Annotated in this window: 43 protein-coding genes (1 of these 43 only partly in view); 27 read left to right on the forward strand and 16 right to left on the reverse strand. The window is 68.7% G+C overall.

Features of this window, described 5'->3' with window-relative positions:
* Positions 1-93: 93 nt before the first annotated feature.
* Together KEG38_RS31530 and KEG38_RS31535 are read left to right on the forward strand one after the other, a co-directional pair.
* Positions 94-4,002: a serine/threonine-protein kinase gene (locus KEG38_RS31530; RefSeq protein WP_272423641.1), complete on the forward strand. Its 3,909-nt coding sequence runs from the start codon at positions 94-96 to the stop codon at positions 4,000-4,002.
* Between the two features lie 126 nt (positions 4,003-4,128).
* A complete protein-coding gene (locus tag KEG38_RS31535; protein WP_272423642.1) occupies positions 4,129-4,794 on the forward strand; it encodes an OmpH/Skp family outer membrane protein in 666 nt (221 codons plus the stop codon).
* Positions 4,795-4,885: 91 nt separating this feature from the next.
* Here the strand turns inward: KEG38_RS31535 and KEG38_RS31540 are convergent, their stop codons facing one another.
* The 3 genes from KEG38_RS31540 to KEG38_RS31550 form a co-directional block, all read right to left on the reverse strand.
* Positions 4,886-6,094, reverse strand: a complete 1,209-nt coding sequence (locus KEG38_RS31540) for a hypothetical protein (RefSeq protein ID WP_272423643.1) — start codon at positions 6,092-6,094, stop codon at positions 4,886-4,888.
* A complete protein-coding gene (locus KEG38_RS31545) occupies positions 6,094-7,146 on the reverse strand; it encodes a hypothetical protein (protein ID WP_272423644.1) in 1,053 nt (350 codons plus the stop codon). The genes KEG38_RS31540 and KEG38_RS31545 overlap by 1 nt, the downstream gene beginning before the upstream one ends.
* 121 nt (positions 7,147-7,267) lie before the next feature.
* Positions 7,268-7,990 carry a hypothetical protein gene (locus KEG38_RS31550; RefSeq protein WP_272423645.1) on the reverse strand — a complete coding sequence of 241 codons (723 nt, stop codon included), beginning with the start codon at positions 7,988-7,990 and terminating at the stop codon, positions 7,268-7,270.
* A 115-nt stretch (positions 7,991-8,105) separates the two neighbouring features.
* Between KEG38_RS31550 and KEG38_RS31555 the strand changes: the two genes are divergently transcribed.
* From KEG38_RS31555 to clpA, 3 genes are all read left to right on the forward strand, one after another.
* Positions 8,106-10,661, forward strand: a complete 2,556-nt coding sequence (locus tag KEG38_RS31555; protein ID WP_272423646.1) for a glycogen/starch/alpha-glucan phosphorylase — start codon at positions 8,106-8,108, stop codon at positions 10,659-10,661.
* Between the two features lie 102 nt (positions 10,662-10,763).
* Positions 10,764-11,087, forward strand: a complete 324-nt coding sequence (clpS, locus tag KEG38_RS31560) for an ATP-dependent Clp protease adapter ClpS (protein ID WP_272423647.1) — start codon at positions 10,764-10,766, stop codon at positions 11,085-11,087.
* A 5-nt stretch (positions 11,088-11,092) separates the two neighbouring features.
* Complete coding sequence (gene clpA / locus KEG38_RS31565; protein WP_272423648.1) at positions 11,093-13,417, forward strand: ATP-dependent Clp protease ATP-binding subunit ClpA; 2,325 nt, start codon at positions 11,093-11,095, stop codon at positions 13,415-13,417.
* A gap of 65 nt (positions 13,418-13,482) precedes the next feature.
* Here the strand turns inward: clpA and apaG are convergent, their stop codons facing one another.
* Positions 13,483-13,869, reverse strand: coding sequence for a Co2+/Mg2+ efflux facilitator ApaG/CorD (gene apaG, locus KEG38_RS31570; RefSeq protein ID WP_272423649.1), 387 nt, complete (start codon positions 13,867-13,869; stop codon positions 13,483-13,485).
* A gap of 108 nt (positions 13,870-13,977) precedes the next feature.
* On the opposite strand from apaG, the gene KEG38_RS31575 reads away from it, so the two are divergent.
* Positions 13,978-15,039, forward strand: coding sequence for a rhomboid family intramembrane serine protease (locus KEG38_RS31575; protein WP_272423650.1), 1,062 nt, complete (start codon positions 13,978-13,980; stop codon positions 15,037-15,039).
* 6 nt (positions 15,040-15,045) lie between these two features.
* Here the strand turns inward: KEG38_RS31575 and KEG38_RS31580 are convergent, their stop codons facing one another.
* The gene (locus KEG38_RS31580; protein WP_272423651.1) at positions 15,046-16,257 is read right to left on the reverse strand and encodes a hypothetical protein; all 1,212 of its coding nucleotides are present in this window, start codon (positions 16,255-16,257) and stop codon (positions 15,046-15,048) included.
* A gap of 91 nt (positions 16,258-16,348) precedes the next feature.
* Here KEG38_RS31580 and KEG38_RS31585 point away from each other — a divergent pair, with 91 nt between their 5' ends.
* From KEG38_RS31585 to KEG38_RS31600, 4 genes are all read left to right on the forward strand, one after another.
* A complete protein-coding gene (locus KEG38_RS31585) occupies positions 16,349-16,549 on the forward strand; it encodes a hypothetical protein (RefSeq protein WP_272423652.1) in 201 nt (66 codons plus the stop codon).
* Positions 16,550-16,683: 134 nt separating this feature from the next.
* Complete coding sequence (locus KEG38_RS31590) at positions 16,684-17,835, forward strand: acyl-CoA dehydrogenase family protein (protein ID WP_272423653.1); 1,152 nt, start codon at positions 16,684-16,686, stop codon at positions 17,833-17,835.
* Positions 17,836-17,840: 5 nt separating this feature from the next.
* Complete coding sequence (locus KEG38_RS31595; protein WP_272423654.1) at positions 17,841-18,470, forward strand: hypothetical protein; 630 nt, start codon at positions 17,841-17,843, stop codon at positions 18,468-18,470.
* A 126-nt stretch (positions 18,471-18,596) separates the two neighbouring features.
* On the forward strand, positions 18,597-20,165 hold the full coding sequence (locus KEG38_RS31600) for a hypothetical protein (protein ID WP_272423655.1): 1,569 nt from the start codon (positions 18,597-18,599) through the stop codon (positions 20,163-20,165).
* A 22-nt stretch (positions 20,166-20,187) separates the two neighbouring features.
* Here the strand turns inward: KEG38_RS31600 and KEG38_RS31605 are convergent, their stop codons facing one another.
* Complete coding sequence (locus KEG38_RS31605) at positions 20,188-21,303, reverse strand: 1-aminocyclopropane-1-carboxylate deaminase/D-cysteine desulfhydrase (RefSeq protein WP_272423656.1); 1,116 nt, start codon at positions 21,301-21,303, stop codon at positions 20,188-20,190.
* 117 nt (positions 21,304-21,420) lie between these two features.
* Here KEG38_RS31605 and serC point away from each other — a divergent pair, with 117 nt between their 5' ends.
* The 5 genes from serC (at position 21,421) to KEG38_RS31630 (ending at position 27,915) form a co-directional block, all read left to right on the forward strand.
* Entirely contained in the window at positions 21,421-22,509 is a 1,089-nt protein-coding gene (serC, locus tag KEG38_RS31610) for a 3-phosphoserine/phosphohydroxythreonine transaminase (RefSeq protein ID WP_272423657.1), read from the forward strand.
* Positions 22,510-22,681: 172 nt separating this feature from the next.
* Entirely contained in the window at positions 22,682-24,118 is a 1,437-nt protein-coding gene (locus tag KEG38_RS31615) for a serine/threonine-protein kinase (RefSeq protein ID WP_272423658.1), read from the forward strand.
* Between the two features lie 52 nt (positions 24,119-24,170).
* Positions 24,171-25,223 (forward strand): tetratricopeptide repeat protein, encoded by a 1,053-nt coding sequence (locus tag KEG38_RS31620; protein ID WP_272423659.1) that lies wholly within the window; start codon positions 24,171-24,173, stop codon positions 25,221-25,223.
* Between the two features lie 1,302 nt (positions 25,224-26,525).
* A complete protein-coding gene (locus KEG38_RS56425; RefSeq protein ID WP_272423660.1) occupies positions 26,526-27,011 on the forward strand; it encodes a KGG domain-containing protein in 486 nt (161 codons plus the stop codon).
* A gap of 160 nt (positions 27,012-27,171) precedes the next feature.
* Entirely contained in the window at positions 27,172-27,915 is a 744-nt protein-coding gene (locus tag KEG38_RS31630) for an MBL fold metallo-hydrolase (protein WP_272423661.1), read from the forward strand.
* Here KEG38_RS31630 and KEG38_RS31635 read toward each other — a convergent pair whose 3' ends face one another.
* The 5 genes from KEG38_RS31635 to KEG38_RS31655 all read right to left on the reverse strand — a co-directional run bounded on the left by KEG38_RS31635 (position 27,916) and on the right by KEG38_RS31655 (position 33,429).
* Positions 27,916-30,381 (reverse strand): M1 family metallopeptidase, encoded by a 2,466-nt coding sequence (locus KEG38_RS31635; protein WP_272423662.1) that lies wholly within the window; start codon positions 30,379-30,381, stop codon positions 27,916-27,918.
* A 31-nt stretch (positions 30,382-30,412) separates the two neighbouring features.
* Positions 30,413-31,348 carry a fatty acid desaturase family protein gene (locus KEG38_RS31640; RefSeq protein ID WP_272423663.1) on the reverse strand — a complete coding sequence of 312 codons (936 nt, stop codon included), beginning with the start codon at positions 31,346-31,348 and terminating at the stop codon, positions 30,413-30,415.
* A gap of 158 nt (positions 31,349-31,506) precedes the next feature.
* Positions 31,507-31,797 carry a type II toxin-antitoxin system RelE/ParE family toxin gene (locus KEG38_RS31645; RefSeq protein ID WP_272423664.1) on the reverse strand — a complete coding sequence of 97 codons (291 nt, stop codon included), beginning with the start codon at positions 31,795-31,797 and terminating at the stop codon, positions 31,507-31,509.
* Complete coding sequence (locus KEG38_RS31650; protein WP_272423665.1) at positions 31,794-32,024, reverse strand: addiction module protein; 231 nt, start codon at positions 32,022-32,024, stop codon at positions 31,794-31,796. The genes KEG38_RS31645 and KEG38_RS31650 overlap by 4 nt, the downstream gene beginning before the upstream one ends.
* Positions 32,025-32,094: 70 nt before the next feature.
* Entirely contained in the window at positions 32,095-33,429 is a 1,335-nt protein-coding gene (locus tag KEG38_RS31655) for a M18 family aminopeptidase (protein WP_272423666.1), read from the reverse strand.
* A gap of 241 nt (positions 33,430-33,670) precedes the next feature.
* On the opposite strand from KEG38_RS31655, the gene KEG38_RS31660 reads away from it, so the two are divergent.
* Positions 33,671-35,608, forward strand: coding sequence for a neutral/alkaline non-lysosomal ceramidase N-terminal domain-containing protein (locus tag KEG38_RS31660; RefSeq protein ID WP_272423667.1), 1,938 nt, complete (start codon positions 33,671-33,673; stop codon positions 35,606-35,608).
* A 176-nt stretch (positions 35,609-35,784) separates the two neighbouring features.
* Here the strand turns inward: KEG38_RS31660 and KEG38_RS31665 are convergent, their stop codons facing one another.
* The gene (locus KEG38_RS31665) at positions 35,785-37,332 is read right to left on the reverse strand and encodes a flavin monoamine oxidase family protein (protein WP_272423668.1); all 1,548 of its coding nucleotides are present in this window, start codon (positions 37,330-37,332) and stop codon (positions 35,785-35,787) included.
* A 168-nt stretch (positions 37,333-37,500) separates the two neighbouring features.
* Here KEG38_RS31665 and KEG38_RS31670 point away from each other — a divergent pair, with 168 nt between their 5' ends.
* Positions 37,501-38,940, forward strand: coding sequence for a ferritin-like domain-containing protein (locus tag KEG38_RS31670; RefSeq protein WP_272423669.1), 1,440 nt, complete (start codon positions 37,501-37,503; stop codon positions 38,938-38,940).
* Positions 38,941-39,000: 60 nt separating this feature from the next.
* Here the strand turns inward: KEG38_RS31670 and KEG38_RS31675 are convergent, their stop codons facing one another.
* The gene (locus KEG38_RS31675) at positions 39,001-41,244 is read right to left on the reverse strand and encodes an Orn/Lys/Arg family decarboxylase (protein ID WP_272423670.1); all 2,244 of its coding nucleotides are present in this window, start codon (positions 41,242-41,244) and stop codon (positions 39,001-39,003) included.
* 146 nt (positions 41,245-41,390) lie between these two features.
* Between KEG38_RS31675 and KEG38_RS31680 the strand changes: the two genes are divergently transcribed.
* The 7 genes from KEG38_RS31680 to KEG38_RS31710 all read left to right on the forward strand — a co-directional run bounded on the left by KEG38_RS31680 (position 41,391) and on the right by KEG38_RS31710 (position 48,407).
* Entirely contained in the window at positions 41,391-41,636 is a 246-nt protein-coding gene (locus KEG38_RS31680) for a hypothetical protein (RefSeq protein WP_272423671.1), read from the forward strand.
* A 447-nt stretch (positions 41,637-42,083) separates the two neighbouring features.
* Positions 42,084-42,401 carry a hypothetical protein gene (locus KEG38_RS31685; RefSeq protein WP_272423672.1) on the forward strand — a complete coding sequence of 106 codons (318 nt, stop codon included), beginning with the start codon at positions 42,084-42,086 and terminating at the stop codon, positions 42,399-42,401.
* A 604-nt stretch (positions 42,402-43,005) separates the two neighbouring features.
* On the forward strand, positions 43,006-43,323 hold the full coding sequence (locus KEG38_RS31690; RefSeq protein WP_272423673.1) for a hypothetical protein: 318 nt from the start codon (positions 43,006-43,008) through the stop codon (positions 43,321-43,323).
* Entirely contained in the window at positions 43,320-43,964 is a 645-nt protein-coding gene (locus KEG38_RS31695; protein WP_272423674.1) for a hypothetical protein, read from the forward strand. The genes KEG38_RS31690 and KEG38_RS31695 overlap by 4 nt, the downstream gene beginning before the upstream one ends.
* Complete coding sequence (locus KEG38_RS31700) at positions 43,913-44,620, forward strand: hypothetical protein (protein WP_272423675.1); 708 nt, start codon at positions 43,913-43,915, stop codon at positions 44,618-44,620. The genes KEG38_RS31695 and KEG38_RS31700 overlap by 52 nt, the downstream gene beginning before the upstream one ends.
* Positions 44,621-45,026: 406 nt before the next feature.
* Positions 45,027-47,123, forward strand: coding sequence for a M13 family metallopeptidase (locus KEG38_RS31705; protein ID WP_272423676.1), 2,097 nt, complete (start codon positions 45,027-45,029; stop codon positions 47,121-47,123).
* A 570-nt stretch (positions 47,124-47,693) separates the two neighbouring features.
* Positions 47,694-48,407 (forward strand): hypothetical protein, encoded by a 714-nt coding sequence (locus tag KEG38_RS31710; RefSeq protein ID WP_272423677.1) that lies wholly within the window; start codon positions 47,694-47,696, stop codon positions 48,405-48,407.
* An 18-nt stretch (positions 48,408-48,425) separates the two neighbouring features.
* Here the strand turns inward: KEG38_RS31710 and KEG38_RS31715 are convergent, their stop codons facing one another.
* Positions 48,426-49,049, reverse strand: a complete 624-nt coding sequence (locus KEG38_RS31715; RefSeq protein ID WP_272423678.1) for a Uma2 family endonuclease — start codon at positions 49,047-49,049, stop codon at positions 48,426-48,428.
* Between the two features lie 85 nt (positions 49,050-49,134).
* On the opposite strand from KEG38_RS31715, the gene KEG38_RS31720 reads away from it, so the two are divergent.
* From KEG38_RS31720 to KEG38_RS55700, 3 genes are read left to right on the forward strand one after another with little or no spacing between them, the layout of a single operon-like run.
* Positions 49,135-50,265, forward strand: coding sequence for a GNAT family N-acetyltransferase (locus tag KEG38_RS31720; RefSeq protein WP_272423679.1), 1,131 nt, complete (start codon positions 49,135-49,137; stop codon positions 50,263-50,265).
* 54 nt (positions 50,266-50,319) lie between these two features.
* Positions 50,320-52,347 carry an OPT family oligopeptide transporter gene (locus KEG38_RS31725; RefSeq protein WP_272423680.1) on the forward strand — a complete coding sequence of 676 codons (2,028 nt, stop codon included), beginning with the start codon at positions 50,320-50,322 and terminating at the stop codon, positions 52,345-52,347.
* 47 nt (positions 52,348-52,394) lie between these two features.
* Positions 52,395-53,633, forward strand: coding sequence for a mechanosensitive ion channel family protein (locus tag KEG38_RS55700; RefSeq protein ID WP_272423682.1), 1,239 nt, complete (start codon positions 52,395-52,397; stop codon positions 53,631-53,633).
* Here KEG38_RS55700 and pbpC read toward each other — a convergent pair.
* Positions 53,614-56,013 (reverse strand): penicillin-binding protein 1C, encoded by a 2,400-nt coding sequence (gene pbpC, locus KEG38_RS31735; protein ID WP_272423683.1) that lies wholly within the window; start codon positions 56,011-56,013, stop codon positions 53,614-53,616. The genes KEG38_RS55700 and pbpC overlap by 20 nt on opposite strands.
* Positions 56,014-56,051: 38 nt before the next feature.
* Positions 56,052-57,671, reverse strand: the 3' end of a protein-coding gene (locus tag KEG38_RS31740; protein WP_272423685.1) for an Ig-like domain-containing alpha-2-macroglobulin family protein. Its footprint extends 4,119 nt past the window's final position; 1,620 of the gene's 5,739 nt are visible here — the last part of the coding sequence; its start codon lies off the right edge, out of view; its stop codon occupies positions 56,052-56,054.

Raw genomic sequence — 57,671 nt, forward strand, 5'->3', positions numbered from 1 at the left:
GACGAAAAATTCTGCCCGACGAGGCGCCGCACACCCCTTTTGGGTGCGGAAATCTACCCAGGCGGACTGGACCTCGCGTAGCCTGTACGCCCAGTGGTCCCGGAGTTCAGTCAGGCGTCGGACCGGTTCCTCATCGAAGGTCGCGCGGGCAGCGGCGGCATGGGGGACATTTACAAGGCGACCGACCAGCTCACGGGACAAGAGGTCGCGCTGAAGATCCTGCGCGACAGCGCGACGCCGCAGGAGCGCGTGCGGTTCATGCGCGAGATCGCGATTCTCGCGGACCTGCGTCACCCGAACATCGTCCAGTACGTCACGCACGGGACCTGGAACGACGGGCGGCTGTTCTTCGCGATGGAATGGCTCGACGGCGAGGACCTCGGCCAGCGGCAGCGCCGCGCCCCGCTCGGCATGCGCGACGCGGTGGAGGTCGTGAGGCGATCGGCGGCCGCGATGGCCGCGATCCACGCGCGAAACGTGGTTCATCGCGATCTGAAGCTCTCGAACATCTTCCTCGTCCGCGGCAAGGGCACGGCGATCAAGCTGATCGATTTCGGCGTGGTGAAACCGCCCGTGCCGGACGAGTACCAGACCGAGCGCGGGACGATCATCGGCACGCCGCATTTCATGGCCCCCGAGCAAGCCCGCGGCGAGCCGATCGACGAGCGCGCCGACGTGTACTCGCTCGGCGCGGTGCTGTTCCGCCTCGTGACGGGACGTAACGTTTTCGAGACGGAGCACGTGATCGCGCTGCTCGGACGGCTCGTGCTGGAAGATCCGCCGAACCCGCAGAGCATCCGCTTCGACATCCCCGAGGCGCTCGCCGAGGTGATCCTGCGCTCGGTCGCGCGAAATCGCGAGGATCGCTTCGAGAACAGCGGCGAGCTCGCCCGCGCCCTCGCCCGCGTGGGCCAGCTGAACAACGATCCGCCCGCGGCCGATCGCAGCAGCGCCTCGGCGGTCCGCGCGGTCCCCGGCCAGAAGCCGATCACCATCACCGACGCCAGCGCGCCGCCCGTGCCCGCCTCGCGCCCGGGATCGGCCGAGCGCCGCGTGGTCGCCTCCGTACTCTTCGAGCTCGCGGGCGGGCGCCTCGGTGCCGACGTGCATCAAAAGCTGCGCGACGTGCTCGGGGACGACACGCGGCTCGAACCGCTGCTCGATCAGCAGATGGTGGCCGTGCTCGGCGTGGAGCACTCGCGCGGGGACGAGGTGATGCGTGCCGCGCGCGCCGCGCTCGTGGTGACGCAGGCGCTGCCGACGGCGCGCGCCGCCGTGGCGATTGGCCTGGCGATCCGCGGCCGCGCGAACCTCGCCGGCCAGGCACTCGAGCGCGCCGTGGGGCAGATCGAGCTCGCGAGCCCCGGCACGGTCCGCGTCGATTCGCACGCCGCGAGCGGGCTCGAAGGTCGGTTCATCCTGCAGCCCGACGCGCGCGGGGGCGTACTTCTGCGCGAGGACACGAGCGGGTTCGTCGCGCGCCAGCTCCTCGGCCGTCCCACGCCGACCGTGGGCCGCGAGAAGGAGATCGCGCTCCTGCAGGGCATTTACGGCGAGCTTCTGGAGGACGCGACGCCGCGTGGCGCGCTCGTCCTCGGCGCCGTGGGCATCGGCAAGAGCCGCGTGCGGAGCGAGCTCGTGCAGCGGCTCGCAGTGGCGCCGGTGCGCCCCGAGCTCTTGATCTGCCGCGGCGACTCGCTCAGCCAGACGTCGAGCCTGTCCGCGCTCGGCCGCGCGCTCCGCGCCGTGATGGGCCTGCAGGACGGCGAGGCGCCGGCCGAGCAGGTGCTGAAGGTGCGCAGGCACGTGGCCACGCGCCTGCCGCCGGGACAACGCTTCGTCGCGGGCTTTCTGGGTGAGCTCGTCGGCGTGACGTTCCCGGATCAGGACGACGAGCCGCTCCGGGCCGCACGCGCGAGCGCCGAGCTCATGCAGGCGCGCCTGCGCATGGCGCTCGAAGCGTACTTCCGCGCCGAAGCGGATCGCGCGCCGCAGGTACTCGTGCTCGAAGACGTGCACTGGGCCGACGACACGACGCTCGAAATGGTCGACTGGCTGCTCGGCTGCGCGGACATCCGTTTCGCGGTCTTCGCGTTCGGCCGCACGGAGCTCGCCACGCGGCTCCGCACGCTCTGGGAGCGCCGCAACATCACGCGCGTCTGGCTCGCGCCGCTTTCGCCGCTCGCCGCCGATCGCCTGGTCTCCGCGGCGCTGCCGGGCATGGACGCGGCCACGCGGGCGAACCTCGTCAAACGCGCCGACGGAAACGCGCTGTTCCTGGAGGAGCTCGTCCGCTGTGCCGCCGAGGGCCGCAACGAGCTGCCGCTCACGGTGCAGGCCGTGGTGCAGCTCCGGCTCGATCGTATGTCCTCCAAGGTTCGCGAGGTGCTGCGCGCGGCCTCGGTGTTCGGCCAGTCGTTCTGGACCGGCGGCGTGACCGCGCTCGTCGGCAGGAGCGTGGGCCTCGAGCTGTCCGAGCTCTACGCGGCGGAGATCGTGGCCCGCCAGCCGGAGTCGCGTATCGCCGGCGAGGACGAGTGGATCTTCCGTCAGGCGCTCGTGCGGGACGCGGCCTACGAGGCCATCCTCGACGAGGACCGCGCGGCGCTGCACCTCGCCGCGGGCAACTGGCTCGAATCCGTGGGCGACGTGGACGCGGGTCTCATCGCCCGGCACGCCGACGCGGGCGGCGCGCACGATCGCGCGGCGAGGCTCTACGCGCGGGCCACGAAGCAGGCCTACACGAACGGCGCGCAGCTCGAAACGGCGCTCGATCTCGCGAACCGCGGCCTTGCCTGCGGCGCGGCCGGCGACGTGCGCGTCCAGCTCCTCGTGGCGCGGGCGCAGTTCTCGATCTTCATGGGCCGGCTGCTCGACGGCATCGCCGCAGCAGAAGAAGCAGCGCAGCTCGCCCGCGCTGGCTCGGACATGTGGGGCGAGGCGCAACGACTCGCCGCGGCCGCGCTCATCGAGTCGGGCCGCGCCGCCGAGGGCGACGATCGCGCCGCCAAGGCCCTCACGCCGCCCTACGCGAACACGCTCTCGCCGCCGATCCGCGCGAGCCTGCTCGCGGTCCGCGTCCGCGGCCTCGTCGATCGCCTGCAGCCCGGCGAGGCGATGCGCGTGGCGAACGACGCGGTCGAGGCGGCCCGTGCGTCCGGAGCGAGCGACGCGCTCGTGCGTGCCCTCGACGCCCGGCTCTTCGCGATCGCGCACATGAACGCCCCCTCCGAGGTCGTCACCACGGGCGCGTCGCTGATCGAGGTCGCCGAGAGCATCAGCGACATCGCCTTCGCCACGCGCGGCCGCCTGAACGTCGGCTCTGCGCTGAACCACCTCGGCATGTTCGAGGAGGCGCAGTCGATGCTGGAGCGCGCCCTCTTCGACGCCCGCGCCCGCCGCATGCGGATCCTCGAGGCCTTCGCGCTGCACAACCTCGGCATGAGCTACGCGCGCCTCGGAAACCTCGATCTCGGCATCGACCACCAGCGCCAGGCCGCGCGCATCGCCGACGAGACGAACGCCGCGCGCCTGCGGGTGAACACGCGCATCTACGAGACGATCTTCCTCGTCTGGCGCGGCGCTCCGGGCGATCTCGCGACCGCGCTGAGCCTGGCCCGCTGGGCGATCGAGGAGACGCGCGCGCAGCCGGCGCTCCAGGTTCTCGCGCTCTTCGCGCTCTCCCGCGTCCAGCTCGCCCGGCGCGCCGTCGACGCCGCGGTCGAGACCGCTCGCGACGCGAACGCGCGCCTCGCCTCGGCGCCCGTCGAGGAGTGGGAAGAGGGCATCCGCGTGACGCTCATCGAAGCCCTGCTCTCGGTCGGCGAAGACGACGAGGCGAACGCCGTCCTCGACGCTGCGTTCACCGCGCTCGAGGAGCGCGTCCGCACGATCCACATGCCTCATCATCGCGAGGCGTTCGTGCGCCGCAACGAAGAGGTCTATCGAATCGTCCAGTATGCCTACCACCGCCTGGGCCGGTATTTTCAGGCAGGCACCTGATCCGGACGCGACACGCTTCTCCGCTCGAACGCGGAAGGTTCGTTCGGTAGCACGCAAGAAAACGTTGCATCGACCCGGCTTCGGGATTAGTCCCCCGGGGTGATGCGTGCAGATCGTACTGGTTTCGTGAGTCCTCGGCGTTCGTCTTGGCTCTCGGGGTTGCGGGCCCCCGTACTCGCGGCCGCCCTCGTCGCGGGCGTGGGCGGGTTCTTCGCGGCGGAGGAAACGGCCGCGGCGCAATCGAAGATCGCCGTGATCGACGTGCGTCGAGCGATGCTCGAGACCGAGGAGGGCTTGCGTGTCCAGGCGACGCTGAAGAAGCTCTTCGACAGCCGGCAGGTCGAGCTCGACGCCAAGCAGCAGAAGCTCCAGGCCGAGAAGGAATCGCTGGAGAAGGACGCGCAGAACAAGAAGGTGCCGCAGGAGCAGCTCCAGCGGCGCTTCGAGGCGCTGCAGAAGCAGGCGGCCGAGCTCCAATCGATCGCGATGGAGTATCAGCGCGAGATGCAGCGCAAAGAGACGGAGATGACGACGCCGATCTACCAGCGCATCATCGGCATCGTGCGCCGGATCGCGGCCCAGGACGGCTACGAGATCATCCTGGAGAAGGCCAGCGTCCCCTACATGCGCGCCGACCTCGAGATCACGGATCGCGCGATCCAGATGTACAACAGCGGCCAGGGCGGCGACGCGGCCCCGGCCAAACCGGGCGCCACGACGCAGCCGGGCAAGCCCGCGGCCCCCGCGGCGCCTCCGCCGGCGGCCCCCGCGCCCGCGCCGAAAAAGAAGTAAGCGGCTCGCCGAAAGGCGACCCCTCCAGACACGAAAGCCGGATCCGAGCGCGAGGAGCGCGGGATCCGGCTTCGTTCGTTCGAGCCGACGATCAGGGGGGGATGCAGCAAAACGTGGTGGCGTTCGAGGGCGTGAGCGCGCCCGTCGGCTGGCCACCACCCGAGATGGCACAGGCGCCGCCGGTGGGCGGCATGGTCGTGGCCATGCGACCGAAGAGCGCAGGGTTGCCCACCACGTTGGCGCAACTCCCCGCGGAGAAGCTCGCGACCTGCGTGGTGCACGTGTTCACCAACTGTTCGCTGTAGAGCGTGATGGTCGCATCACACGAGGCGCCGCTCGGCGCGCCGCACGCGCACGGGCTGCATGCGCGCGAGTCCACCGCCTCCTCGAAGAAGAGGTGCTTCTCCGTGAACTCGCCGGCGGGGCACGTGTTGTCGCCGCCCTTGTAGACGCACAGGCCCGGCAGGAAGGGCGGCTGCGTCTTCGGCTGGCATACCATGCCCATGCCGCACCCACCGCCAGGAGGCGCGTCGCCGCAGGCCTTTCCGTGAATCGCCCACGCGATCGGCGTGAGCGCCGGCTCTCCGCCGCTCGGCATGCAGCTCCCCCCCGTCACCGTGGGCTTCGCGCTCGTGACGGAAACGTTGCACGGGCCATTGTCGCAGGTTTGTCCCCCCTGATACCCCTCGGGCCCATAACACGCGCCGTTCCAGGCAGCGGGGACCGTGAGCTTGCCCGTAGCCGTCGGCGTCGTGCCGCAAGCCTTGTTCTGGATGACGATCTCATCCGGCAAATCACACGCCTGGCCCGTCGGCGCGCCGCACGTGCACGCGGAACAGGTGTGGCTCGGCGTGGTGAGCGTGTTCTCGCCCTCGTAGGGCGTGACCGTGGGGAACGCGCCGGGACAATCAGGCGTCTGCGCGGGCAACCCCTCGAAAAGCGCGGCGAAGCCGCTCCAGCCGAAAGGCACGGACGGGACGCATACGTGCCCCTGCGTGCACTCGTCATCCGCACAATCGACGAGCGAATCGTCGTCGTCGTCCATGCCGTTGAGGCAATCCTCGGTGCCCGACGATCCTCCCTGCCCGCCTTGTGCTCCCCCGCCGCCCTGCCCGCCCATGCCGCTGCCGCCCTGCCCGCCTTGGCCGCCCTGCCCGCCCGCGCCGCCGCTGCCCGAAGGCTCGGGCTCGTCGAACGTGTACGCCGGATAAAGGCACGCGGCCGGCATCGTGACGACGCCGAGCCCCGCGACGACGAACCACGAGGCCAGCCGCACGGACGAACGTGTTCGATGCGCCATCAGAACCTCCCCACGAGGCTCACGCCGCCGAGGTTCGCGCCGGGCGCAGCGCCGATGAACCGCGCGCCACGTTCCGTCTCCGCCGAGGCCGATGGCGCTGTCGTGGAAGACTTTTTCGAACCACTCGTCGCGAGCAGAATGACGCCCGTGATCAAGCTCGCGGCGCCGACGCCCACGGCCGCCTCGGCGATCCCCGTGAACAGCCGCCCTCGATCCGCGGTCTCTTTCGCCGACGGCGGGCACGACGTGTCGCCGCCGCAGAGCTCCTCGAGGTCGTTGATCGTCGATTGCCGTGGTCCGAAGAAGAGCGCGACCCCGGCGCCGATCCCCGCGATGCCGACGCCCGTGAGCACGATCCCCGGGATGCTCGGCCCGCTCGGCGGAGGCGGCGGAGGCGGCGGCGGCGGAGGCGGCTGGTCATTGTCCTTCGGGCCATCCGACTTCGCTGGCTCGTCCTTGACCACGACCTCCACGGTCTTCTTGTCGCGCTCGGGGACGTTGATCGAGTCCTTCCAGATCTCGCGGTTGCCGAGCTTCGCCACGATGTAGTGCGGGCCGGGATCGACGGGCATCTCCGTGCCGACCTGCGTCGCGCCGAGCTCGGTGCCGTCGAGCTCGATGACGGCCGCCTCCGCGCCCTTGCCGCGCGCAATCGTGAGCTTCGGCAAGCGCTCCTCGATGGCCGTGATCCTCGGCGTAGCCGCCGCCGCGACGTCCGCGGCCTTCTTGTCGCCCGCGGCCGCGCTCGCCGCGAGCCTGTAATTGCCGAGCGCCGAGAGCAGCTTGCCGAGCTTCTCCTCGCACTCGGCGATGTTGAAGGCGACCTGCGGCGTCATCTTCACGGCGGCGACGGCCTTGAACTTGACGAGCGCGCCGGAGCAGTTGTTCGCGGCGCTGAGCGCGAGGCCCTCGCGGAACAGCGCGCGGGCCTTGTCGAGCTCCTCCTTCGTCTGCGCGGAGGCATCCCCCTGCGAGAAGAGCGCGATTGCCGCGGCACCGGCCATCATCGCCACACGCGCCGCGCGACGCGCCCTTCGCTGAGACATGTTCATCGAGCACTGCTCCCGACGCCCGCGATCCCTTCGAGGCTGCGAGCGCTCCCCATTCTACCCGACCCCCGCGCGCGCCGGAACTCCCGCGCTGCGAGGGCGCGTGGGATCCACCGGGCAAACGTCACTTCTTGGTCTTGCCGAGATCGAGCTTGATGCGCGGCCGCCCCGTGGACGCCGTCGCCGTCGGGGTCGCGCTCGCCGTCGACGTCGCCGTCGGGGTCGCGCTCGCCGTCGACGTCGCCGTGGGCGTCGCGCTCGCCGTCGACGTGGCGGTCGCCGTGGCCGTCGCCGTCGGCGTCGTCTTCACGGTCGTCGTCGTGGGCGCCGTGAACTTCGGCCGCTCGCCGATCGGGATCCGGTCGTCGCCGAGGATGCACATCTTCGTCGTGTCGCTGGCCGTGAGCGTGTCGCAGATCTTGTAGCCATCGGGGCACTCGGCGGGGCCCTGGCACGTGGCCGAGCAGAAGCCGGGCTCGTTCGGCGCGTCGGCCTTCTTCAGGCAGAAGCCGTGATCACACTCCCCCGCGGTCGCACAGCTCGCGCCGATTTTTGCGCCCACGGACTTGCTGCACTCCAACCCCGAGCCTGTGTCCTTCGCGCGGCAAACGAGCCCGTCGCCGCAGTCCCTGTCGTACGTGCAGCTCTTCGTGCAGATGCTCCCGGTGGCCGCGCACTGGAGCGACGCGCAGTCCGTGTCCTTCGTGCAGGCCACGCCGAACGCCTTCTTCTCGGGTTCTTCCTGCTTCAAGAGCCCGCAGCCAGCTGCCCCGAGACCGAGGAGCAACGCGATCATCGCCCCACCTCGCAGCGCCCCACCCACCTTCGCCCCACGGGTTTTGCTCATGGTTCCTCTCTCGCCGCGCGAGAGCGCGGGCCGTGGTCTCGTCTATCACAGCCCGGCCGCCAAGGGACAAGCTCCTGCGGCGCACCTTGGGAGGTTCGCTTATGATGCGCGGGCGATGACCTCCTTCTTCCAGGGCCCCCCCGCGCCGCCCGATGGCGCCACTCCCCCCTCGACCCGAGATCCCGTGCCCTCGCGCGTCCGCGTCGAGGACGACCGGACGGGCATGCACCCCGCCGCCCTCCGCCGCGCGTTCACCGATCACGTGCAGTTCTCGCGCGCCCGCGACTTCGAGACGGCGACGAGCTTCGACCGCTTCGTCGCGCTCTCGCTCGCCGTCCGCGACCGCCTCGTCGAGCGCTGGTCGCAGACGCAGCGCACCTACTACGAGAAGGACGTCAAGCGCGCCTACTACCTCTCCGCCGAGTTCCTCCTCGGCCGCGCGCTCCAGTCGAACCTGCAGGCCCTCGGCGTCGAGGACACCTACCGCGCGGTCCTGCGTGATCTCGGGATCGACCTCGACGAGATGATGGAGCTCGAGCACGACGCGGGCCTCGGCAACGGCGGCCTTGGACGCCTCGCCGCGTGCATCCTCGAGTCGATGGCCACGCTGGAGCTACCCGGCCAGGGCTACGGCATCCGGTACGAGTTCGGCATCTTCGAGCAGGTGATCCGCGACGGCGCCCAGGTCGAGCGCGCCGACGAGTGGCTGAAATTCGGCAATCCCTGGGAAATCGAGCGGCCCGAATACGCGGTCACCGTCGGGTTCGGCGGTCGCACCGAGATGGTGCAGGACGGCCGCGGCGGCTTCCGCGTCCTCTGGCACCCGGCCGATCACGTGCTCGGCGTCCCCTACGACACGCCCATCGCGGGCCACGGCTCGGGCACCGTGAACACGCTGCGCCTCTGGGCGGCCCGCGCGCACGAGGACTTCGATTTCGGCCTCTTCAACGAGGGCGACTACGTCAAGGCCGTGGAGCAGAAGAACGCCTCCGAGGTCATCTCCAAGGTCCTCTACCCGAACGACAACTTCGACAAGGGCAAGGAGCTCCGGCTCCGGCAGGAGTACTTCTTCGTCGCCTGCTCGATCCACGACATCGTCTGGCGGTACACGAAGACGCACGACGACTTCTCGAAGTTCGGCGACAAGGTCGCGATCCAGCTCAACGACACGCACCCGGCGATCGCCATCGCCGAGCTCATGCGCGTGCTCGTCGACGAGCACGCCCTCACCTGGGACGAGGCCTGGACGCTGACGGTGCGGGCCTTCGGCTACACGAACCACACGCTCCTGCCCGAGGCGCTCGAGCGCTGGCCCGTCGCGCTCTTCGAGCGCCTCTTGCCGCGGCACCTGGAGATCATCCAGGAGATCAACCGCCGCCTGCTCCGCGCTGTGACCGTCGCTTTCCCCTACGATCAAGGCCGCGCCCGGCGCATGAGCATCTTCGAGGAGGGCTCCGAACGCATGGTCCGCATGGCGCACCTCGCGGTCGTCGGCTCGCACTCGATCAACGGCGTGGCCAAGCTCCACAGCGAGCTCGTCCGCACCTCGCTCTTCCGCGACTTCCACGATCTCTGGCCCGATCGCTTCAGCAACAAGACGAACGGCGTCACGCCGCGCCGCTGGCTCTTCGCCTGCAACCCCAGGCTCTCCCGGCTCATCACCTCCCGCATCGGCCCGCGCTTCGTCACCGAGCTCGAGCGCCTCGCCGAGCTCGAACCGTGCGTCGCCGATCCGTCGTTCCTCGCCGAGCTCCGGTCGATCAAGCGCGCGAACAAGGAAGCGCTCGCCCGCATCGTCAAGCGCGAGCTCGGCTTCGAGGTCGACGTCCGCGCGATCTTCGACGTCCAGATCAAGCGCCTGCACGAGTACAAGCGCCAGCTCTTGAACGCCCTTCACATCGTCACGCTCTACCTGCGCGCCAAGCGCGGCGAGCGCGTGCACCCGCGGCTCTTCATCTTCGGCGCGAAGGCCGCGCCCGGCTATCGACAGGCCAAGCTCATCATCAAGCTCATCCACGCCATCGCCTCCGTCGTGAACGGCGACAGCCGCGTCCCCGAGCTCAAGGTCGCGTTCCTGCCGAACTACCGCGTCTCGCTCGCCGAGAAGATCATCCCTGCGGCCGACCTCTCCGAGCAGATCTCGACGGCCGGCATGGAGGCCTCGGGCACCGGCAACATGAAGCTCGCGATGAACGGCGCGCTCACGATTGGCACCTACGACGGCGCCAACATCGAGATCCGCGAGGCCGTCGGGGCCGAAAACTTCTTCCTCTTCGGCCTCACGGCCGAGGAGGTCGAGGCGCGCCTCGCGTCGGGCGTGCCTGGCCGCGCCGCGTACGAGGCCGATCCCGAGCTCCGCGAGGCGATCGACTTCATCCGCACCGGCTTCTTCTCGCCGGACGAGCCCGACGCCTTCCACCCGCTCGTCGACGAGCTGCTCGGCCGCGACCGTTACCTCGTGATGAGCGATTTCCGCGCGTATGCCGACGCCCAGAAGGACGTCGAGCGGGCGTTCCTCGACGAGGAGACCTGGTCGCGCAAAGCCGCCCTCAACATCGCGCGGGTCGGCGGCTTCTCGTCGGACCGCACGGTGCGCGAATACGCGAATGAAATCTGGGGGATCGAGCCCTGCCCCATCCGGCTCGTCCCCGATGAGCCCGCCGCCGAGTAGGGCTTCTCCGCCCGCTCCCCGCCCCGAGCATAACGATTCTCCGCGCGCGACCACCGGCGCGCCGGGCCCTGGCTTGCTATTCTGTTCGGCCCCCCCAGACGTATGGCGAACGATCCGCGTGAACGAGAGGACCACGAAGGCGATCTCGCGACCCAGAAGAAGCGCAAGGTCGAGAAGGTCCGCCGCTACAAGGTCGTCCTCCACAACGACAACTACACGACGATGGAATTCGTCGTTCTCGTGCTCGTGAAGTTCTTTCACAAGACCGACACGGAAGCGACGCACATCATGCTCAGCGTGCACCACAAGGGCTCAGGCGTCGCGGGCGTCTACACCAAGGACGTCGCCGAGACGAAGGTCACCCAGGTGCAGAGCTTCGCGAGGCAACACGGCATGCCCCTCCGGCTTTCGGCCGAACCCGAGTAGGAACCATGAAGATCAGCCCCGAGGTCGAGATCGCCTTCAAGCTGGCCACGCACGAGGCCATCCGCCGACGGCACGAGTACGTGACCGTCGAGCACCTTCTCTACGCGCTCACGTTCGATGAGGAGACGGCGAACGTGATCCGCAAGGCGGGCGGAGATCTACCGAAGCTGAAGAAGCGTTTGGAGCGCTTCCTCGAAGAAGAGATCGAGGCGCTGCCCGATCACGTCGACAACGAGCCCGTCGTCTCCATCGGCTTCCAGAACGTCGTGGGCCGCGCGGCCGTGCACGTCCAGAACACGAACCAGAAAGAGCTCAAGGGCGCGAACGTCCTCGTCGCGGTCTTCTCCGAGCGCGACTCGCCCGCCGTGCAGATGCTCCGCGAGGCCGACGTGCAGCGCCTCGACGTGGTGAACTTCCTGTCGCACGGCATCGCCAAGGACGGGCAGGACGACGAGGTCGGCCCGGAGGACGCGACCGAGGGCGCGGACGCCGCCGAGGCCGAGGGCGAAGGCCGCGAGAGCCGCCGCGATCCGCTCGCGTCGTTCACCGTGAACCTGAACAAGGAAGCGGAGAGCGGGCGCATCGATCCGCTGGTCGGCCGAACGATCGAGCTCGAGCGCACGATCCAGGTCCTCGCGCGCCGCCGCAAGAACAACCCCTTGCTCATCGGCGACGCCGGCGTCGGCAAGACCGCGATCGCCGAGGGCCTGGCCATGAAGATCGTCAAGGGCGACGTCCCGCACGCGATCAAGGGCGCGACGATCTACGCGCTCGACATGGGCGCGCTCATCGCCGGCACGCGCTACCGCGGCGACTTCGAGAACCGGCTGAAGGGCGTGCTCAAGGCCCTCGAAAAGCAGCCGGGCGCGATCCTCTTCATCGACGAGATCCACACGATCATCGGCGCCGGCGCCGCGAGCGGCGGCACGATGGACGCCTCGAACCTCTTGAAGCCCGCGCTCGCATCCGGCCGCCTGCGTTGCATCGGCGCGACGACCTTCCAGGAGTACCGCGGGCACCTCGAGCGCGACAGCGCCCTCGCCCGCCGCTTCCAGCGCATCGAGATCAACGAGCCCTCGGTCGACGAGACGCGCCAGATCCTCGAAGGCCTGCGCAAGCACTACGAGGAGTTCCACAAGGTCAAGTTCACGGACGCCGCGCTCGAGGCGGCCGCGAAGCTCAGCGACCGCTACCTCCGCGACCGGCGCCTGCCCGACAAGGCGATCGATCTGCTCGACGAGGCCGGCGCCGCCGCGCGCCTCGCCCACGGCGAGGACTACACGGTCGACGTGCCCGACATCGAGATCGTCGTCGCGAAGATGGCCCAGATCCCGCCGCGCCAGGTTTCGACCTCGGATCGCGCGCAGCTCAAGGATCTGCAGAAGGAGCTCGAGGGCGTGGTGTTCGGCCAGGCCGAGGCGGTCTCGCAGCTCGCGAGCGCCATCAAGCTCTCCCGCGCAGGCCTGCGCTCGCCGGAGAAGCCGATTGGCTCGTTCCTCTTCACGGGCCCGACGGGCGTCGGCAAGACCGAGCTCGCCAAGCAGCTCGCGAAGGTCATGGGGATCGAGTTCCTCCGCTTCGACATGAGCGAGTACCAGGAGCGGCACACGGTCTCGCGCCTCATCGGCGCGCCGCCCGGCTACGTCGGCTTCGATCGCGGCGGCCTGCTCACCGAGGCGATCGCGAAGACGCCGCACGCCGTGCTCCTGCTCGACGAGATCGAGAAGGCGCACCCGGACATCTTCCAGGTGCTCCTGCAGGTCATGGACCACGGCACGCTCACGGACAACAACGGCAAGAAGAGCTCCTTCCGGCACGTCGTGCTCATCATGACGAGCAACGTCGGCGCCCGGGAGCTCACGCAGACGCGCCTCGGCTTCGGCGAGCGCGGCAACGTGGGCGACGACGATCGCGCCTTCAAGAACGTGTTCAGCCCGGAGTTCCGGAACCGACTCGACGCGCGCATCATGTTCAAGCCGCTCGATCCGAGCGTCATGGGCAGCATCGTCGACAAGTTCATCCGCGAGATCGAGTCGCTCGTGGGCGACAAGGGCGTGAGCATCCAGGTCACCGACGCGGCGCGCGAGTACCTCGCGAAGAAGGGCTACGATCCGGCCTTCGGCGCGCGCCCGCTCGGACGCGTCATCGAGCGCGAGCTCAAGCCTCGCCTCGGCGACGAGATCCTCTTCGGCGAACTCGAGCACGGCGGCAAGACCGTGGTCGATCTGAAGGACGGCGCGCTCTCGTTCTCGTTCCTCCCGAACGAGCCGCCTGCTGAGGAGAAAAAGGCCGAAACGCCGAAGGAGACCGAGGCGCCGGCCCAGGCCTGACGCGTTTCTACGCGCAGGCTAAGGAAACGGGGGCTCTTCCCAAAGGAGGAGCCCCCGTTTTCATTTCAGTTGAGCGAATACGGCATCGCGAGCGTGAACGGCGCGATCTCGGCGTCGAACGCCGGCCCGCCGCTCGCGGGGTACATCTGGTAGGTGCCGTGCATCGTGCCGCGCGGTGTCTCCAGCACGCAGCCGCTCGTGTACTCGAAGTGCTCTCCGGGCCGGAGGGTCGGCTGCTTGCCGACAACGCCGGGGCCTCGCACCTCTTCGATCTTCCCGTTGCCGTCGGTGATGATCCAGTGCCGGGTGCGAAGCTGCGCGGGCTCGCTGCCCTCGTTCGAGATACGCACCGTGTAGGCGAACACGTAACGCCTCGCGCTCGGCATGGATTGCGACGGAACGTACTGGGTCGTGACGTTGACGCGGATTCCGTTCGTGATGGCGGTGGACACGCCCCTGCCGTGCCACGCACCCGAGCCGTCCACAAGGGGACTTTCGGAGGTCTCGGAAACCCAGGCCGTGTTGACAGCTCTCATGCTCGTCCGCACGTTCCCCGAACCGTGAACGACAACGACGACCATTCAGGCACGAGCGCCGCCCAGGCACCGTCCCTCCCCTCCCTCGCCTCGCCCGCGGCGTTCGCGGGGGTCACGGGGGCTGCGTCCCCGCCCACGCCGGGCGTGCTCGTACCGGTCGACCCCCTGCCGGGCCTCACGGCCATCGGCCCGGTGAACGAGCGCAAAGCGCGGGATTGGTCGCTCGTCCTGCAGTCGATGTCGGTCTGGCACATGATGCGCTGGACGTTCCGGGGCTGGGTCCTCGTCGTGAGGGACGAGGATTACGATCAGGCGTCGAGCTCGATCGATCGGTACGAGACCGAAAATCGGGACTGGCCGCCGCAGAAGGTCCGCGAGCGGCCGCGGCACGCGCCCTCGATCATCGCGCCGCTCCTCTTCGCTGCGCTCGCCCTGTTTTTCCTGGTCACGGGGCCCGTCGCGCACAACTCGTTCTGGTTCCAGCGCGGTCGCGCCGAGAGCGACCTCGTCCTCGGCGCCGAGCCCTGGCGCGCGCTGACGGCGCTCACGCTGCACGCGGACTCGTCGCACGTGATCGGCAACGTCATCTCGGGCGCGATCTTCGCGTCGGCGGTGCAACGCAGGCTCGGCCCGGGCGGCTCTGCGCTCGCGATCCTCACGGCGGGCACGCTCGGCAACGTCGCGAACGCCGTCGCGTACCACACGATGGGAAACGACGTGCATCGCTCGATCGGCGCGTCGACAGCGGTGTTCGGGGCGATCGGGATCCTCGCGGCCACGCAGCTCGCGCTCGATCGGGATCACGCGGCGGGGCGGAAGCGGACGATGCAGGAGATCGCGGCGCCGATCGTCGGCGGACTCGCGCTGCTCGGCGCGCTCGGCGCGAGCCCGCAATCCGATCTCGGCGCGCATTTCTTCGGGTTTGTCGGGGGCGTCGTGGTGGGCCTCGGCGCGGCGCTCGGCCTGCGCAAGACGCGGCCTTCGCCGCGGCCGTGGCTCCAGGTGGGGCTGCTCGGAGCCACGATCGCGATCCTTCTCGGCGCGTGGCGCCTGGCCTTGCCGTACCGACTCGTCTGGCCGTTCTGATCCGGCTCAGTCCACGGGCCAGAGCCCGACCGTGCCGCCGACCCAGGTGAGATCCTTGTTCTGATCGACGCCGAGCATCTTGCCGCGCGAGAGCCGCACGAGGTTCAGCACGAGCTCGGGCGCGGGCTCGTCGGGCGCGCGCAGGAACATCATCCGCACCTCGCCCTTCACGCCCGAGCCGTCGGGCATCGGCAGCGCGGGCTCGTAGGAGATCTTCTCCTGCAAAAGCCAGCCGTGCCGATCCGACGCGGGGATCGCCGCGATGTCTTCCTTCGTCGGATCCACCTTCACGCCCGAGCCCGCGAACGAGAAGAGGGGCTTCAGCACGTAGCGCTCGAGATCGTTCGGGATCTCCGAAAGCTCCGAGAGGTAGCGGGCGCGCGGCACGGCCGGGTGATCGATGTACGGCAGCGTGTACTTCGACCACGTCCAGTACCAGTTCGGATGCGAGCACCACGTGATGTCGAGGTCGTCCGTGTAGCGGAACGGGAGCTCGATCTTGCGCGCCTCGAGCTCGTCGAAGACCACGCGGTTGTAGATGCGGCGCACCTCGACGAGCTTGCCGGCCACCTTGCGGAAAAGCTTGCGCCCCTCGCGTACGAGCGTCGTCGGGCAGACCGCGTCGACGCCGATGAGCTCCTTCGTTGCGAGGAAGTCCGGGTACGTCTTCTGGTTCGGCGGATCGATGTCGAGCAGCACGACGTTCGCCGGATCTTCGTCCGCGAGCACGGCCTTGCGCAGGCGCGCGACGAACCCCTCGCGATCGAGGCCGCCGAAGAAGATCGACCACTTCCGATCGAGCCCCGGCATCGTGCGCATCATGTCGGCCATGACCTCGCTCTGCAGCACCATGAGCGCGTAGAGCGAGGGGAACGCTTGCAGCTCGACCACACGGCCTTCGAGCTCTCCGCTCGGCCCGCGCACGATCGCAAAGTCGACCTGCACGCAGTTCGGCAAGGGGTCCATTCCGGGCGCGTCGAGGTGCGCGGGGATCGCGCGCTTCATCGTCTCGATCACGTTCGGCCGCGAGATCTGCTGCACGATCTCCTTCGCGGACTTCGCGAGGTAGCTCCGCAGCCCCTCGGGCAGGAAGAGCGGCGTCTCAGCCACACGGAAGGGGATTTTCGAGCCCACCCGGCGCTCGAGGCGCTCGAGATAATCCGCATAGGTGTTGGGTCCGAAGGCGGCGTTGTAGGCGCGGCGAAAGACGGGATCCATGCGCTTTCCTTGGTAGCACGAGCGGGGTGCGTCGCGGCAGGGGACCGAAGGAGGATGGATCCGAAGGCCCGTCGGGTGGTAACGTCCCGTCGTGCTCTCCCGACGATCCATCACGCCCCTCGCGGTCGTGATCCTTTCGCTCTCGGCGACAGCCTGTTCGTCCCTGACGCGGCCCGACGAGATCACCATCAAGGCTGAACCCGCGGCGGCTCCTGCGCCCCCGCCTGCTCCGGCAGCTCCTGCCGGGCAGCCCGGCGCTGCTGCGGCCCCCGCACCCGGTGGAGGTGGTTGAGGCGGTTGACGAGGCTCCGGTCCGGAGCCTGAACATCCCCACCTCGAACCTCACCCTCCGCCCCTGCGGCATCCGCATGCGAAAGGCACGCGCTCGCTCGTCGTGAGCTCTTCGCCTGGAACGGACGGTATCCCGTGACATCCCTGCCCTCTCTGCACGAGACCCCCGAGCACGCCCGGCTGCGGGACGAGATCCGCCGCTTCGCGCGCCGCGAAATTGCGCCTTTCGCCCACGCCTGGGAGGAGGCGAACGAGTTCCCCCGCGAGCTCTACGAGAAGGCCGCTCGCGCCGGCATGCTCGGCGTCGGTTATCCCGAGACGTACGGCGGATCCGGCGGGGATCTCTCGCACATGATCGCCGCGACCGAGGAGATGATCGTCGGTGGAACGTCCGTGGGCACGGCCGTGGGCCTCGGCAGCCACGCGATTGCACTGCCGCCGATCCTGAACTTCGGCACCGAGGAGCAAAAGAAGCGGTTTCTCCCGCCCGTGCTCGCGGGTGAGAAGATCGCGGCGCTCGCGATCACCGAGCCGGGCGGCGGCAGCGACGTCGCCTCGCTCGCGACGCGCGCGGTCAAGGATGGCGACCACTACGTCGTCACGGGCGCGAAGACCTTCATCACTTCGGGATGCCGCGCCGACCTCGTGACCACCGCCGTGCGCACGGGCGGCGAAGGGCACGGCGGGATCTCGTTGCTCGTGATCGAGCGCGGGACGCGCGGTTTTTCCGTAGGCAAGAAACTCGCGAAAATGGGCTGGTGGGCCTCCGACACCGCCGAGCTCGTCTTCGACGGGTGTCGTGTTCCGCGGGAAAACCTCATCGGCGAAGAGAACGCCGGGTTCATCCCGATCATGACGAACTTCGCCGTCGAGCGACTGCTGCTCGCCGGCAACTGCGTGGCGATCGCCTCACTCGCGTACGACGAGGCCGTGCGTTACGCGCGCGAGCGACGCGCCTTCGGCAAGCCGATCATGGGCTTCCAGGTGCTGCGCCACAAGCTCGCGGACATGGCGACGCGCATCGCGGCGGCGCGCGCCCTCATGAACGACGTCATCGCGCGTTACCTGCGCGGCGACATGGTCACGGGCCTCGCCGCGATGGCGAAGAACACCGCGACGGACGCTTGTTCGTTCGTCTGCGACGAGGCCGTACAGATCTTCGGCGGACACGGCTACATGCGCGAGACGCTCGTCGAGCGACTCTACCGCGACGCGCGGCTCTACCCGATCGGCGGCGGGACGCGCGAGATCATGAACGAGATCATCTGCAAGACGGAGGGCTACTAGCCACCATGGGAACGCGAAATCGACGCTTCGCTGCACTGATCGCGCCCGTCGCGATCCTCGCCCTCGCAGCCTGCGAGAAGACGCCCGAGCCTCCCCCGAGCGGCGCGCCGGACAAGGCGCGTCCCGCCCCCGCGGCGCCCGCAGGCAGCACGAGCCCGGGCGCGGCCGCGCCGCAGCGGAAAGGCCCGACCGACGTCGCCTACGACGTCCCCGAGGGCTGGCAGAAGGCCGAGAACCCGAGCCCGATGCGCAAGGCGACCTTCAAGATCCCGCGCGCCGAGGGCGACGCCGAGGACGCCGAGATGAGCGTCTCGCAGGCCGGCGGCACGGTCGATCAGAACGTCCAGCGCTGGTCGGGCCAGTTCGAACGCGGAAAGGAGGACACGACGTCGCGGCAGGATCGCAAGATCGGCGAGCTCTCCGTGACCGTCGTCGAGATCCACGGCACGTTCTCGGGCGGCATGGGCATGCCGGGCGCTGCGCCGGCCGGGCCGAAGCCGAAATGGGCCCTGCTCGGCGCGATCGTGGAGACCGATGGCGCGTTGACCTTCTTCAAGCTCACGGGCCCCGAGAAGACCGTCACCGCCGCGAAGCCCGCGTTCGAGAAGTTCGTCGAAAGCCTGCGCGCCAAATAGCCCTCGACGTCGACGTCGGCGCGTTACACTACATTGCGCCGCGCACCGGATCCCGGCCGCGGCGCCCCTTCCCTCGCACGTTTCTTTGTTCAGCCATCGCGCCCCGGCCGGGGCGGGAGGAGTCTCATGCGTCGCCGTCGCCGCTCCTTGAAACCGCTTCTTTTTGTGCTTGCGGGCCTCGCCACCGGTGCAGCCATCGCCGCCGGCTGCTCGGCCACGTCCACCGGCAACAAGTTCGATCCCGGCGAAGGGGGCTCCGGCGGGGTTGGCGCGAGCGGCGGCGGGGGCGGCTCGCCCACGTCGAGCTCGAGCGGGATGGGCGGTGAAGGCGGGTTCATCTTCCCCACCGACGATGGCGGCACCGACGCGCCGAACGACGTCCCGGTAAACCCGTGCGGCACGAAATGCGGGCCCACGGAGCTCTGCGACCCCGATCACCTCGGCTCGGACGACGACTGCGACGGCGAGGCGGACGAGGACTGCCCCTGTTCCGCGGGCCAAGCGCATCCGTGCTTCAAGGGCGATCCGTCGTACCGCGGCACGCCGGGCTGCTTCGACGGCACCATGAAGTGCAGCGAGAACGGGTACTGGTCGTCGTGTATCGGTGGCGTCCACGCCACCGACCTGTGCTTCCTGAACGACACGAACGCCTGTCACGCGATGACGACGTCGCCGTTCGTCAACGTGAACCTCAAGGATGGCACGGGCAACTTCAGCGCCGACGCGGTGCCTGGCTCCGAGACGTGGGCCGTCGCCTGCCCCGACGGCGTGAGCCCCTGCCCTGGCGTGAGCGGCTCGAGCCCCGCGGACGACTTCAAGCCGCTCCAGTCGGGCGAGTACACCGTGACGTACACGAAGGGCCTCGCCGGCGGCGGGACCGCGACGTGCACGTATCCGCTCTTCGTCGGCGCGCCGGGCCTGCGCGTCGAGCTCGAGTGGGAGCACAACCTCGGCGGCGACGGCGTCGACCTCGATCTGCACCTGCACCAGCCGAACAACACGCTGCCCTGGGCCGTCTCGGGCTCGCCGCAAGACTGCGCCTGGTCGAACTGCGTCTTCAGCGACTTCACGCCGCCGCCCTCGATCGACGCGCCGTCGTGGTTCCCGGCGAACGTGCAGCCGCCGGAGCCCGTGTCCTGGTACCTCGACCCGACCTTCGAGAAGAACACCTGTTACTTCGCGCCGCGCGGCGTGGGCCAGGACTGGCAGATCCTCGGCCAGGGTTGTCACAACCCGCGCCTCGACCTCGACAACATCAGCTGCGATCCGACGGTCTCGAACCCGGACGACTCCGACTTCTGCGCGCCGGAGAACGTGAACGTCGACTTCCCGCCGAAGAACCAGTGGTTCCGTATCGGCGTCCACTACTTCAGCAACGACGACAAGACCTACGACGTCCACCCGACGATCAAGATCTTCTGCGACGGCGCGCTGAGCGCGGAGCTCGGGCCGAAGGGCTACTACGATCCCGAGACGCCCATCACGTTCACCCCGACCGATGGCGAGGGCCTCTCCGGCGGCAACCGCTTCTGGCTCGTCGCGGACGTGGCGTTCCGCGAATCGAACCAGTGCGGCGCGCGCGGCTGCGTGGTCAAACCGCTCTACTCGGACGAGGCCGCGAAGACGCCGCTCCTCACCTACGACGACATCGCCGAGCAGAACTTCGGCCCCGCCTACCCGCCCCCGCTCCAGTGACGGGCGAAAGACCGTTCGTCGCCTAGATCGGCACGTCCCCTTCGAAAAACCGATGAAAGGCCGGAGGCAACGCCTCCGGCCCGATCGAAGGCTCGGGCCACGTGGCCGAGAGCGTGTTCCACAGCAAAATCGTCTTGCCCGGATGGGCCACGCACGCGCGGCGCAGGCCCACGAGCGCCTTGCCGCTGTACGTGATCTCGCCCGGCACGCCGAGCAGGCGCGTCACCTCGGGCGCGGCCTCGAGCGCCTCGGGCGTCGGGTGCCCGTACCCGCGCCCCGCGACGCCGTGATCGACCTCGAAACGCGGCGCCGGCAGGTTCCGCCGGAGCACACGGGATCCCGCGTGACGCGCGAGCTTCTGCGCCGTGGCCTCGACGAGCAGCCGCAGCGTCACGCGGTTGCAAGCGAAGCGCTCGGTGATCCGCGCGGCGATCACTGTCGTCGACCACCCGAGCAGCATCATCCCCAGCGAGAGCGCGGCCACCGTGCCGCCGCTCCCCGCGGGCAGGACGATCAGATCCGGCCGCGGCATCTCGCCCCGCTCGACCTGATCGGCGAGCTCGAACGCGGCCCCGATGTAACCGAGGTTCGCCATCGGCCCCGACGCTCCCGGCGGCACGAAGTACGCCTTGCGCGCCCGCGCGAGCTCCTTCGCGGTGAGGATCGTCGTGCGGGCGTAGCCGCCGCCGTGGATCAAGCGCCCGCCGGCGGAAGCTTGGAGCAGCAACGATCGGCGCGCGAACGAGGTGATGGGCTGATCGAAGAGCACGCTCGTCACCTCGAAGCCGAGCGCGCGGCCGAACAGGATCGTCGCGGTCACCTGCGTCGAGGCGAGGCCGCCGACGGTGAGGATTTCACGCGCGCCGCGCGCCTTCGCGTCGGCCAGGATGTGCTCGAAGCGCCGGACCTTGTTGCCGCCGTAGAGCGGCGACGCGAGGTCGTCGCGCTTCATCCAGACGTCATCGCGCCCGAGGTAGCCGGCGATCGCCGTGCAGCGCTCGACCGGCGTGGGACCGGGCAGGAGCGGAAGCCACGGCACCTCGCGGGCGAGGACGGGGAACTCGGCGAAGAGGCGTGGCTCGCGCGGACCTTCCGTGCGCGCGCCCGGGGCCGTCCCGACTGCCGCATCGTCTTTCATCGCCGGCTCGAGTAGAGCACCACGCGCGCGGCTCCGCCAGGAGGCGCCCTCGTGCTATAGGGTCGCGCCACGAGACGCGCCGCCTTCCGCGCGGCTCGAGCAGAGGAGACCCGACCGATGGCTCGCGTGCACAACTTCAACGCCGGACCTGCCGCGCTCCCCCTCGCCGCGCTCGAGCGCGCCCAGCGCGAGCTTCTCGATTTCGAGGGCACGGGCATGTCGATCATCGAGCACAGCCACCGCGGCAAGGCGTTCGAGGGCGTGCACGACGAGGCCCTCTCGCTCTTCCGCGAGCTGCTCTCGATCCCCGACGACTACCACGTGCTCTTCCTCCAGGGCGGCGCGAGCCACCAGTTCGCCATGGTGCCGCTGAACCTCCTGCCCCCGGAAAAAAGCGCGGATTACGTCCTCACGGGCGGCTGGTCGGAGAAGGCGTACGAGGAGGCGGGGCGGATCGGCACGGTTCGCGTGGCCGCGACGACGGCCGAGGGCAAGCGGTTCGCCCGGATCCCGCGGCAGAGCGAGCTCTCGCTCGATCCGAACGCGGCGTACGTGCACATCACCACGAACAACACGCTCTTCGGCACGCAGTGGCACGACGTCCCGGACACCGGCGACGTCCCGCTCGTCGCGGACATGTCGAGCGATTTCCTTTGGCGTCCCATCGATGTCCGTCGGTACGCGCTCATTTACGCCGGCGCGCAGAAAAACATCGGGCCCTCGGGCGTCACGGTCGTCGTCGCACGCAAGGACCTCGTCGAGCGCAGCCGCAAGGACATCCCCAAGATCTTCCAGTACCGGACGCACGCCGAGAACAACTCGCTCTACAACACGCCGCCGACCTTCGCGATCTACCTCGTGCGCAACGTCCTCGCGATCGCCAAGGAGCAGGGCGGTTTGCCCGAGATCGAGCGGAAAAACCGGGCGAAGGCGGCCCTGCTCTACGGCACGCTCGACGAGCTCTCGGGGTTTTACAAGGCCCCGGTCGAGCGCGAGAGCCGCAGCGTGATGAACGTCGTCTTCCGGCTCCCCACCGAGGACCTCGAGAAGCGGTTCGTCGCCGAGGCGGCGAAACAAGGCATGGTGGGCCTCGCCGGCCATCGCGTCACCGGCGGCATCCGGGTCTCGCTCTACAACGCCGTAGAGCTCGCCTCCGTCGAAGTGCTCGTTCGCTTCATGAAGGACTTCGCGAAGCAATCGGGCTGACGGTGAAGTGGATTGCAGATGGCCCCGATTCCAAGATCAGCCCATCGAAACGCGCGTTTGGGCATGCGCGATCGTGACGGTCGCCTGACGGTCACATACGCGGGGTCATCGTACTTTTCCGCACGCACGATCCTTCCAAGCTCGGTGCGACTTGGAGTAAGCTGAGACGAGCATGAGTAGCTTGGGCCCCGGAACCGTGATTGCCGGGAAATATCGCCTGATCGATCTCCTCGGAAAAGGAGCGATGGGCGAAGTGTGGCGCGCGGAGCACGTGACGCTCGGCGCGCCCGTCGCCATCAAGCTCATCGACGTCGATCTCCTCGGATCGAGCGGCGCGAACGAGAACAGCGAGATCGTGCAGCGCTTCTTCCGCGAGGCGAAGGCCGCCGCGGCGCTGCGCACGCCGCACGTCGTGCAGATCCAGGACCACGGCTACGACGGGCCCCTGCCGTACATCGCGATGGAGATGCTCGAGGGCGAGACGCTCGAGCAGCGCATCGAGCGTCTGCGGGTGCTGCCGCCGCTGATGACCACCACGATCATCACGCACATCGGGCGCGCCGTGGGCAAGGCGCACGAGGCCGGCATCGTCCACCGCGATCTCAAGCCGAGCAACGTCTTCCTCGTGCGCAACGACGAGGACGAGATCGCGAAGGTCCTCGACTTCGGCATCGCCAAGGCCATCGGCGGCGGCGTGCTCGGCAGCCAGGGCGGCGTCGCCACACGCACCGGCTCGGTTGTTGGAACGCCCTGCTACATGAGCCCCGAACAGGCGCTCGGGAACAAGACGATCGATCAGCGCGCCGATCTCTGGGCGCTCGGCGTGATCGCCTACGAGTGCGTGACGGGCGTGCGTCCCTTCGACAGCGAGGCGCTCGGCGATCTCATCGTGCAGATCTGCGCGCGCCCCTTGCCCGTGCCCTCCGCGGTCGCGCCCGTCCCCGATGGCTTCGACGCGTGGTTCGCCAAGGCCTGCGCACGCGAGCCGAACGAGCGTTTCCAGACCGCGAAGGAGCTCGCCGAGTCGCTGCGCTGGATCCTCTGCCCGGACCAGTCGGGCATCTGGAAGCTCGGCCAGACGCACCCCTCGCTGCCGAACATCGTGATGCCGCAGCAAGCGCGCATCTCGAGCCCCGGCCCCGAGCCCTCGGCGTTCGCCAAGACGCGCGCGCCCGACCCGACGACGATGACCCATCGCGGCCTCGTCTCGGCCGTCGCAGAGGCGCAGCCCACGCAAAAGAAGATGCGCCCCGCCGTGATCGTGGCCGCGCTCGCGGCCATGGTGATCGGCGCCGCGACGGCGGTCGTGCTGCTCTCGACGAGCGGCCCGCGCGCGACGACGGAGGCGACGACCCCTTCGGCGTCGCCGCCCTCCGCGTCTCCTGCTGCCGAGCCGCCGAAGGAGACGGTCGCCGCGCCGACGACGGCTTCGGTCGCGCCCACGCCCGAGACGCCTCCCACGAGCGAGCCTGCCGCGGGGACCACGGACACCCCACCCACGGCGAGCGCTGCGCCGACGTCGACCACGCGCGTCCCGATCAACAAGGGCGGGACGACGACCAAGAAAACGGGTACGACGAACAAGAAGAAGCCCGACTGGGGGATCTGACGGACGCGGGCGCACCCGCTCGCGTACGGCTCCAAGGAGCGTGAGGAATACGATGCGGTTGTCGAAGGGGATCGGCCTGCTGCTCGTGAGCGCAGTTCTTTGCGCCTCGCCCGCGTGGGCGCAGCCGATCAACGATCAAGTGCGTATCGCCGCCCGCGCGCTCGCGGACGAGGGCTTCGCGCTTTACGATCAAGGCAAGTACGCCGACGCGCTCGACAAGTTCGAACGGGCCGATGCGCTCGTCAACGCGCCCACCGTAAAACTCCTCGCGGCGCGCACGCTGGAGAAGCTCGGGCGCCTCGTCGAGGCCGCGGAGAAATACCGCTCCATCACGATCCTGCAGCTCGACGACAAGGCCCCCGAAGCATTCCGCGACGCGCAGGAGACGGCCGCCAAGGAGCTCGCCGCGCTCACGCCGCGCATCCCCACGATCGAGCTCACCGTGCAAGGCGCCGGCGCGGAGCTCGCGACCGTCATGCTCGACGGCAAGGTTTTTCCGCGCGCGCTCATCGGCGTGAAGACGCCGCTGAACCCCGGCGTGCATCGCGTCGAGGCCGATACGCCGGCGTCCGCGGCCGTGCTCGACCTCAAGGTCGACGAGAAACAAGCCGCCCGCGCCGTGCTCGAGCTCAAGCCGAAGAGCGGCGCCGAGCCCAGCGGCGGCGACGTCGTCCCGCCCCCCGGCGGCGGCGAAGGCACGACCAAGAAGCCGCCCGGCGCCACGCAGCGGATCATCGGCTACGTCAGCCTCGGCGTCGGCGGCGCGGCCACGATCGCCGGCATCGGGGCCTTGATCAGCGCCTACTCCACGCGCAGCGACATGGAGGACTTCTGCGAGCGGCGGGTCAACGGCAGCGACCCCTGCACGAACAAGAGCGAGACGAACGACACCCCCGTCTCCCCTCGCTCCTACGTCAACTACCGCGACAGCATCGACACGAAGGCCACGCTCTCGACCGCCATGTTCGTCGTGGGCGGCGTCGGCCTCACGGCCGGGGTCGTCCTCCTCTTGACGGCCCCCAAGGCCAAGCCCGCTTCGCCCACCAAGGCGAGCGTCGAGCCCTGGGTCGGCATCGGCAGCGTCGGCCTGCGCGGCACCTTCTGACCTCGCCCGAAAGCTCGCGGTGAGGCCCGCTCGGCCGGCTGACGAAAACGTCAGAACGAGCGGGGGCTGGGCACATGTTCACCATCGATGGGACGAACGATCCCGCCGATGGAGATAAGCCCCGACGAACGCTTGATGCTCGAAGCGCTCGCCCGGGCCCCGACCGGGAAGGACACGCACGAACACAGGCGGGCGCCGCGTGCGAAGATCGTGCTCGCTTGCGCCGAGGGCCATGACGTCGCGTACGTCGCGACGCACGTCGGCGTCGGTCCCGACGCACCCTGGCCAGGGCCAGCGGGCTCAGCCGCTCCACCGTGGACCGCGTCCTCGGCCGCTTCTGCGTCGCCCTGGGCCCCGAGGCCTCCCACGGCCCACGCTGGCCGCCTGCGCGCTCTTCCGGCCCCGGGGGGCGCTGCGCGGCCGGCGCCTGCTCCCGGGACCGACATCGGCGCAGCGGGGTCCACATCGAACCACGGGCCGACGAGCAGGAAAGCGCCGTCCTGGGGGGCCTCTGCGCGCCGCCGACGGAGGGATCGCATCCGCGAGGAACAGCCCTCGACGTCCGGCGGTGCCCCGCGGATATCCACACCCTCGCTCTGGCCCACAGAGCTTCGTCGACACCCGCTCGGGTGGGTAAGGCCCTCGCCTTACTCCACATCGCCGAAAAACCCGGCACCCACGGCGCAATGCGGGGCGGGTTTGGCGTATCGGGCTTGATCTGCCGCGAAAAACCTCATGGCCGAGCGCGGCCGCTGAAGGCCTGCTTTCGCAAGCCGATGAGCGGGCTCGTGCATCGAAGATGGCCGTCGCGTTCGCTCGATTGAAGGAGCCGTCCATCGCGGCGAAGCCGCGTGGTCCCTTCTTTGATTGGCGAGCGTATGCGCCGGAGGGGTGTGCACCTCCTTGCCCGCACGCCATCGTGCGCTCGCTCGGGTAAGGACGGGACAGACCTTTCCATGAGGCGCCGAGATCGCCCGCTCGCCCGGCGGAAGCAACCGGGCGAGCGAGCGGTTGAGCGTGTAGCAGCATCGAGAATGAGGCTCTGCCAAACCCGATGAAGTCGTCTGTCCGGCCCGATTGCATCATGCTCGAGCTCCGCCGTTCGTCGGAGCAAACCACGAGCGTGCGCTCGATCCGGGCCGGCGTGCACGAGATCGCTCGCTCCGCGACCATTTCTCATTGCAGCAGGCACACGCGCTACCGAGCGCAGCTTGACGTCATTTCGCGCGGCCCAACAGCAATCCGCGAAGCAACACGGCGCCCGGCTGGAGCATCGAGCGGGGCGTCACCAAGGAGGGGCAAATGATCGAGAAGGACCAGCACGAGACCGCGAGGAACAGCGGCGAGGCCGAGGACACGAAGCAGGCGGAGACGTCGCAGGATCGCGCTGAGCAATTGGCTTCGGCCGAGCACGAGGGGCCGCCTTCTTCGAGCGACCTCGGTCCGACGACCGAGCGCAAGCCTCCCTCGCAGCGCGGCTTCGCAGCCATGGAGCGCGACAAGCAGCGCGCCATCGCGAGCAAGGGCGGCAAGGCGGCGCACGAGAAGGGCACGGCGCACGAATTCACGCCCGACGAGGCGCGCCAGGCCGGCAAGAAAGGCGGCGAGGTCGTCAGCCAGAACCGCAAACACATGGCCGAGATCGGCCGCAAGGGCGGCGAGCGCGTGAGCCAGGACCGCGAGCACATGGCGCAGATCGGCCGCAAAGGCGGCGAGGCCGTGTCGAGCGATCGGGCCCACATGGCTCAGATTGGGCGCAAGGGTGGTGAGGCGCGCGGCACCCATTGATCGCAATCGCTCGCTGGGGGAGCGGCGTCCGTCGCTCCCCTCGCGCGGGGCCGTGGCAGACTGCTGGCTCGGCTCGCCGTGATGGGGCACCATCGGGGCGCGCCATGGCCATGTCTCCGCGGAACACCCAGGGAACGACGCCGCACGGCGGGAGGCCTTCGTGAGCTCGCTCGTCGTGCGCGTCGTCGGCGTGGGGGATGCGTTCACCACGCGTTATTTCAATGCCTGTTTCCTCGTCGAGGCAGGATCCACCCGGATCCTCGTCGACGCGCCTCCCGCGCTCGGACGGGCGCTCGGGGATCTCGGCGCGCGCGGCGGACCGCCGATCGGGCTCGACGACGTCGATCGCGTGATCATCACGCACCTGCACGGCGATCACGTGGGGGGGCTCGAGCAGCTCCTCTTTTATCGGCGGTTCGTGACGGGGAAACGCGCCCAGCTGCACGCGGCCCCCGAGGTGCTCGCGGGGCTCTGGGAAACGCGCCTCAAGGGCGGGATGGATACGCTCATGGCGCCTGACGGGACGCGCTCGTCGCTCACACTGGACGATTACGCGGACGTGGTGCCGCTCGGCGCCGGGACGAACCACATCGGCGATCTCGACCTCGAATGGAGGCCGACGATTCACCACATCCCCACATCGGCGCTGCGGTTTTCCGCGGGCGGGGCACGGTTCGGCTACAGCGCCGACACGGCGTTTGATCCCACGCTGATCGACTGGCTCGCCGAGGCCGATCTTTTCTTCCACGAGACGAACCTCGGCGTCCATACGCCGCTCGCTTCGCTCGTGGGGCTGCCCGAGGACGTGAAGCGCCGCATGCGGCTCATTCATTACCCCGATTTTCACGACCCGGAGCACTCGCCCATCGCCTGCACGCGCGAGGGCGAGCGCTTCGAGATCTGATCAGAGGCACGTTTCCGGCTTGCTCAGGATCGCCCGCGCCGGCTCCGAAAGGGGCGCGTTCGCGAGGCCTCCGAGGAAGGCCTTCGTCGCCGCGGGATCGTCCGCGAGCAGCCGCACCCCGATGCAGATCGCCCGCGCGTGCGCCGGTCGCGTCACTTCGTCGTGGAGAATGTCGCCGAGTTCGTCCACGAACGCGCCGAGGCCCGCGCCCGTGTTGAAGACCGCCCACGAGGCGCCATTCATCGCCGAGGGCAAGGTCTCCGAGGTCCGCGTCGCGCGGAGCAGGTCGAGGTAAAACGTGACCCACGCCTCCGAGGTCACGTCGCGCGCGCGCCGCGCCAGGTGATCCAGGGCGATGCGCCGCGCCCGGAGCGAGGGCGCTTTCGAGGCGACCACGCCGAACGTGGCGAGCTCGCGATCGTCGGGGAGCTGAAAGGCGCCGAGGTACTGAAGCCGCGAGAGGGGCACGTCCTCGGCCACGAGGCCGGCTTCGAGCTTGGGCCATTCCACGCTGAAGAGCGCGTCCGGCGGCACGACGTCACCACAAGCGCCGAGGCCCGCGCCGATCCACCCGAGCCCGAACGACGGCGGGCCGGGTTCGAGCAGCGGCGCGAGGGCCGCCGCCCAGGCCTCTTGCTCGGCCGCGTCCGCGGAGCTCGACGCGAGCCCACAAGCGAGCTGCAAGGCGAGCGCCTTCGCCCCGTCCGCGTCGAGCTCGCCGAGAAGCCCGGTGATCTCGGCCGGCGTGATCATCGCCGCGCTCGACGTGCCGGCCACCCGGAGCGCATTCATCTGCGCCGCCCCGCCGAGCCCTGCGAGCACGGTTTTTCCGTTCGCCGTGAGCGGCACGCGCGCCGCGAGCCATGCCGCCGTGTGCGCCTCGTCCCCCGCGACCTCGAACTCCGGGTGCACGTCGCCCGGATCCACGACGAGCAGGACCTCGGTCCCCGCGGCCGGAATCACGGCCCGCGCGCCGCCGAGCAGCGACACCTCCTCGGCCGACCCATCCGCGCCGTACCAGCGCACCACGAGCGGCGCGACGACCGCCCCGTCGGGATCGTCGAGCACGAGGGCAAACGCGGCGTTTGGCTCGGCGTGCAACTCGATCCGCGGCATGGCCGTCGCGTCGAGCGCGCGCCGCACCCGCGCCGTCGCCTCCGGCCCGAGGGCCTCTGCGAACGCGTTGATGAATGCATCGGTCCCGATCGTGCCGAACCTGTGCGCGTCGAGGATCTTCCGCAGCGTCTCGAAATACGCGGCCTCCCCCACCACGCTCCGGATCTGCGTGTGCAGCCAGGCCGCGCGATCGTACGGGCCGGACGTGTATTTGTCGGCCGGCGCGAGGGCCTTGTTGCGGATGGGCACCCCGTCCTCCGCGAAGAATTGATCCCCGTGCAGCGTCCCCTCCCCGCTCGCGTCCGTGAAGGCGCGCCCGGCCTCGTATTCGAGCTGGTTTGCCATGCCTTCCTTGATCCAGATGTCGTCCCAGGTCTCGAGGGTGACGAGGTCGCCGAACCATTGATGGGCGAGCTCGTGCGCGGCGAGGTAAAAATCGCCGTAGAGCGCAGGCTCCGTGCTGCTCGTCTCGCGCTGGAACGAGATACCCGCGTTTTCCATGCCGCCCCCGGGGAACGAAGGCAAAAGAACGAGGGCATATCGCTCGAAGGGATAAGGCCCGATCAGCGGCTCGAAACGATCGATCATGCCGGCGAGGGCCTTCGCCATTTGAGCGTGGCTGCCCGGGAGCTCGCGGCGATGCCAGACCTCGACGGGCAATCCGGTCTCCGTATGCGATTTGGCCACCTCGAACTGGCTCACGGCGAACGCCATTTGATAGGTCGGCAGCGTCCAGCCGGACTCGTATTGCACGCGGTGCGAGCCCGGCCCCTCCTCGGCGTCGAGCACGAGCCGCCCATTGGCGATGAGTTGCTCCTGGGCCGGGATCTTCAGGGAGACGGAGAACGTCGCGCGATCGCTCGGATCGTCGGTGCAAGGCATCCACCACGACGTGCCGAGTGGCTCGGAGTCCGTGAAGAGGGCGCGGGAGATGACGGGATCGCCGCGCCGCGTGGCAATGGCATAGAGGTTGTCGCTCGTGCCGGCCTCGTAATCGATCTCGATCTCGATGGTTTGTCCCTTCGTCGCCTTGGGCGCGTCTTCCAGCGAGATCGCGAGCACGCCGCGCGGGACGTCGACCTCGTAGTCGGGATCCTCCACGCCGGTGATGCGCACGGCTTTCACGGTGACGTGGCTGTCGAGCGCGATCGCGGGCGTATCCTCGGTGAGCGTGAGCGTCACGGACACGGTCGCGGCGAGCTTGCGCGTGGTCCAATCGAACGCGCCTTCGAGCGCGTATCGTTCGACGTCGTAGCCGCGCGTGGCGTCCTCGAGCGGGGAGCTACCGCAGCCGGTGGTCAGGAATGGGAGGGAGAGGGCCGAAAGGAAAGCGAGGCGAAGAGGGCGCATGTCATCATGCTACCCAGGCGGGCTCGGAACGCTACATGGCGATCGCGCCCAGGTCGTGCCGGACCTCGCGGGGCGGCGGAATCCACTCCTCGTCGGGGCCCTCGGCGGGGATCTCGACGGGCTTTCCATCGTACATGCGGCGCTTGGCGGGCCAGACGAAGGTGCGGAAGAGATACACGAGCATCGAAGGCTGATCGAGCTCCGGATGGATGAACGGCGCGACGCGCTTCGCGTGCTCCGCGGGCAGGAGGCTCCAGTGCAGGCCCGGCTCCATGTGGTGGATCGTGTGGTAGCCGTTGTTGTAGGCCAGGAAATTGACGAACTTGCCGAGGAAGTTCCGCGAATGGTTGTATTCGCTGTTCTGATCGCAGCCGTCGTGCTGGAGGTAATTGATCGTGATGATGCCCCAGGCCGCATACTGGTGGGGCAGGAGCACGTACAGCAGGAATTTCTTCCAATCGAGCACGAGGAGGACCCCCATCGTGCCGAGGAAGACCGTCGCCTCGAGGATCATCTGCCGGAACCAGGGCGGGTTCTGGCGGTACATCGCCTTGAAGTACCGCATGTCGGCGAAGAAGACGTCCTTGCCCACGGTCGGCATGAAGAGCAGGCCGTTCAGGAGGTTCGAGCGATAACGCACCTTCGTCGTGCGCATCACGTCACGCCGCGTCTGCGTGTGCTTGTGATGGCTCAGGTTGTGGCCAGGAACGAAGGCGCTGACGGGGTGGCCGTAGGTCAAGGTGAGCACGACCTGAAAGGCCCGGTTCGCCCAGCGCTGCTTGAACACGGGGCAATGCACGGTGTTGTGCGTCGCCACGGCGCCAAGGAACGAGAACACGCACGTCACGGCGACGAGCGGAATCGCGATCCAGAGCGCGCTCGGCGCAGTCACCCACTGCACGGCCACGAGCGCGAAGTAGATCGCCACGAAGCACAACGTCCGAATGTCGGCTCGGTAACGAAGCATGGAAAGTCACCCGCCGGGAAGCTCAGCCCACGTGTGTCGAAAGTTCGACACTCTCTAGCGCATTTTCGACCGTCCAGGGCGTTGAAAATGCGGGCTGGCCCTCACCGGGCCACGAGGCTCCGGGAAGTCCGGGTCCTGCGGGGGGTGGGTGCGCCCCCTCAGCGGCTCTTCCAGGTGTCCGGGTGACGGTGCAGGTGCATCACCGCGATGATCTCGATCCGGTCCCGGACCTCGCGGTAAAGGATTCCGTAGGGGAACCGTCGCGTCTGAGAGCGTCGCACGCGCTCGGAGAGCTTGGGCCAGGCCGTAGGCATCTCGCAGATGCGCCGGAGGGCCGCCTCGACCTCGTCGAGGAACTCCTCGCCCAGGCCCTCGGCTCGACCCTCGTAGAACGCCACGGCCCCCCGCAGCTCCTTGCGGGCCGCGGGGTGGAAGAAAAACCGCTTCACCGAGGACGCGCGCGAAGCTCGCGAAGCACGTCGGCCCCGTCGAGGAGTTCCACCTCGCCGGCGTCAATCTGACGGCAACGCTCCTCCGCTACCTTCGCCCACATCTGCTCGAGCGCTTCGCTCTCCGACTGGCTCAGGCTCTCCAGGATGCAACGAACCAGCACGGTCCGGGAAGGGACCGGCAAGGAGAGGATCTCGTCGGCGAGCCGTTGCAGTTCGGGCGGCATGCGGGTGCTCCTTGGGAGGAACTCTAGCAGGAAGGTCCGAGCAGCGCGAGATGGGTTCGTCGCGGGAGGGTCACCCCCGCAAAAACCGCCGGTACGTCTCGACGGCCCAGTGCACGTCGAGGGTCCCGCACATCTCGCGGCACGAATGCATGCTGAGCATCGGGGCGCCGACGTCGACCGTGGGGATGCCGAGCGCCGCGGCCGTGATGGGACCGATCGTGCTGCCGCAGGGCAAGTCCGTGCGGATCACGAACTTCTGCGCCGGATAGCCGACGTCGCGGCAGATCTCCTCGAACACCGCCGCGGTGCCGCCGTCCGTCGCGTAGGACTGATTGACGTTCGATTTGATGACGAGGCCCTTGTTCAGCATGGGCTGGTGCTGCGGCTCGTGCTGGTCGGCGTAATTCGGGTGGAGCGCGTGCGACATGTCCGCGCTGACCAGGAACGAGCGCGCGAGCGCCCGCTGCAAGCCTTGCGGCTCGCGGTGCGGATAGGCCTCGAGGATCCGCGCGATCGTGTCCTTGAGGACCGTGCCTGCGGCGCCCGCGGCGCTGCGGCTGCCGCATTCCTCGTGGTCGTAGAGCACGATCATGCGGGTCGAGGGGGCGCGACCGGACTCGGCGGCGAGCGCGGCCGTCGACGCGTGACAGCTCGCCAGGTTGTCGAGGCGCGCGGCCAGGACGAACTCCTGCGCGAGGCCGGCGATCGTGGCCTTGGCCGTGTCGTAGAGGCAGAGATCGTAGCCCAGGATGGCGTCGGGCCGCTCGTCGAGCTCGCGGGCCACGAGGGTGCGCACGTCGGGCGCGGCGCCGAGGCCGACGACCGGGACCAGGTGCTTCTGCTCGTTCAGGACGAGCCCTTCCTTGTTGACCGAGCGATTGAGGTGGATCGCGAGGTTCGGCACGCGGGCCACGGCGCGGCCGAGGTCGATGAGGCGCGCTGCGGGCCGCTCGCCTTTGCGCTGGCAGAAGACGCGGCCCGCGATGGAGAGGTCGCGATCGAGCCAGGTCGAGAGGAGCACGCCGCCGTAGACCTCGACGCCGAGCTCCTGGTAGCCGGAGCGCGCGAGGTCGGCGTTTGGTTTGACGCGGAGGTTCGGCGAGTCGGTGTGGGCGCCGAGGAGGCGGAAGCCCGCGAGCGCGGGGTGCTCGTCGCCGACAACGAAGGCGACGATCGTACCGGCGCGAAGGAAATAGCGGCGATCGCCGGGCTGGAGCTGCCAGGCATCGTGCTCGGAGAGCGCGGAGAACCCATGCGCGGAGAGCCGGCGCGCGGCCTCTTCGGCGGCGTGGTAGGGGCTCGGGGAATGATCGAGGAAGGCGCAGAGATCACGGGCGGCGGCGAGGCCCTGGGCGCGGAGGTCGCCCTCGCTGGCTTGCTGAAGGAGGGTGTCGGTCGTGGTCATGGGCGGGGGCGATGGTAGCAGGCGAAAGCGGAGGTGAAAGCGAAAGCAGGCGCAGGCGCGGGCCTGCAGGACGGTGCGGGCGCGGGCCTGCACCCGGGGCGCGGGCGCGCGGCGCGGCCAGGGAATCCCGCGGGAAAACGTCCTTGCCGCGCACTGGTACGGCCCGTGCAATGGGCGGTGCGCGAAGCGCGAGGCCCCGGCGTGGGGGCTGCGCGTCGAAAACGTGAGGAGAGTCGAGATCATGCTCGAGGTGGGTTTCGCGCGCGCGGACATCACGACCTGGGAGCCCGGGACTTGTGCGCTCGGCTGGGGCCAGGAGACGAATTTCATCGAGGGAATCGGCACGCGCCTTTACGTGCGCGCCATGGTGGTGCGTGGCCCCGCGGGCACGCTGGCCTACGCTTGCGCCGATCTCTGCTTCGTCAGCACGGCCGTATGGAATGCGGTGATCGAGCGGCTCGCCGCGATGCCTTCGCGGGGGCTCGGTCCGCACGACGTCGTGCTCACGGCGACGCATACCCACAGCGGGCCGGGCGGTTTTTCCCATCACGTCACGTACAATGGGTCGAGCCTCGGGTTTTGCCCGACCGTGTTCGAGACGATCGTCCGAGGGTTCGTCGAAGCCATTCTCGGCGCCGACGACGCGCGCCGGCCCGCGACGTTGCGCGTCGGCGAGGCGCATGTGCCGTACGACGAGCCCGTCGCGTTCAATCGGTCGATCGAGGCGTACAACCGGAACCGCGACGTGGGGCGGGTCGACGGCGCGCGAACGGAGCTCGGGACGCGTCGATTGTCGGTGACGCTGCGGGCCGACGATACCGAGGGGCGAACGCTCGGCATCTTGAACTGGTTCGGCGTGCACGGGACGAGCGTGCACGCGGACGCGCGCATCCTGCACGGCGACAACAAGGGGCTCGCGGCGCTCCGGTTCGAGGCGCAGGCGCGGCGGGATCGGGCGTTCGCGCCGGGATTCGTGGCGATCTTCGCGCAGGAAGCGGCCGGCGACGTGAGCCCGAACGGCCACGTCGACGAGGAGCGCGGCGTGCTTCGCGGGACGAGCGAGGATGACCTCGAGAGCGCGGCGCAGAATGCGGTCATTCAAGTGCGATATGCGCGACAGGCCTTCGAGGCGGCGCGGGGCGAGGCGGCGCTCGAAGGGCCGATCGGCGGGCATGTGCGGCGGATCGATTTCGCGGACGCGGCGGTCTCGCCGGAGCATGCGGACGGATTCGTCGGGCAGAGGACACGAAAAGCGGTGCTCGGGCTCGGGGCGACGGCCGGGACCGCGGAGGGTCCGGGCCCGGCGCGACCGGTCGAAAGCATTCTCCGAGCGTTCACGCGGGCGCGGGCGGAGTTCGGACGCATGCTCGGGCGGGAGGTCGATCCCAAGCTCCCATTCCTGGAAGTCGGCCGAGGCGTGGAGGGCCAGTTCCTCGGGCTCGTGCCCACGCGGGCAGGTTTCCCGCTGGTCGCGCCGCGCGTGCCGACGGTGGCCTTCGTGGAGGCCGCGGATCGCGCGGGCGAAATGGGATCACTTCCGTGGGTGCCCGAGGTCTTGCCCCTGCAGATCGCGCGGATCGGCTCGCTCGTGCTCGTGGCCCTGCCCTGCGAGCCGACGACGGTGGCCGGCGAGCGAATCCGCCGTACCGTGGCCGAAGCGCTTGCATTCGCAGGAGTCTCGCGCATCGTCATCGCGCCGTATGCGAATGGATACGCCGGCTACGTGACGACGCGGGAAGAGTACGAGGCGCAGCATTACGAGGGCGCAAGCACGCTCTTCGGCCCATGGACACTCGCAGCCTATCAAACCGCCCTCGCGGATCTCGCCACGGCGGGTCTCCGCGAGGGGCTCGCAAAGGTGGAGGGGCCAGAGCTCGCCCTCGCAAGCCAGGAGACACTCGTCCGGCAGAGAATCGCGGGCCGCGAAGGCGTGAGCGCGCGGTCCCGCGGCGTAGCGCCGGGGTTTCACCCCGGACCCGTCTGGTTAACGATGGGGCTACGCTCGGCAAGCCGAGCTACGCCCCAAACCCCGGGGCTGTCCGCCCCTGGACCTGGACCAGCGCAAGCGCTGGACCCGGGGTCGATGAACTGCGCATCGCGCAGTTCATCGAACAGGCCGAGTCAAGACCGGCGAGCGACCCTGCCAACCGAAAGAGCGGCGCTGGCGTCGACAGCGTGAACCCGACCTCCATGGTCTTGCCACCGGCCTGTGGGAAGAACTGCGCATCGCGCAGTTCTTCCCCCTGAGGTCCAGGGCTTGCCCTGGTTCGGGTCGAGGGGCGAACAGCCCCCGCGGGGCCCGGGGCAGCGCCCCGGCGCAACGGCCTCCAGATGAGACCAACTCCGAACGCTGGCTCAGAGCCCAAAACGGCGTAAAAATCGGTGACCGGACAGCAGCAGGTCGCCGCCTTCGTCGAGCACGGCTGCGCGTTTTTCGTGGGGCTCGGGGCCGGGCGGGAGCGCGGGGAGATCGCCGGGCATGCCGGCCCTGCGCCAGGCGATCTGGGCCGCGACGTGCGCCGCGCTCGCGAGCGCGCCCTCGACGTAGCCGGGGAACGACGTGCTGTATTCGGCCGCGGCGAAGAAGAGGCGTCGATGCGGGAATTCGGGCTTGCCGAAGGCCTCGCCGACCTGCGAGAGGACACCCGGCGCGAAGGATGTATTTGGGCCGCCTCCGACGTACGGATGGTCTCGCCAATCGTAGACCTCGAGCCGAATCGGATCTTTTGCGCGGGGATCGCCGGTGAGCTCGACGAGGGCCTCGGCGACGGCGGCGCGGCGCGCGTCGGGGGAAGGGCCGGCGCGATCGAGCAGGCGATCCGAGACGAAGACCGAGAGCGAAGGCGACCCGCCTGGCTGCGTCGTGTCGAGCCCCCATTCGATGCCCTCGGCGCCTGGGCCGGCGGTCATGCCCATCAGCGGCGCGGCGGGATCGTCGCGCCAGAAGGCGTGGCGGTAGACGGCAATGGCCTTCGACGCGTGCCCGGTCTTCTGCGCGTGGAGCCGTTTTCGTGTCGGCGAAAGCTCGGGCTCGTAGCGAATGCGGCCCGCGATGGCCGGCGTGACGGCCACGATCGCGCACTCGGCCGACACGGTGTTCCCATCGGCGAGGGCAAGCTCGACGTGATCGGGATGGCTGTGGTCGATGGCGACGACGGGCGTTTCGAGCCGGATCTCGGCCTGGATCTCCTTCGAATGATGTTCGAGCAGGCCTCCCAGGCCGCAGAGCACCGAGAACTCCTGCGGGCCGCCCGTGAAATCGTTGGCCGTGAGGAGAAACCCGCCGTTCGCTCGGTTGTACCAGAGCCAATACAAGAGAGAAATGTCCTTCGCGTGCACGGAGAGGATGTCGAGGACACCGAGCCCCCACATCTCGCGAATCCAGGCGGGCCCATCCTGGGCGTCGATGAAGCTCTGCGCCGATTGCGCGTCGAGCTCCGCGGCCCCCGGCGTATTCCACGGCGCGCGCACGTCGATGACGTCTTCCAGGGCGTGATACCGCGCGAGTGAGCCGAACATCGCCAGCATGTCGGAGGGCGGGATCTTGCGGGAAAGCCCCTGGATCTCGAGGAAGCTCGTGCTCTTCGTGGTGATGCGCCACGAACCCTCGACGAACGTGCGAAAGCCGGGGTCGAGGCCATAAAGCGGCGGATGCTCGTAGACGAGCCCGGGCGCGATGCGCCGCGCGAGGGCGTGGATGCGGCGCTGCTTGATGCCGAAGTAATGCGCGCCGAAGTCGAGGGCGCGCCCCGGGGCGATCTCGATGGATCGGGCGCGGCCGCCGAGGCGATCGGAGGCTTCGAGGAGGAGGATACGCGCGCCGGGATCGGTCAGCGCAATACGGTAGGCCGCGTGGACGCCGGTCCATCCGCCGCCGACGATGGCGATGTCGTAGTCGGGCATGGGGCGCGCGAAGGTCGCACGAAGGAAGCGGCTTCGTGAAGGGGGAAGCAGGAAGCAGACTGGAAATCACAGAAAGAAAACCACGAACGAGCATGCCCGCGGCATGCGTGTTGCCATGGAGTCGGTCGAGCCGTTCGCCGTGTGTACGCGCGGGCTCGGGAGATCCTCATGGCCCATCGATTCCTGCGTGAATGCAACCCGGATCCCGGTGAATCCGTGGAGTCATGGCTCGGGCGCATCTTCGAGCGCGCCCAGCGCGCCGCCCTCCTGACCGGGCTCCTCGCCCAGGGCTGCACGACCGAGCCGACGCAGGCGCTCGCGGAGCCTCGGGATACGGACGCCGTCGATGAGACGGAAAGCGCGCAGGTGGTTAGCGGGGTGCCTTGCGCGCCCGGCGCAGAGCTGCCCATCTCGGCACGCGGCCTCTCGCCCGCACGGCGCTTCGATTACCTCGCCATCCGCACGAGCCACGGCATCCAGGCCTCGGAGGAGGGCCCGGAGCGCTGGACGCTCTCCACCTTCGACGTCGTCAGCGAGGTGGGCACCGCCTGCGCGACGGCCACGACCCGCGAATGCCACCAGAAGATCCGCATGCACCCGGAGCCCTTCCGGCCGACGAGCTGCTTGCAGCTCTGCAACGAGACGTCGGTCGTGACCACGGCAGGCAACGAGGTGCGACGCTGGGTCGGTGTCCCGGAGATCCTTTCGCTCCTCGGCCCGATCGACACGCCCGACGAGGCGCTGCTGCTCGTGGAGTCGATGGGATACGACCTCACGTGCGACAATGCCGAGCGCACCACCGTGCGCGCGACGCAGGACGGCTTCCTCGTGACGGCCACGAAGATCACGAGGGACTGCGCGCCGATCATCACCACACGATTCACGTTCCGTATCTGGCGAAGCGGCGAGACCCAGACGGTCCGCACCGAGGAAATCAGTCGGGAATCGGCGTGCATCGGGCGGGTCCCGGCCGGGCTCACGAGCGCGCCCGCGGACGAGGGGCGGTCTCCGCTCGGGGATTTCCTCGCGCGCGCCGCGCACCTGGAGGCGGCGAGCGTGATCGCCTTCGAGCGGCTCGCGACGGAGCTCTCCGCCCTCGGCGCGCCGGTGTCGCTCGTGCAAGAGGCGCGGAGAGCGGCCAACGACGAGGTCCGGCACGCGGAGGTGGTCTCGGCCCTCGGGCGGGCGCGCGGCGGCACGCCGGTGCCGCCGTGCGTGGAGGAGCTGCCGCTCCGCGCGCTCTTTGCGCTCGCCCTGGAGAATGCGGTGGAGGGCTGCGTGCGCGAGACGTTCGGGGCGCTCGTGGGGGCCCATCAGGCGCGGCGCGCGGCGGACGCCGAGCTCGCGGCGGCAATGCGGGACATCGCGGCCGACGAGGCGCGGCACGCGGCCCTGTCGTGGAAGGTCCACGTCTGGGCAATGGAACAGCTCGGGCCGGAGGAGCGGGCGCACATCCAGCGGGCGCAGGCCGACGCGTTTTCGCGCCTCGCGGCGTCGACGACGCGCGCCCCGGCGCCCGAGGTGGCGCGCGCGGCAGGTTTGCCGGCGCCTGCCGAGGCGGCATGTCTGCTCGATGTGCTCCGGCAGGGCATCCTGGCGGAGGCGTAGGCGGGGGGTTTTCCTTCAGCCCCGCCCCACCACCCGGATGCGACGATCGAATCGAGGCTGCTACTCTTTGACGCAATCGATCGTGTATCGTCTTTTCGAGCCGCTGCCCTCGATACGCACCCCATGGATCTCGCTCTCGAACCCAGGGAACTGCAGGTCGAACTCGCGGGTGAACCGTAGGTAGTCGATGATGGAGCGGCTCTCGGGCATGAGGCGCTCTCCCGGCATGATCACGGGGATGCCCGGGGGCGTGGGAGCCACCATGCTCGCCGCGACGCGACCGATCGCCTCCTCGATGTCGACGCGCTCCACCTGGCCGTGCACCATGGCCTGGTAGGCGTCGGCGGGGCGCATCGCCGGCTCGGGGAGGGTGAGATACATCTTCTGGATGGCTTGCAAGAGGTTGTTGGCCTGGTAGCTCTCGTGGATCTCCGTGCAGAGATCGCGGAGCCCCAGCTTGCGCCCGGCATAACGTGACGCGACGCTCCGGAGCGAGACCTCCAGCGGCGCATTGGCGTCGTAGAGGCGCTTGAACTGGATGAGCTCGGTGAGCAGCGTGCTCCACTTTCCCTTGGTGATCCCGATGGAAAAGAGCACCAGCAAGGAGTAAATTCCGGTCTTCTCCACAGTCAGCCCGCGTTCCCACAGGTACTTGGAGACCACGGCCGCCGGAATCCCCACCTCTCCCTTCCCGGCGTCGAGACCGGGACAGATCAGGGTGACCTTGATCGGGTCGAGGATGGCCTGCCCGGGTCGGAGATTGGCAAACCCGTGCCAGCGGTCGTCCGGGCGTAGCTGCCAGTCCTCCGCCCTGAGCCGATCCATGCTGAGCGGGACCTGATCCGGCTGCCAGGTCGAGAACCACCAGTCGCGGGAATTGAATTCGTTGCGCATGTCCCGCAGCAGCCGCCGGAACGTGAGGGCCTCCTCGATGGTCTCCTGCAGCAGGGCGTGCCCGCCGCGCCCGGCCATCATGCGCGATGCCACATCGATGGAAGCCAAGATGGGGTAGTTGGGCGAGGTGGAGGTATGCATCAGGAAGGCATCGTTGAAACGATGCAGGTCGAGCGACTGCTTCTGACTGTTCTTCACATGGACCATCGCAGCCTGGGAGAAGGCGGCGAGGAGCTTGTGGGTGGACTGGGTCGCGAACACGATCGGATGCTCGGCCCGGGGGGAGCCTTTGGCCATGCCGTAATGACCGTCATAGAACTTGTGGAACGCGGCATAGGCGTACCATGCCTCGTCGAAGTGCAGCGCGTCCACCGCACCTCCGACGCGCTCCTTGATGGCATCTGCGTTGTAGCAGATGCCGTCGTAGGTGGAGTTCGTCACCACGGCCAGCCGGGCCTTCTTTCCGTGATTGCGGGCCAGGGGGTTTGCGGCGATCTTCTCCGCGATCGCGCTCGGCGAGAACTGATCCAGTCCGATCGGTCCGATGATGCCGTGCTTGTTGCGTGACGGTACGAAATAGACGGGGATCGCCCCGGTCATGACGATGCTGTGCAGGATCGACTTGTGGCAGTTGCGATCCACCAGGACGATATCGTCACGGCCGACCATCCCGTGCCACACGATCTTGTTCGCGGTGGAGTTCCCGTTGATGACGAAGAGGGTGTGGTCCGCCCCGAAGTTGCGCGCGGCCTCCGCCTCGGCATCCGCGATCGGACCCGTGTGATCGAGGAGCGATCCCAGCTCCGGCACCGAGATCGACAGATCCGTGCGGAACGCGTTTTCACCGTAGAACTGATGGAACGCTCGACCCACCGGGCTCTTGATGAAGGCCACGCCGCCCGCGTGCCCTGGCGTGTGCCAGGAGTACGCGGACTGCTCGGCGTGCCGGACCATTGCCTTGAAGAAAGGAGGCAGCAGATTGTCGAGGTACTCCTGCGCGGTGCGGGCGATCTGTCGCGCGATGAACTCCGCGGTGTCCTCGAAGAGGTAGATGACGCCCTTGGCCCGGGTCAGAAAATCCAGGTGCACCGCCTCGACGGTCCTCCGTTCGCCGATGTAGAAGATCGGGATGTCGTCGCTCTTTCTGTGCGCGGCGTCGAGGAACGCCTTCATTTGTGGTTCGAGATCGGGCGTCTCCTCGGAGCCTTCCGCGGAGAGCAAGATGCACGAGAAGGCGTTGAAGCCTCCGGCTACCGTCGCGGCGTCGGCGAAGGTCGCCAGGTTCAATACCCTGAAGCCGAGGCGTTCCAGCTCTTGGGCCAGTCTGCGCATGAATACGCCTGCGGCTCGCTCCGAGTGGAAGTCGGCATCGACGAGCAAGATGGGAAAGTCCAACGTGGTGTTGATCATGGGATCGTTTCTCCTTATTTCTTCGTCTGCGCCACGTGGGGATAGAAGCTCAGGCCGTGGCGCGGCTGCCCCCACACTCTCGTTTCCTGGCTTCCCCCTGCTAGCGGTGAAGCCGGGCGCGCACCCCCTCGCCCCGAGCATCACCCATGGAAACAGAAGAAGAGTGTGTCATCGGCGGACGCATCATAGCCGAAGCGCACGGGCGCTTGCCAGAGCCGTCGCCGAGGGTAGAGCCGGATCTTGCGCTGCCACGTGTTTTTGGCGTTTTTCGATCAGCTTTTGCGTTTCTCGATCACCCGGAAGGTGGCGAGCGCCTTCTATTCCTGTCGAAATCGTCCGGGCTTGCGTATGAGCATGCGAGCGGTGGATTCGGCGGATGCCCGGAACTCTGAAGGCTACACCGAGCCGACGTGTTCCGAGTATGACGACGTTTGCAATGAAGGGTGCAGGAGGCGGGACTCGGGGCCTGATTGTCATGGGTGTTGCGTAAAAGGGAAGGCCGAATGTGATATGAGCGGCGACTACCAGGGGCACCTGAAGACATGTTTGGTTGCCAAATCGGCGTCGTCGAAATAGTGGTGTGAGCATCGGGAGGCGACCGCTCGGCGAGAGCCGCCGCCGTTGCGGGTCGTCGAGCTGCCGGAGGACCCCGAGACGGACAAGGGGGCTGACCCGCGACCCGATCCCCCTGGTCCCGATCATCACGGTGGGCTCTGGGTTCCGTCGGATCGACGGGCGCATGCTCCGCGCACTCCCCGGACGAACCGCCTGCTTGCCCTCGCGGCCCATCGGGGTTCGTCTTGACCGGCCACAGCGAGGAGAGGTAATCTCGTTCCCCTATGCACAGCCCTCCCGATTGGGGTTATGAGTTCAACCCCGCGATCCTCCTCGGCCTCGTCGAACGCTCCATTCTCGCGCAAGTGAACGGCCGTGAATTCCGGCTCGTGATGCTCACGGACGAGCGCGGCGTGCGGCCCCTCGTCCTCATGCAGACCAAAGACGGCGCCTGCGTCTGGGCCCTTCCGGCGGTCGTGCCCGAGGGCGCTTTTGCGGTCCCCATCTCGGCCAAGGCGGTCGAGGCGCTTCGCGCGGGAGCCACGTCCGAGCTCGCGCTCCGCGTGGATGACCGCGGCCTTGCATTTGCCGACCTTCCGTGACGGGCCCGCACGTCGCCGTCTACGCCTAGCTTAGCTGTACGGAGGATTGGGCAATGCGACGATACGCGTTGCTTGCAGTTGCAGTGATAGCTTTGCTGGGGCTTTTCGTTGTAGGCGTCATCGGGGTGCAGCCGATAGGCCACAGATGGAACTCCGAAGGCTACACCGAGCCGACGTGTTCCGAGTATGATGACGTTTGCAATGAAGGGTGCAGGAGGCGGGATTCGCGGCCTGATTGTTATCAGTGTTGCGTAAAAGCGAAGGCCGAATGTGACATGAGCGGCGACTACCAGGGGCACCTGAAGACATGTTTGGTTGCAAAATCGGCGTCGTCGAAATAGTGGCGTGAGCATCGGAAGGCTACCGCTCGGCGAGAGCCGCCGCCGCTGCGGGTCGTCGAGCTGCCGGAGGATCCCGAGACGGACAAGGGGGCCGACCCGCGACCCGATCCCCCTGGTCCCGATCATCACGGTGGGCTCAGGGTTCCGTCGGATCGACGGGCGCATGCTCCGCGCACTCCCCGGACGAACCGCCTGCTTGCCCTCGCGGCCCATCGGGGTTCGTCTTGACCGGCCACAGCGAGGAGGTGTACCCTCTCGCCTCTATGAATAGCCCGCCGAACTGGGGTTTTGAATTCAACCCCGCGATTCTCCTCGGCCTCGTCGAACGCGTGATCGTTGCGCAACTGAAGGGCCGCGAGTTGCAACTCGTGATGCTCATGGACGAGCGTGGTGCGCGGCCCCTCGTCCTGATGCAAGCCAAGGATGGCTCCTGTGTGTGGGCCCTCCCGTCTGTCGTGCCCGAGGGCGCTCTTGCCGTGCCGATCTCGGCGAAGGCCGTCGAGGCCCTTCGCGCGGGTGCCGCGACCGGCCTCGCCCTCCGGGTGGATGATCGCGGCGTCGCCTACGCCGACCTTCTGTGACCGGTCCGCACGTCGCCGTCTATGTCGTGCGCCTCCTCGCGCTACTGGCGGCGCTTTCGCGGGCCCGAGGTGATCGCGAGTTTCGGCCGCTGGTCTGGCTCGCGGCCTTGGGCACCGTAGGGAGCGCGGTCGTCGACATTGCGCACGTCGTACAGGGTGACGCTCCGATGCCCTACCAGGGCGGAGCGCCTCTCTGGGCCTGGCGAGTCGAGCACGCGGCTTGGCTCGCCTGGTTCGTCTCCGTTCCCGCCTGCGCAGATGCCCTTCGCGGCGTCTCTCGCCACCGCATCCATGTCGGCGTATGGCTCGCGCTCGTTGCCCTCGTCTGCGGCGGGTATCCCCTGATTCGTGGAGAACGGCTCCGGCTCCTTTATTCTGTCATTCAGGTCGCCATTGCGCTCTACGTGGGGCTGTCCGTGTACCTCGCCAAGCGCGGCGGGGTCGAGCGGACACCGGCGCGGGTGATCGGTTTTGCTTTTCTGGCGGGTGAGATCACCTTGCCCGCCGTGGTGTACGCCCAGATCGGCCCGTGGAACTACACGGAGGCCGTCCGGTTCGTGCAATTCTGTTTCATGCTGGTGGGGTGTTTATGGGTGCGTCGTTATCGCTCATTGTCGGATTTGCCGTCACGGTCCTCGTAACCGGAGCTGCCTTCCTGCTCCTCGCGCGCGACAAGATGCGCGCGGATCACCAATGGTACATCGAGGCGCACGGCGCGTCGCCGGGGCTCTTCACGTTGTTCATGGTCGTCCTGTTCGGTCGCTCCGCCCCCGCCGCCGCGGAGCCCCGGGACGAAGTCGCCGTCGCCGCGATTGCAGCTCCAGAAGAGAGCCGCGAGGAGCCTGCTTCGGAAGACGATGCGCCCGCCTCGTCGGAGGACTATCAAGACAGGCGGAACCCGCTCGAAATCGGCGGCGATTCCATCAGCATGGGCGCCCTCTTCCTGATCAAGGCCGCGGCGCAGCATGAAGCGCAGGAGGTCATGGCCGAGGTCTACAAGGACGAGCCCTATGACGTCCGCGAGCGACACGCCATCGCCCTGTCGACGGCCGGGCGCATTTCGTTACGTGCGGCCTTCCTTCTGCGGATCTTCGGCGAACGCTGCGAGAAGGTCGCCGGCGCATTCCAGGCGAAGGGGGCGTCGCCGAGCCATGAGCAGGACGCGTGGTGGCCGGATGTGGATGCGCTCGTCGAGCTTTCGGAGCGCGAGCATCGGAAGGCCACCGCTCCGCGAGAGCAAGCGCCGCTGCGGGTTGTCGAGCTACCCGACGAACCGGAGAATGATGGGGGCGCGTGACGGGGGCGGTGTAGGTGTCCATCGCGGCGTCCTCCTGCGTGCGGGTCGAGCGACGCCGCCCCCGCCCACACACCAGCGCCGACACCCGGCTCTCGGGGTCGTCTGCCCAGGGCCGGGTCGCGTCCTCTTTGACGGCGTGCACAGCCCGCCGCCGGTGACGGGCGCGTAAACGACGTCAATAAACTTCGGCGGGGCGCGCCGTCGGCTCGCGTGCGCCTCCCCGGCGCTTCCGCCCCCCCGAGCGCTTGTCGCTGGCGGCCCGCCGGCCGGCCCGCGTGCCGCGCGCCCCCCGATCCGTCACGACGGCCTACGGCGAAGACGTACAAGATTTCGGCCGAGAGGCAGCATCGACGGCGAGAACAAAATTATGGTTACAGCTCTGGTTTTTGCCCTACAATCTACAAACATGATAGGGTTGAGATATTTCGTACTGACCGTTCTCGCGGCAGCGACGGCCGCCTGTGACGCCAGCCGCCCCGCGGTGGCCACCCCCGCGTCGCCCCGCCCGAGCCCCACCCCGGTGACGGCGCCAGCCCCCCCTGAAAAGCACGTCACGCTCGGCGACGTCGGCCTCGACCCGACCGCGCTCGATCGCACCGCCGACCCTTGCCAAGACTTCTATCAATACGCCTGCGGCGGCTGGCTTGCCAAGAACGAGATACCCGCCGACCGCACCCGCGTGGGTCGCAATATCGAGATCGTCGAACGAAACCAGAACGCACTCAGAAGCATTCTCGAAAGCGCTTCGTCGCAGTCGACCGGCGACCCGGCGCTCCAGGCCGTCGGCACCTTCTACGGCACGTGCGTCGACGAAGCGGCGCTCGAGGCCGCCGGCACCAAGGGCATCGACCCCCTTGTAAAGAAAGTGCGCGCGGTGCGTGACCTGCCTTCGCTCGTCGCCGCCGTCGCCGAGCTGCACCGACACGGTATCTTTTCGATCTTCGTCATCGGCAGCGAGCAAGACGCGAAGGACGCGACGCGCGTCATCGCCCGCCTCGACCAAGGCGGCCTCGGGTTGCCCGACCGCGACGACTACCTGAACGACGACGCGCGGTCGAAAGAGATTCGAACGCACTATCTCGACCACGTCGGTCGCATGATGCAGCTTGCCGGCAAGAAGCCCGCCGATGCAAAGAAGGCCGCCGACGACGTGATGGCAATCGAGACCGCGCTCGCCCGCGCCTCGAAGACGCGCGTCGAGCGGCGCGACCCGTCCGGCATGTACAACAAGGTCGACCGCGCAGGGCTCGCGCGCCTCGCGCCCACCTGGGGCTGGAGCGCCTACTTCAAGGGCCTGGGCTTCGAAGGCCTGCACGACTTCAACGTCACCGCCCCGGGCTTTCTGCAGGGCCTCGAGCACCTGCTCGCGTCGACCAAGCCGGCGGCGTGGCAGGCCTACCTCGAGTGGCATGTTCTGAACGCCACCGCCGACGCGCTACCAAAGAGGTTCGACGACGAATCGTTCACCATGTGGCGGTTTTTGAGCGGCCAGCAGAAGCAGCGAGACCGCTGGAGGCGCTGCGTGACCGCCACCGACGCCGCGCTCGGCGAGTCGCTCGGCCGGTTCTTCGTCGCCCGCCACTTCGCCGGCGAGAGCCGCGATGTCGTCCGGCAGATGATCGCCGCCATCAGCGAGGCCTTCGACGAGCGCTTCGGCGAGCTCGACTGGATGGACGAAAAAACCAAAGAGCACGCCCGCGAAAAGCGCCAGCAGATGGCCTACCTCATCGGCTACCCGAACACGTGGCGCGTCTATGATTTCTCTCTCGACAAGAAGGTGCACGCGGCCAACGTGCTCGCCGGCAAGGCCTTCGAGGTGAAGCGCCAACTTACCAAGGTGGGCAAGCCCGTCGACCGCGAGGACTGGCAAATGAGCCCGCCCACGGTGAACGCCTACTACGACCCGCAGCTCAACCAAATGGCCTTCCCGGCAGGCATTTTGCAGCCGCCCTTTTTCTCGGCCCGCTCTGGCCTGGCCGTCAACATGGGCGCGACCGGCGAGACCATCGGCCACGAACTCATCCACGGCTTCGACGACGAGGGCTCGCGGTACGACGGCAAGGGCAACCTCGCGTCGTGGTGGGAGCCTGAAACGCGCAGGCGCTTCGAGGCCAGGGCGCAATGCGTCGTCGACCAGTATTCGGCCTACGAGCCCCTGCCCGGCGTGAAGATCAACGGCAAGCTGACCCTCGGCGAGAACATCGCCGACATCGGTGGCCTCAAGCTCGCCTTTCGCGCGTATCGCGCCCTGCGAAAGAGCGCAGAAGAGCGCATTCGGGCCGACGGGTTCGACGAAGACCAACAGTTTTTTCTGTCGTTCGGCCAGTCTCAGTGCACGAAGTGGCGTGAAGAGCGGGCGCGCACGCTCTTGCAGACCGACCCGCATTCGCTGGCAAAATTTCGGGTAAACGGGTCTGTCACGAACATGCCCGAGTTCGCCCGCGCCTTCTCATGCGCCGAGGGCAAGGCCCTGAACCCCAAGCAGCGCTGCGACGTCTGGTGAGCCGCACTCGAGCGTGAGCGGGCGCGTTGTGATCGATGGCCGCGATCGCCACCGTGTGGAGAGACTGTGCCGGTACCTGACCCGGCCGCCGACACAGGAACGGCTCGTCGAGATCGCCGGCAGGAAACTGCATCATGACAAGCGACCGATGGCGTGCTCGCAGCTCGAGTCAGCCGTCGCGCGGAGAGCCGTTCACTGACCATGCCCTCGGCCTATCCGCTTGCCCAAGCCCATGGTCCCGACCATCCGCTCGGGCTACCCGCGACCCGATCCCCATGGTCCCGATCATCGCCTCGGCCTACCGCCTACCCCAAGCCCATGCTCCCGACCATCACCTCGGCCTACCCGCTTGCCCGAGCCCATGGTCCCGACCATCGCCTCGGCCTGGCCCCTCCCCCATCCCCATGGTCGAGTTCATCGCCTCGGCCTACCCGTTCCCCCGAGCCCATGGTCCTGACCATCACCGCGGGCTACCCGTTCCCCCGAACCGGGGAAAGCCGCTTTCGTTGCTCTGAGCGACAAGCCCAAGCAAGTTGATCCCGCCGAACCCTTCGTGGCACCCTCCCGCCGATGCGAAATCTCACTGCGAATGATCTTTTTCTTGGGATCCAGGATATGCTCACCGAGCGCAAGGCCGACCTCGAGCTCTCCGTGATCGGTAAGCTCTACACGCCCCAGCTCTCTGCGCGCTTGGTGCTCCTCGAAGCCTTGCCCGAGCGGCAGGCCACGCGAGCCAATTCCGGCGCCCTCGCGGAGACCGACAGCCGCCACGACGCCTTCGGCGACGGGATCTGGTGCTACACGGAAGCCGTGCTCGTCACGCCCGACGTCTCCCCCGCGGCTCGCAATGCCGCGCAACGCGTGCGCGACGCGTTCGTCCCGAACCGCGGCAGGCTCATGGACTCGTACGCGGAAGAGGCCGCCCAGGCGAAGAAGAATCGACCCAAGCTCGACGAGCTCAAGGCCGACCTGCAGAGCCTCCCCGCGCCCGACGGAAAGACGCTCTACGACTGGGCCCTCGGCTTCGTCGACGCCGGCGAGACGCTCGACAAGCTGCTCAGCGACCGCTCCTCCACCGAGGCCAACGCCGCGAGCAAGCCCGCCACCGAGCTGCGCACGACCACGATCGGCCTTCTCCGCCGATTCCGAGACGCCCTGCGCGACGAGGTCGCGACGAACCCTTTATTGCCGCGGGATCTCGAAAGCCGCGTCTTCGCCTACGTGGACGAGCTCTCGGCGCGGCGCGCCAAGAAGAAGAAGGACGAGGCGGCCCCGACGGGTTGAGGGCCTCCTTTCGAGACGTCAGGGCTCGCCCGCCGGCGGCCCTTCCTCTTCCGCATAGCCAAGCAATTCGTCGATGTCGAGCTCGACCTCATCGAAGGGTTCGGCGCGGATACGCTCGCCGCGCGTGGCTTCCGCCGCGACGAGATAGCCGCCTTCGGCCCAGCGATAGACCGTGAGCTCGCCACGCATGGGATCGAGGATCCAGTAATGCGGGACCTGGAAGCGATGGTACGTGCGGCGCTTCTTGACGGTGTCGTTCGTGGTGTTGTTCGGTGAGAGGATCTCGCAGACCCAATCGGGGCGCAGTGTCATGGGCCAGGTGTCGGGCAGCTGGGGCAGCCGCTCGCGACGCCACCCGGAGACATCGGGGCGGTAAAGCTGCCGCGCCTCGAAGAGAATTTCGGTTTCCGTGAGGATCCACCAGCCGCCAGGTCCCCCACGGCCCGAGGGGCGGTGGTAGGACGGACCGACGCTCATGACCACGCTCGTGTGCCCGGAGCCATGGCGTGGGCTCGGCGCCGCTTTCTCGACGAGCTCGCCGTCGATGATCTCGTGACGCCGCTCCTCCTCGGGGATCACCAGCAGATCCTCCAGCGTCGCAGGCTTGGCAGGCGGCTTGATCCTTCGCGCAGGGTCACCCATACCGGCCATCTTGCCCGGGGCAGCAGCCGTACGCAACGACCATGCCCCTTGCCAACCGCCCCACGCCCGCCGAGGATACCGCGGAGTGTTCGAGCTCCGCGTCCACGACACGATCCGCAGCATCCCTGAGGAGGCCTGGAACGACCTCGGGGGCGTCTCCGAGGCTCCTTTCCTGCGCTGGGCGTTCTTCGACGTCCTCGAGCGGACGGGCTGCGTCGAGCCCAAGTCGGGCTGGCTCCCGCACTACCTCACCTTGCACGAGGGCGAACGCTTGATCGCGGCTGCGCCTGCGTTCCTCAAGGGCAACAGCGAGGGCGAGTTCGTCTTCGACCACGCTTGGGCCAGCGCTGCGCACCGCGCTGGCATCGAGTACTTCCCCAAGCTCGTCGTGGCTGTCCCGTTCACGCCCGCGACGGCCCCGCGCATCCTCTTGGCGGAGGGCGCTCGGTCCTCGAAGATCGCGGCTGCCATGGCCGAGGGCCTCCGGCAGCTCGTTGCGCGGCTCGAGATTTCGAGCGCGCATGTCCTCTTTCCGACCGCGGATCAGGCGGCCGAGCTCGCCAGCTCCGGCCTCGCCGAACGGTACGGGCTGCAATTCCACTGGAAGAACGCCGGGTATGCGACCTACGACGATTTCCTCGCGCGGTTTTCGTCGAAACGTCGCAATCAGTGGAAGCGCGAGCGGCGTGAGATGGCGGCGCAGGGGATCGAGATCGTCACCTTGCGAGGGCGCGAGATCACGCCCGATCTCGTCGACGCGATGTATGGGTATTACACGGCCACCGTCGACAAGTTTTACTGGGGGCGACGGTATTTGAACCGCGCGTTTTTCGAGGAGATCGTGCCGCGGCTCGGGGACGGGGTGGAGGTCGTGCTCGCCCGGGACGGGAAACGCCCCATCGCCGGGGCTTTTAATTTCGCCGGGAAGGACGCGCTTTATGGGAGGTACTGGGGCGCCTCCGAGGAGCGGCCTTTCCTCCATTTCAACGTTTGCTTCTATCACTCGATCGAGCAGTGCATTCTGCGGAAGATCGGGCGCTTCGAGCCTGGCGCGGGGGGAGAACACAAGATGACCCGGGGCTTCGAACCCACGATCACCCGGAGCCTCCATCACGTGGCCGATCCCAGGCTCGACGCGGCGATCCGGGATTATCTCGCCCGGGAGCGGGCGGCGCTCGCGCGCGAGGCGGCGAATCCTGAGGTCGCGTTCCGCTGAGGTAGCCCCGAGAGACGGAAGCGGTTGGGCCCGTCTCCATGCTATGAGGCGGATATGAGCGAGATCGAGACGCCCGCAGGAGAGGCGCGAACGGTCACAGTCGTGGACGCGGAGCGGCTCTTCCAGCCGGCGCCGACGACGCAGGCGGAGTTCGATCGCGGAAAACCGCTCGACATCGCGCCGGAGACGGTCGGCGAGATGGACGAGGAGACCTGGTATGCCAAGGCCTACCGGGGCGACGCGACGGCGCAGCTCACGCCCCGCGCGGTGGGCATGGGCGCGGCGCTCGGGTTCTTGCTCGCGTTCACGAACCTCTACGTCGGCCTGAAGACGGGCTGGCACCTCGGCGTCGCGATCACGGCGTGCATCCTCTCCTTCTCGATCTGGGGCGCCTTCCAGCGCGCCGGGATCGTGAAGACGCCGATGACGATCCTCGAGAACAACTGCATGCAGTCGACCGCGTCCTCCGCGGGGTACTCGACCGGCGGCACGATGGTCTCGGCGATCCCGGCGCTGCTCATGCTGAGCGTCAGCGCGGACAATCCCAAGGGCACGCACATGCCCTGGCCCGTGCTGGCCGCCTGGACCGTGGCGCTCGCGCTGCTCGGGACGGTGATCGCCATCCCGATGAAGCGCAACATGATCAACCAGGAGCGCCTGCGCTTCCCCTCGGGCACGGCCGCGGCCGTGACGCTCCAGAGCCTCTACAGCCAGGGCGCGACCGCGGTCGAAAAGGGCAAGGCGCTGCTCACGTCGGCCGCGGTGGCCGGGTTCATTCCGATCCTCAAGGACCTGAACATCCTCAAGTCGGTGGACGCGGCGGGCGTGGTGACACGTTCGGCGCTCGTGCCGGGCGCGTCGGCGCTCTTCGACTGGCTGCCCAAGATCACCGCGGCGGGCAAGGCGTACCCGCTTTCCGCGTTCAACATCAAGCTGGATCACGGCGTCGCGCTGATCGCGGCCGGCGCGATCGTGGGGCTGCGCGCGACGATCTCGATGATGGTGGGCGCGATCGTGCTCGCGGTGTTCGTGACGCCGATCGCGATGGAAGCGCAGTGGACGAACCAGCTCGGGCAGGTCGTGGCGGCAGCCGCGAAGCCGCAGACGGCGTGGAAGGAGATCGGGCTCTGGATCGGCGCGCCGATGCTGGTGGCGTCGGGCCTGCTCTCGTTCGTGCTGCAGTGGAAGACGATCGTCCGGGCCTTCAAGAGCTTCGGGAAGGCCGCGGGCGGAAACGCGGGCGCGGCGCGGGCCGGGATCGAGGTGCCGATGCGCTGGTTTGCGATCGGCGGCTCGATCGCCACCGTCGGCGTCGTGGGGATCGCCTGGAAGTTCTTCGGGGTGCCGCTGCACCTCGGCCTGCTCGCCGTGGGGCTCACGTTCGTGCTCTCGCTCGTGGCGTGCCGCGCGACGGGTGAGACGGACATCACGCCGACGGGCGCGATGGGCAAGATCATGCAGCTCATCTACGGCGTGCTGATCCCGCAGAGCGCGACGGCGAACCTGATGACGGCCGGGATCACGGCGGGCTCGGCGAGCGCGAGCGCGGATCTCTTGAACGATCTGAAGTCGGGATATCTGCTCGGCGCGAACCCGCGGCGGCAGTTCGTCGCGCAGATGCTGGGGATCCTGCCGGGGACGATCGCCACGGTGATCGGCTTCTACATGCTCGTGCCGACCGCCGCGTCGCTGACGGGCGACAATCCCGCGTTCCCGGCGCCCGCGGCGCAGCAGTGGAAGGCGGTGGCCGAGGTGTTCAAGGTGGGCATCGGCAACCTGCACCCGATGGCGCGGACGTGCATCGCGGTAGGCCTGGCGGTGGGTACGGTGCTGCTTTTGCTGGAGAAACTCCTGCCGAAGTACAAGAAGTACCTCCCCTCCCCCACGGGCGTGGGTCTCGGGTTCATCCTGCCGTTCTACTATCCGCTCGCGATGTTCCTCGGCGCGGTGATCGCGTTCGTGGGCGGAAAGCTGAGCAAGAAGGGTGAGGAGATGGTCGTGCCGATCGCTTCGGGCCTCATCGCCGGCGAGAGCATCATCGGCGTGGTCGTGGCGACGCTGAACAACTTCGTCCTGACCTGACCCCAAAACCCCCTTGCGATGCCGGTCCTGGGAAGCACATTCTCTTTGTGCCCAAAGGATCTGGCCTTCTGATCGGAGCGCTCGCGGCCGCGTCGACGTTCGCCACGGAGGCGCTTGCCGCGGACGGGGGCGTGGCGAGCGCCGCCCGGATCCTCCATCGGGGGACGCCCTTCGGGCTGCTCGTCTGGCAAGGGCTCGTGCTGCTCGTGGCGCCGGTGGTCGGATGGATCTGCGGCACGGCGGGGGTGCGCCTGCTGGCCAAGCTCGCGTCGCGCACGGACTCACGCAAGGATGATCGGCTCGTCGCGGCGTTCCGGGGCCCGTGCCGCCTCATTCTGGCGGTGCTGTTCGTGCGCGCAGGGGCGGCGGCGTTCGAGCCGACGGCCGAGACGGAGGCGTGGCTCGGGCGGATCCTGAGCCCGCTGCTCGTGATCGGCTGCGCGTGGGCGGCGGATCGGGCGCTCGGCGTGGGCGTTGCGGAGATAGGCGATCGGTACGAGGCGTCGAAGCTCGACGCCGTGAGCGCACGCGCCGCGCGCACCCGGCTCTCCATCCTGCGGCAGGTGGCGAGCGTGCTCCTCGCGCTCGTCGCCGCGGCGCTCGTTTTGCTGCAGTTCGATCTCGTGCGGCAGGTGGGCGTCTCGCTGCTCGCGTCCGCGGGCATCGCGGGCGTCGTGCTGGGTTTCGCCGCGCAACGCACGCTCGCGACGATCCTCGCGGGCCTGCAGATCTCGATCGCGCAGCCGGTGCGGATCGGCGACGAGGTGGTGATCGAGGGAGAGTGGGGCACGGTCGAGGAGATCACGCTGACGTTCGTGGTCGTGCGGATCTGGGATCAGCGGCGCCTCGTGCTGCCGATCTCGCACTTCCTCGACAAGCCGTTCCAGAACTGGACGCGGTCGTCGTCCGAGCTCCTGGGGACGGTCTTCCTGCACGTGGATTACATGGCGCCGATCGACGTGCTCCGCGAAGAGGTGCGTCGCGCCTGCGAGGAGGATCCGGACTGGGACGGGAAGGTCGCCGGGCTCGTGGTGGTCGACGCGCTCGAGACGACGGTGAAACTGCGGGCGCTGGTGTCGGCGGCGAGCTCCGGAAAGCTCTGGGATCTCCGGTGTCGGGTGCGGGAGCGGCTGGTGAGACGGCTGCAGGGGCTCGACGGAGGGCGGTACCTGCCACGGGGGCGCTTCGAGCCGGCCGCGTCCGAGGAGAAACGCTCTGCGGAGATGCCGAGGGAAGCGGTGCAAGCGACCCCGCTTCCGCAGCTGCTCACTCCACCGAAAACCTGACGGGCTCCGAGGTGATCCCGTCCGCGTCGACGACGAGCGTGTGCTCGCCGGGCACGAGCGGAACCGATCGCTCGAACGGGGGCAAAAGGACGAACGCACGGCCGTCGACGAGGAGGCGCACCGTGCGGGCGTTCGAAGGCGCGTCGATGCGGACGCGGATGGCCTCCTCGGCGGCGAGGGCGCCGTCACGCACGAAGCGCGCGCCGTCGGGCGGGAAGGCGATGCGGATGCGGGAGGGCGCCGTGGCGCGATCGCTTTCGGGGCAGAAGGGCGAAGAGGCGCGTGGGGCGACGGGGCGGCCGGCATTCTCGGCCCACGCGGCGAGCTCGGGCGGGTAGTGCTCGAAGACGCGGACGTCGGTGGAAGCGTCCGAGCAGGCGGGACCAGCGCGCAGGCCATTGCGGCGATCGATGCGGACACGCTCGTGCATGTCGCAGGTCGCGAGCGAGGTGTTCCGAGGAAGAAGCTCGCTGCGGCGGTGCGGGCAGTCCGGGCCGGGACGGGCGCCGGAGAGGGGGCAGATGTCGACGTCGACGAGGCCTTCGGGGCGCTCGAAGGCGCGCTCGGGGTACAACCGAGCGGCCGCGAGCATGGCGTCGTGGAAGAGCGGGCCAGCGCCGGTCACGCCGCTGACGCCGCTCATCGGAGAACCGTCGAAGTTGCCGACCCAGACGGCGACGGTGACGGAGGGCGTGAAGCCAACGGTGACGTTGTCGCGAAACCCCTTCGAGGTGCCGGTCTTCGCGGCGACCGGGAACGGCAGTTCGAGGACGCTGTTCTCGCCGAACGTGGCAAGGCGCGCGTGCCGATCGGCGAGGATGTGCGTGAGGACGTAGGTGGCGCGCCGATCAAGGACACGGCGAGGCGGCGGCGCGGGGAGCGGGAGGAGCTCACCCGTGGCGGCGCGTGCCTCGCGGACGGCGCGTGGGGTCACGGAGAGGCCACCGCGCGCGAGGGTGGCGTAGGCGGCGGCGAGCTCGATCAAGCGGACCTCGCCGTCCCCGAGCGCGAGGGCGAGGCCGTAGTCACGGGCGCTGCGATCGAGGGAGGCGAAGCCGAGGTCGCGCAGGCGCGCGAGGAGGCGCTCGGGGCCGACGCGGGAGGCGGCGACGACGGCGGGGACGTTGAAGGAGCTCGCGAGGGCCTCGCGGACGCGGACGGGGCCGTGGAAGCGGCCGTCGTAGTTGTTCGGGTGGTAGTCGCCGTCGGGCGTGGGGAAATGCAGGTCGACGTCGGGGAGGATCGTGGCGGCGGAAAAGCCCGCGATCTCCATGCCGAGGCCGTAGACGAACGGTTTTAACGTGGAGCCGGGCTGGCGCTTGGCGAGGACGCCGTCGTTGTGCCCGAGGCGAGCCTCGTTCTCGATGTCGGGCGAGCCGACGTACGCGAGGATGTCTCCCGTTTCGTTGTCGAGGACGACGACCGAAGCCGCGGTGACGTGGCGCGGCACGAGGCGCTCGACCGTTTGGACCGCAAGGATCTCGATCTCGCGCTGGAGGCCACGATCGAGGGTGGTCGTGATGCTGGTGGCGCGGCCGGCGAGCCCGTCGGTGCCGATCCCCTTCCCTCCCGCGAGGAGCGCCTGGCGCAGGTGCGGGATGCCGAGGCCGCTGCCACGCGGGGCGAGGACGAGCGGTTCGCCGAGGGCACGGTCGACGTCCTCGTGTTCGGCAAGGCGCGCGGCGCGCATGCGTTCGAGGACACGATCACGGCGGCGTTTCAGAAGATCGGTGCCGCGGCGAGGATCGTAGAGCGTGGGTCCACGCGGCAGGCTGGCGAGCGCGGCGGCCTCGCCGAGGGAGAGATCGCGGGTGGACTTGTCGAAGTAGAAGCGGCTCGCAGCCTCGACGCCGCGGAGCGAGGGGCCGAAGGCGACGCGGTTCAGGTACTCCTCGAGGATCCGCGGTTTGGACAGGGATGCCTCGATCCGCAGCGCGAGCGCCATCTCGCGGAGCTTGCCGACCACGGTGCGCGGGCGCGGGACGAGCGTGCGCGCGAGCTGCTGCGTGAGCGTCGAGCCGCCGGAGACGATGCCCCGCGCGAGGAGGGCCTGTCCCGCGGCACGGGTGATCGCGATGGGATCGACGCCGGGGTGCAGGTAAAACCGCTTGTCCTCGGCCGCGAGCACGGCGCGGGCGACGCGTGGATCGATGTCGGCGAGGCGCACGGGGCGCGCGCGCGTGCCGTCCTTGGCGCGAACCTCGCAAAGGACCGTGCCGTGCCGATCGAGGAAGACCGTGGAGGGATCAGCCGCGGCGAGATCGTTCGAGGCGAGCTCAGGCGGGAGCGGCGTGAGCGCGGCGGCGACGCCGAGGCAGAGGATCGGGGAGAGAAGGGCCGCGAGCGCAAGCTCGATCCGGTGGCGGCGGCTGCGAGGCACGAGCCACCGGACGAGCACACGAGCGAGGCGGGATCGGGTCACTTGCTGGCGGTCACCGTGATCGTGCCGGCGGCGGTCCTTCCAAACACCTCGGGCACGTACATCTCCTCGGCGCGCGCGGGCGGAAGGACGAACGTGCCGATCGAGGTCGCACGCGCGAGGTAACGGTAGCGATACATGCCGGCCGGCATGCGGTCGATGAAGAAGAGGACGCGGTCGTCGCGCAGCTCGCGCAGGTAGCGGCTGGAGAGGATCGCGCGGCCCGTGGCGACGTCGTCGTAGCCGCCCTCCTCGTCGAACGTGTCCTCGGGATCGCCCGCCTCCTCGTCGAGGTTCGCGCTGCGCGCGGTCGTGGCGAGGCGCGCATCGACGGGCTCGAAGCCGGCCGGGAGCGGATCATCGACGACCACGTATTTCCGCGGCGACGGCGTGACGACGACGATCTCGCCGAGGACGAGCTCACCGCCGGGGAAGGAGGTCACGCCTTTGCCAGGCGGCGCGGCGAGCAGGGTGGCGAGCTCGGCGGGGCTCACCGGGCGCAGGGTCTTCTGCACGAAGAAGCCACGATCGAGCGGCGCCTTGGGCAGCTCCTTGCGTGCGTAACGAAGGCGCGCCTCGTAGAAGAGGCGGCCCGTTCCCTCGACGTCGAAGGCGAGGACGCTGCCGCCGGCCGAGGTGAGGCGCTCGGCGGGCAGGCTGATGCGGGCCTGGTTGACGTCGCGACCGCGGAAGGCCTGCGTCGCGATCTCGGCCTGGCCGAGGAAGACGTGCGCCAGGAAGTCGGGCGTGGCCTTCTCCTGCGCGTTGCGATACGCGTCGAGCGCGACGAGCGACCAGGCGGCCTCCTGCGTGTTGCGCCAGGATCCGCCCTTGCGATCGGCGAGCAGGCCCATGGCGAGCTTGGCCGCGATCGGGAGGTTCGGGCGCGCCGCGAGCAGGGCGCGGAGGACGAGCGCCGTCGTGCGCGTGTCGGAGTCCATGAGCACGGCGTACTTGTCGCCGAGGTTCGCCGCGGCGCGTGCGATGTTTCCATCGAGCCGGAGCGCGCCTTCGAGCTCGCTCGCGAGCTGTTCGATGCTCGCGCGATCGTGCTTGGCCATGACCATGGCGTGCAGGAGGAACGCCTGCGAGAAGAGCGGGAGCGTCTTGCGCTCCTCGAAGAGGCGCGTCGTGCGGCCCGTGTCGGGGTGGCGGTTCTCGGCGAGCACGTCGAGGATGAAGGGCGCGGTGGCGCGCAGGTACTCGTCGTATTCCGCATCGAGCGCCTCGTGGACGTGGCGCGCGGCCCCGTCGATCGCCGTCTGGGGGATGTCGACGCTCCGGCGCTTGGCCTCGCCGAGGCCCCAGAGCGCGTACGTGCTGGCCCAGAGGTTCGAGCGGTCCGAGCCCACCCACATGCCAAAGCCGCCGTCGCCGCGCTGGTGCTTCAGGATCTCGGCGACCGTGGACGCGATGATCGCGTCCGTGTTCTTCGGCAGCGGGATCTTGAAGTCCTGCGCGAGATCACGGAGCGGGAGCATCGGCACGAGCTTGCTCACGAGCTGCTCGGTGCAGCCATACGGGTAGTCGATGAGCTGCTCGACGCCGCCGCCGAGGCCCACGAGCGCGGTCGAGGCCATGCTGACGTCGAGCCCACCCGTGTCGTCGCGGATCGCCGA

The sequence above is a fragment of the Polyangium jinanense genome, from assembly GCF_028435265.1.
Lineage (GTDB): Bacteria > Myxococcota_A > Polyangia > Polyangiales > Polyangiaceae > Polyangium > Polyangium jinanense.

Bases quoted from the DNA above. Each gene is read 5' to 3' on its own strand.
- KEG38_RS31540 (WP_272423643.1), bottom strand. From the start codon at position 6,094: ATGGCGCATCGAACACGTTCGTCCGTGCGGCTGGCCTCGTGGTTCGTC.
- KEG38_RS31545 (WP_272423644.1), bottom strand. From the start codon at position 7,146: ATGAACATGTCTCAGCGAAGGGCGCGTCGCGCGGCGCGTGTGGCGATG.
- KEG38_RS31550 (WP_272423645.1), bottom strand. From the start codon at position 7,990: ATGAGCAAAACCCGTGGGGCGAAGGTGGGTGGGGCGCTGCGAGGTGGG.
- KEG38_RS31555 (WP_272423646.1), top strand. From the start codon at position 8,106: ATGACCTCCTTCTTCCAGGGCCCCCCCGCGCCGCCCGATGGCGCCACT.
- clpS (WP_272423647.1), top strand. From the start codon at position 10,764: ATGGCGAACGATCCGCGTGAACGAGAGGACCACGAAGGCGATCTCGCG.
- clpA (WP_272423648.1), top strand. From the start codon at position 11,093: ATGAAGATCAGCCCCGAGGTCGAGATCGCCTTCAAGCTGGCCACGCAC.
- KEG38_RS31580 (WP_272423651.1), bottom strand. From the start codon at position 16,257: ATGGATCCCGTCTTTCGCCGCGCCTACAACGCCGCCTTCGGACCCAAC.
- KEG38_RS31595 (WP_272423654.1), top strand. From the start codon at position 17,841: ATGGGAACGCGAAATCGACGCTTCGCTGCACTGATCGCGCCCGTCGCG.
- KEG38_RS31600 (WP_272423655.1), top strand. From the start codon at position 18,597: ATGCGTCGCCGTCGCCGCTCCTTGAAACCGCTTCTTTTTGTGCTTGCG.
- KEG38_RS31605 (WP_272423656.1), bottom strand. From the start codon at position 21,303: ATGAAAGACGATGCGGCAGTCGGGACGGCCCCGGGCGCGCGCACGGAA.
- serC (WP_272423657.1), top strand. From the start codon at position 21,421: ATGGCTCGCGTGCACAACTTCAACGCCGGACCTGCCGCGCTCCCCCTC.
- KEG38_RS31615 (WP_272423658.1), top strand. From the start codon at position 22,682: ATGAGTAGCTTGGGCCCCGGAACCGTGATTGCCGGGAAATATCGCCTG.
- KEG38_RS31620 (WP_272423659.1), top strand. From the start codon at position 24,171: ATGCGGTTGTCGAAGGGGATCGGCCTGCTGCTCGTGAGCGCAGTTCTT.
- KEG38_RS56425 (WP_272423660.1), top strand. From the start codon at position 26,526: ATGATCGAGAAGGACCAGCACGAGACCGCGAGGAACAGCGGCGAGGCC.
- KEG38_RS31635 (WP_272423662.1), bottom strand. From the start codon at position 30,381: ATGCGCCCTCTTCGCCTCGCTTTCCTTTCGGCCCTCTCCCTCCCATTC.
- KEG38_RS31640 (WP_272423663.1), bottom strand. From the start codon at position 31,348: ATGCTTCGTTACCGAGCCGACATTCGGACGTTGTGCTTCGTGGCGATC.
- KEG38_RS31650 (WP_272423665.1), bottom strand. From the start codon at position 32,024: ATGCCGCCCGAACTGCAACGGCTCGCCGACGAGATCCTCTCCTTGCCG.
- KEG38_RS31655 (WP_272423666.1), bottom strand. From the start codon at position 33,429: ATGACCACGACCGACACCCTCCTTCAGCAAGCCAGCGAGGGCGACCTC.
- KEG38_RS31660 (WP_272423667.1), top strand. From the start codon at position 33,671: ATGCTCGAGGTGGGTTTCGCGCGCGCGGACATCACGACCTGGGAGCCC.
- KEG38_RS31665 (WP_272423668.1), bottom strand. From the start codon at position 37,332: ATGCCCGACTACGACATCGCCATCGTCGGCGGCGGATGGACCGGCGTC.
- KEG38_RS31670 (WP_272423669.1), top strand. From the start codon at position 37,501: ATGGCCCATCGATTCCTGCGTGAATGCAACCCGGATCCCGGTGAATCC.
- KEG38_RS31675 (WP_272423670.1), bottom strand. From the start codon at position 41,244: ATGATCAACACCACGTTGGACTTTCCCATCTTGCTCGTCGATGCCGAC.
- KEG38_RS31680 (WP_272423671.1), top strand. From the start codon at position 41,391: ATGGAAACAGAAGAAGAGTGTGTCATCGGCGGACGCATCATAGCCGAA.
- KEG38_RS31685 (WP_272423672.1), top strand. From the start codon at position 42,084: ATGCACAGCCCTCCCGATTGGGGTTATGAGTTCAACCCCGCGATCCTC.
- KEG38_RS31690 (WP_272423673.1), top strand. From the start codon at position 43,006: ATGAATAGCCCGCCGAACTGGGGTTTTGAATTCAACCCCGCGATTCTC.
- KEG38_RS31700 (WP_272423675.1), top strand. From the start codon at position 43,913: ATGGGTGCGTCGTTATCGCTCATTGTCGGATTTGCCGTCACGGTCCTC.
- KEG38_RS31705 (WP_272423676.1), top strand. From the start codon at position 45,027: ATGATAGGGTTGAGATATTTCGTACTGACCGTTCTCGCGGCAGCGACG.
- KEG38_RS31710 (WP_272423677.1), top strand. From the start codon at position 47,694: ATGCGAAATCTCACTGCGAATGATCTTTTTCTTGGGATCCAGGATATG.
- KEG38_RS31715 (WP_272423678.1), bottom strand. From the start codon at position 49,049: ATGGGTGACCCTGCGCGAAGGATCAAGCCGCCTGCCAAGCCTGCGACG.
- KEG38_RS31725 (WP_272423680.1), top strand. From the start codon at position 50,320: ATGAGCGAGATCGAGACGCCCGCAGGAGAGGCGCGAACGGTCACAGTC.